This is a genomic window from Streptomyces sp. NPDC020801 (genome assembly GCF_044334385.1).
GTDB lineage: Bacteria > Actinomycetota > Actinomycetes > Streptomycetales > Streptomycetaceae > Streptomyces.
The window spans coordinates 220,302-275,037 of sequence record NZ_JBIRST010000008.1; the positions used below are offsets into that span (position 1 = coordinate 220,302).

Here is a 54,736-nt window from a genome sequence, read left to right on the forward strand (position 1 = left end):
GACTTCTCCAAGAAGATGATCCAGTCGGCGATCGCCGGGGCGCGGGCTGCTGCGGCTTGGGTGGTGGAGAAGGTTGCCCTGGTCGCCAGCACCATCGCGGAGAAGGCGGCCGCTATCGCGCAGTGGGCGCTGAACGTGGCCATGGACGCCAACCCAATCGGCCTCGTCGTGCTGGCGCTCGCCGCGCTTGTCGCAGGACTGATATACGCGTGGAACCACTTCGCCTGGTTCCGTGACGGTGTCAAGGGCGCCTGGTCAGCCATCGTTGGCGCGGCGCAGACCGCCTGGTCCGTGCTGCAGCAGGTCTGGTCCCTGATCGTCTCAGGCATCCAGACGGCAGGACATGGCATCGAGGCGGGTTGGCAGTACATCGTCAACGCGTTCGTCCACGCCTACCACACTGCGGTGTCGTGGGGTTCGTCCCTGCTCGGCTGGGTGCGCGCGCTCCCGGGCCGGATCATCGGCTACCTGGCCGGACTCGCCGGGCGGCTGGCGTCGCAAGCCTCCAGCGCTTGGTCGAGCTTCAAGTCAGCTGTGGTCTCGAAAGCCTCGGAGGCGATCTCCTGGGTAAAGGGCCTGCCAGGGAGGCTCAAGTCCGGTCTCGGCAACCTGGGTAGCCTGCTGTGGAACAGCGGCGTGTCGCTGATCAAGGGCTTCATCAGTGGTATCGAGTCCAAGGTCGGCGACGTTGTTCACGCCGCCTCGGGGCTGGTGTCGAAGGTCAGGAGCTTCTTCCCGTCCAGCCCCGCCAAGCAGGGGCCTTTCAGCGGTCGCGGGTGGGTGCTGTACTCCGGCCACGCGCTCATGGAGGGCCTCGCGCAGGGCATCCTTGAGCGGCAGGACCATGCGGTTGCCACCATGAGGGGGGCTGCGCAGGCGACGGCCGACGGCTTCGCGCGCACGCTCGGCATCTCGAGCCCCTCCAAGGTCTTCCGGAGCCTTGGCATCTACGTCAACGAGGGCCTTGTCGACGGCTTGACCGGCAGTACGGCGCGGGTGAAGGCGGCGACCCGACGTGTCGAGAGCCTGCTGATGCAGACGTATAACCGGGTCGCCGATATGCGCGGTACCCGGGGCGTCAGCAACAAGTGGGTGAACGCGCACGAGGCCACGATCAAGCGGCTCGAACGGTACGCCGCCAAGGAGGACAAGGTCCTCCGCTACCTCGCGGCGAAGCGGGACTCGGTGGCGGCGCGGATCAAGACGGCGCAGAAGGCCCTCGCCGCGGTGCAGAAGCAGTGGTCGGACGAGGTCAAGAGCGTCTCCCAGGGCGTGATGCAGGGCTTCAGCATCGTCACGCAGGCCCCGCAGGAGGGCTTCGCGTTGTCGGCGCAGGACGTCGTCAACCACATGCAGGACCAGATGCAGAAGGCCGTCCAGTTCGCGGCCCAACTGCGCGCCCTGCAGAAGAAGGGACTCAGCTCGGATCTGGTCGCGCAGATCGCCGCTGCCGGAGTGGACCAGGGCGGCGCGACGGCGGCCGCGCTGGCGGGCGCATCGAAGGGACAGATACAGCAGATCAACGCCCTGCAGAAGACCACGAAGTCCGCCGCCGACAGCGCGGGCCGGGCGGTCGCTGACTCGATGTACGGGTCGGGTCTCAGAGCGGCGCAGGGCCTGGTGAAGGGCCTGCAGTCGCAGGAGAAGGCGATCGAAAAGCAGATGATGAAGATCGCCACGTCCATGCAGAAGGCGATCAAACACGCCCTCGGTATCCACAGCCCCAGCCGCGTGTTCGCCGAGATCGGCACCTGGATCCCCCGCGGCCTCGCGGCCGGTGTCGAGGGCAGCGCGCACCACGCGACCCAGGCCGTCACCCAGATGGCCCGGGCGGTGGTGGGTGCGGGTTCGCTGACTGGCCCGATGGCTGGTGCGGGGCTGGCGATGGCCGGCGGCGGGGGCGGCGCCGTCGTGAACAACTACCACCTCGAGTTCACCATCGAGGGCCACGTCCTGACCGAGCGGAAGCTGCGGGACGTGGTGGAGCAGTCGATGCTGCGGCTCGGCATGCGGAACAGCACGACCTACGCGCAGTACAAGCGCTGACAACAAGAGGCGAAGGCGCCGCCGGGCGCCGGATTGGTGGTGCCCGGTGCCCAACCCCAAGCTGTCCACGCTCGTCGACGCGTTCACCGCGGCAGCGATCGACACCACGCTGTGGAACAACGTCACCGGCGGTGCCGCAACACTGGACACGGTCAATGACCTGGTAACTCTGGCCGTGCCCACCTCGTCGGGCGCGATCAACACGTTCGGCACGAACAACCTGTACGACGCCACGTCCAGCAGCATCTACGCGCAGATTGGCGTTGCCGCGAACGGCAACGGCAACACCAAAACAATCATGCGGGTGCGGTTCGACGCGAACAACGCAGCGACCATGCGTGTCGAGTCCGGCGTCTTCAAGCTCACCATGCAGATCGGGGGCACCCTCACCTCCACCACCCTGCCCACCTACGACCCCCACCAGCACCGCTGGTGGCGGCTGCGAGAACTGGGCGGAGCGTTCTACGCCGACACAAGCCCAGACGGCCTGACCTGGACCCAGCAGGCATCCATGGCCTACTCCTGGGACGCCACCAACGTCACGCTGCGCGTCGAGTCGCAGGCCGGGGCGACAGAAGTCGCGGGCAACATGTCCGTGATCGGCAACGTGAACACCCGACTCGGCGGCCAGTTCAACCCCAATTGGCCGCTCACCGAAGACGGCTGGGGACCGTACTGGAGCGCCAACAGCGGCACATTCCCCGCCGACCGGTACGTCGAGGTGTCCGACCGCACCCGCGGCACGGTGTCGATCCAGCGGGGCCGTCAGTACGAACTCGACCAGGTCCGCAGCGGCGAGGCCAGCCTCACGCTCGCCAACACGGACGCAGCGCTGGACCCGATCAACACGGCCGGCCCCTGGTATGGCCACATCGCCCCGTACCAGCCATACCGGCGGCGCGCGCAGTGGCCGGCCACCAGGAACCTGCTGGATCAGGTCCACGCCACTGGCGGCGACCTCGGCGGCTACGCCCTGGGCACGATCCCCGCTGGTGTCGGCGGGGCCGATATCTCCTCGTCCACCGACACCACCGGCGGCTCCTTCGTCTCGTCGGCCTCGGCGTGGCAGGGCACGACGGTGATGCAGTTCGCGGTGCCGTCCGGGTCGACGTCGACCTCTCGGGCATGCCACACGCCGCGCTGGTCCGTGCGTCCCGGGCAGACGTACACGATGCAGATGCGTGTCCGGGACGTCACCGCGTCGACGTCGCTGTCGGTGCAGGCCTTCATCGGCTGGTACACCGCTGGAGGCGGCGGCAGCCCGACCTCCGTCACCTACGGCTCGAGCAGCACCTTGACCGGCTCGACCACGGCCGGGTGGACGACCATCACTGTCACGGCGACCGCGCCCGCGAACGCGGCCGGCATGGACGTCGGTGTCGCGCTCGCCGCCAATGCGGCAGCCACCTGCAACCTGCAGGTCGACGGATGGCAGGTGGAAAAGGGTGCCACCGCGAGCGCGTGGCTGGTCCCCGGCGTATGGTTCCCCGTCTACGCGGGCTGGACGGAGCGCTGGCCGTCGCAGTGGGACATGGGCGGCCTGTACGGACTTGTCGCTCCGACCGCAGTCGACACGTTCTCGCTGCTGAGCCAGCAGCAGTTGTCGGACCCGCTGACGCAGGAGATCAACAGCCACGTCCCTCGGTTCCTGTACAAGTTCGGTGACCCCAGCGGCTCAACAGCAGCGACCGATTGGACGGGAAACTGCCCTCCGGCGCAGCTGGGGGTCAGTAAGTACGGGGCCGGATCGTGGGTGTTCGGAACCTCGATCACAGCTACGGACTCGACCGGCACTTACACGGGCAGCACCGGCACCGTGGCCACGCTGAACAACCCCAACCCGGGCAGCAACACCCTCTCCGCGGCCACTTTCCTCAAATTGACGAGCGCCGGGATCGCGGGGCCTGCAGATCCAACGCAGTGGGTCCGGATGATCGCATTCAGGTACATGGGTCCGACGCCCAGCTCGGGCGCTTACATGTGGTCGAGCATGGACCGCCAGCGGGCGAACGGTAGTCCGTCGGGAAGCCACATCTACGTGTACCTGGATACCGCGGGCAAACCTAACGTCTGGATTCAAGGCCCGGGCGGCGATGGTCTGGCATACCTTTTCGGTGGTGCCACGAACTGCGTGGACGGCGACTGGCACCTGCTGGTCTTCGGCTACAACCAGGCGACGCAGCAGGTTATGGCGTCACAGGACGGTACTGCAGCAGCCTTCTATGGCAGCGTCCCGAATACATACGCTCCGACCGGGCTCGTCGCCGACAACGTTGGAACATTCGTCGACGCAACGGTAGGCAACGGCACCATTCTCAATTTCAAGGGCGACATCAGTTTCGTCTGCGAGTTCAGCACATTCTTCGGCTCAACCGACATCACCAACCTCTATCAGGCGTGGAAGAGCGCGTGCGCTGGTGAATCAAGTGACGCCCGCTACGCGCGGATCCTGCGATACGCGGGCTACAGCGGCCTCTCCTCCGTACAAGCCGGGCTCACCACGAGCATGGGCCCGGCAAGCCTCGACGGCCAGGATGCCATGGCAGCCCTGCAGAGTGTGGTGGACACCGAGAACGGCGCGCACTACGTCGACCGTGCAGGCGGCGTCGTGTTCAAGTCGCGCTCGAGCCGGTACAACGCCGCCAGCCCGACGTACACCTTCGGGGAGAACACCGCGGCTGGCGAGTGGCCGTACGAGGACTGCCAGCTGGATTTCGACTCCACCCACCTGTCCAACCAAATCACGGTCACGCAGGAAGGCACGAGCCAGAACTTCTACGCCACGGACAGCACATCGATAGCGGCGTACTTCGTGCGTACAATGTCACGGACCATCAATTCCAGTGACACTAATGAGTGCCAGGACGCTGCGAATTACCTGCTATCCCGATACAAGCAGCCTTCGCAAAGGGTCAGTTCCATCAAGCTGCATCCGTCGGCGAATCCCGCATTGTGGCCGGTATGCCTGTCGCTGGAACTCGGCACGCGGGTGCGGGTGATGCGCCGGCCGCCGGGGGCCCCAACGATCCAGGTCGACTGTTTCGTCGAAAACATCGCCTGGGACTTCGGAGACGACGGCGAAGCGTGGGTCACCCTGCAGTGCAGCCCGGCCGACCTGACGCCGTACGGCGTGTTCTCCGCGTGGCACACGACGCTCGCGTCGTCGATCGCCTCGGGCGTCACGTCAATCAGCGTGAATGCGTCGGCGGACAACACCAATCCGCTCGCCGCTCAACTCGCGGCCGGGCAGCAGCTGGTGCTCGGCCAGAACACTCCCAACCAGGAGACCGTCACGGTCAGCGCTGTGGGCGCCACGAGTTCCGGGTGGACGACGGCCACGATCACGCTGACTGCGGCCACGACCAAGAGCCACACGGCGGGAGACGTCGTCTGCGAGCCCCTGCCGAGCGGCGTCACGGACCCCACCACCTACGACGCCGTCAGCAAGTTCGACTCGACCGCTTTCGCCTACTGATCGGAGGCCGTTTTGGCACGCATTGTTCCCGTCTCCGCTTCGGAGGTACCGGGAAATTTCGAGACTGCCGCGTTGTGGAACGCGCAGGTCAAGGCCCTCAATGACTTCCTGACCGCGCCGCCCGTTTTCAGCGGCTATGCGGCCTCCTCGCAGTCCATCCCCAACGGCAACGTCATGACGGCGCTCAACTTGGACACGGAGGTCCTCGACAGCGACGGCGGCCATTCCACCATCACCAATACCTCCCGCTACACGGCCACCGTGGCTGGCACCTACCTGGTTATCGGGTCGGTCGGGTTCACATCCACCAGCGGCGGCGACCGGCGAATCCAAATCGCCCTCAACGGCGGCTCCATCACCGGCTCCGGTAACTCTATGGACCCGAGCCAGGCAGTGCTGCACGGCCTTATGACGGCTGCGCTCGTGACCATGAACGGCAGCAGCGACTACGTCGAGGTCATGACCGCTCAGTCCACCGCTGGCGCCCTGTCCACCAACAACAGCGGGATCTACGTGCCGAGCATGAAGGTCCTCTGGATCAGCCGCTGACCCGGCCCCCCTTCGCTGTTCCGCTCTCACGCCCCTCGGCCGCCGGCCCGGGGGTTTCCTCATGTCCCATCGCGCCCCCTCGGAGCCCTTGTGACCAGTGCAACCCGCAAGTTCGGTCGCCGCGCGCCTAGCCGACGGCCCGCTCTCTCCCTCTCGCGCGTCCTCACGGGGAAGATCCCCGCGCACCCGGCCGCGGCCGACTACCTCGCCGCCCTCAACGACGGCTGGCAGATGCTCGGCAACGACCGCGCGGGCGACTGTGTGGCTGTCACCTGGGCCAACATGCGCCGCCTCGTCACCGCGATCTGCGGGGCGGAGAACTACCCGTCGCAGGACCAGGTCTGGGAGATCTACAAGACGCAGAACCCGGGCTTCGACCCAAACGGCGACCCGAGCGTCAACGGGCCCGGCTCGCCGGCCGACGGCGGCATGGACATCCAGACGCTGCTGGAGTACCTCGTCAAGGTCGGCGGCCCGGACGGGACGAAGGCGCTCGCGTTCGCCAAGGTCGACCCCACGCAGCCCGACCAGGTCAAGGCCGCCATCGCAGTCTTCGGTGGTCTATGGACAGGCATCGTCGTCCAGAAAGCCAACCAGCAGGATTTCACCGACGGCAAACCGTGGGACTACCACCGCAGCAGCCCGGACGAGGGCGCCCACTCCGTCCTCACCTCGGGCTACGGTGCACCCGGCCCGGGCCCGCTCGGCGGCGACGAGCGCATGGAGACCTGGGCTGAGGAGACCTCGTTCACCGACGCCTACTGGCGGCGCAAGGTCGAGGAAGTCTGGGTCGTGATCTGGCCCGAGCATCTCGAGCACCCGGACTTCCTGGAGGGCGTCGATCTGACGGCGCTCGCCGCGGACTACGAGGCCTTGACTGGCAAGCCGTTCCCGGCGGTCGTCCCGCCCGCGCCTCAACCGCAGCCGACGCCCACTCCGGTGCCTTCCCCTCCTCCCGCGCCCACTCCTTCTCCGTCTCCTGTCCTGGATCCTCGACTGGTTGAGGCGTATCGGGCGATGAAGGCGTGGGCGCACGACAACAAGGTCCGCTGACGTGAGCTGGCTCACCTCCACCTGGGGCCAGTTGTGGCCGAACCTCCTCGCCGACGCCCTGTGGGTGCCGCTCGCCGCCTGGTGGGCGCACTCCCGGGTCCGCCGTATCGCGGCTCGGCACGCTGCGCTCGTCGAGAGCGCGCTCCGACAGCACCGCGAGGAACTACACCTCTACCTCGGTGACGGGCCCGGCCGGCCCTGATCCGCCCGGGACCATTCTCCCCCTCACCAGCCCCCGCCTGCCGGGGGCTTCCGCATGCCCGGGAGGGCACTCATGGCAACAGCATCGGACTGGAAGCGACTACTCGACCACGTGATGGCCGTCCCCGAACGCATCTACGAGCACTGGTCCAGCAGCGTCGGCTGGGACAACCACACCCAGTTCGGCCAGGAATACGGCTGGGACGGCGTCGCCTGGTGCGCCATCTTCGACTGGGACATGTACCACGACGTCGGTCTGGACGCGATCGTCCCCAAGACCGCGTCGGTGGCCGCCATGGCGGCCTGGGCCAAGCAGCACAGCCAGTGGTCCGAATACCCCTCCGTCGGTGCCTGGGTCGACTTCGGCAACGGCAGCCACACCGAGATAGTCGTGGGCTTCGACGCCGACAACGTCTACACCAAGGGTGGCAACAGCATCCAGGCCGGCGCGAGCGACGGTGGCCAGGGCAACGGCGTCTGGTCCCACAGCCACGCCCGCACCAGCAGCTACGTCACCGGCTACTTCGCCCCGCACTTCCCCGACGGCTGCCCGCCCACCGCCGACCCGAACGACTACCGCGGCGGCACTGCGGTCACCTCCTACACCTGGCCCGGCCCTGACAGCCCTACGCCGACCCCAGTGGCGGAAATCGCCCGCTACCAGGTCGTGATCAACGGCCTCGCGTACGGCTACGGGGCGCACGGCGACCACGTCGCCAAGGTCGGCGAGGCCCTCGTGGCAAAGGGCTTCGGCCAGCACTACGCACAGGGCCCGGGGCCGACATGGTCGGACGCTGACACCCTCAACTACAGCGACTACCAGCAGAGCCTCGGCTACACCGGGATGGCGCCACATGAGGACGCGGACGGTGTGCCCGGCCCAACGACCCTGAAGCAGCTGCTCGGCTACATCCCGGCCGCCAGCGCCCCGGCTCCGACGGTCTCACTGGCCCACGTGCGGGCCGCGGCACAGACCGACCCCGGGGCTCCGCAGGGTCACCAGACCCACCCGGCGGACGTCCGCATCGTCGAGGCCGCGCTCATGACCGAGGGCCTCCTCGACAGCGCCTTCGCCCGCGACGGGTCGTGGGGCACCAAGACCATCACCGCCTACGCGCACTGGCAGCGCCGGGCCGGCGTGCCGGGCCCATACGACGGCATCCCCGGCACCACCAGCCTGACGAAGCTCGGCAAGCGCCACGGCTTCACCGTCACCGCCTGAAGGAGTGCATCATGCCTCTGTCCAACGCTGAGCTGTGGGCCGCGGCCCTCGGCTACGTCCTGCCGCTCGCGATCGCCTTCGTCAACCAGCCGAGATGGGTCAGCTGGGTGAAGGGCACTCTCATGCTCGTCGTCGCCACCGGCGACGGCCTCGGCACGGCCTACTTCGGCGACCAGTTCCACGGCAAGCCCATCGTGACCTGCGTACTCACCGCGGCGATCGCAATCGGGGTCGCATACCACACCGTGTGGAAGCCGTCCGGGATCGCGCCCGCGCTGGAGCGCGCCACGTCACCGGGCGGCCCGCGTCACGCCGTCGAGCCCGGAGCCTGATCCTGCCCTTTGAGCGCGCCCGGGAGGTGGGATGGACGCCGGGATGGTCACGGCCGTTTCCGCGCTGATCGCGGGGCCTGTGGCCGCGGCGGCGGCCATCTACGGCTCCCGGGGCGCCAATCGGGCAGCCCGGGAGGGCAACGCGGTGACGGGTTTCAAGAGTCTGACAGACGAGCTCCAGGAGGAGCGCACGGAGCTGCGGAACGAAGTCGCGGCCCTGCGCACTGAGCTGGCCGCAGAGAAGTTGGAGACGGCCCGGCTCCGGCTCCTGGTGCAGCAGCTGGGAGGGGCGGCGTGACGCGTACCGAGAGTGCGTTGTACCGGGCCCGGCATCTGCTGTGGATTATGGCGGCGCTGCTGGTCTTGGGGGGCGGGCTCGGCGTGGCGTTCCTGCAGATCGGCGAGGAATCGCGGCGAGCAGACCAGTTGGCCACCGAGGCAGATCTGCGTGGCAGCGCTGTGTCGACATTGGCGGGAGACGTGCGGGCGCTTCGGCAGCAGGTGAAAGCGCATGGCGGGACCCCGGTGGCGCCGGATCCGACCAGGGCGGTGCCGTCGTTGTCGGCGCGGGCGGAGGTGCCGGTGCCGATCCCGGGCCCGCCAGGTCCTAAGGGCGCGCCGGGGCAGTCTGGTGCTCCGGGCTCGCCGGGCGCTTCCGGTGCCCCCGGCAGGGCGGGAGCGTCGGGCGTCCCTGGCGCCGTAGGAGCAACGGGACCGGTAGGGCCAGCGGGGCCGGCTGGACCGAGCGGGCCGCAGGGCCAGCCGGGTGCCGTCGGTCCTCAGGGCGAACAGGGGCCGAAGGGCGAGACAGGTCCGCAGGGCCCGGCAGGCCCGTCGTGTCCGGACGGGTACAGCCTGCAGGCGCCGGCGTACGACCCGAATGCGCTGGTGTGCCGGAAGGACAGTGCGGCGGGAGGCGGGAGCACGCCGTCGAACCCGGAGGCCGCGGTGTTGGTGTTCAGCGCCGCGCTCACACGTAGGAGGGCGAATGCGGGATCCCGAGCGGGCGCTACGGCGCCTGGACCGTACGGCCGTCACCGGGCTGGCGGCGCGCACCGATGAGCTGCGCGAGCGGCCGCAGTACGAGGGACTGTTCGTCGAGCCGGGTTGTCCGCCTGCAGAGGAGACGGAGGCGTGATGTCTGAGGTTGGGATGCCGCGCACGCTGATCGTCGTGGACGGCCGGGTACTCATGCAGACGTGCACGCTGTACAAGCGGCACCCGACCGCCGTGCTCCACGTTGCACCACATCGTGCCGGAGAGTTGGTGGACGGCCGCGGGGAAGGCCGTGGCCTCACCGGTCCGCGCGGTGTGTCCCAACTGCCATTACGACAGCCATGCCGCCCTGGATGGGTTGATCGCTGGCCGTGATGTCTCCGCCCTGCCGCAACGCTGTGTGGCCTTGGCCCGGCAGGGGCTGGCGCTGGCCGCACAGAACGGACTCACCCCGGCACCCACTCTTTGAGCAGCCGCAGCGTGCCCCCACCGCCTTCGGGCGGTGGGGGCTTTCGGCATGTCCGGATGCCGTGCTGTGCGGGATGACCGTAGGCTGCTGGTGCTCGGGGCTATTGCGGAGGTGCACCATGCCCCGAACCATCTGGTCAGGCGCTATCAGCTTCGGTCTCGTGACCGTGCCTATCCAGGTCCAGAGCGCCACGGAAGATCTGCGAACTGGAGGACCGCGAGGTCAGGCAGGACGAGATCGGCAAGGGCTACGAGTGGTCCCAGGACCAAGTCATCCCGATCAACGATGCCGAGCTGAGCGCCCTGCCGTTGCCGACAGCGAAGGCCGTCGAAATCGAGGCCTTCGTGCCGCTGGAGTCCGTCGACCCGATCCGGATCAGCGAAGGGTATTACCTGTCCCCGGACGGGCAGGTCGCGGCCAAGCCGTACAAGCTGCTGCGGCAGGCCCTCGCCAGGTCGTCGAAGGTGGCGGTCGCCAAGTGGGCGTGGCACGGTCGCGAGCGCCTGGGCATCCTCCGCGTCCGCGACGACGTCCTCGTCCTGCACCTGATGCGCTGGCCAGATGAGATCCGCGACCCGTCCGAGCTCCTGCCGCCAGCGGTGGACGTGAGTGATGACGAGATCGACAGCGCGATCGCCCTCATGGACAGCATGGCCCGCGACGATCTCGAGGGGGAGGAGTTCCGCGACACCTACACGGAGGCACTGGAACAGATCATCGAGGCGAAGCGCGAGCACCGGGCGCCTCCGGAGCTGCCGGAGGCGGAGGAGCAGCCCGGCCAGGTTCTCGACCTAATGGCCGCGCTGAACGCCTCCGTGGCCAAGGCGAAGGCCTCCCGCGGAGAGAACGAGGCCGACGTGCACGAGCTGCCCACGCCGAAGAAGACCGCAGCCAAGAAGACGGCGAAGAAGCAGCCCGCCAAGAAGAGCACCGCGAAGAAGGCAGCGAAGAAGAGCACGCGGAAGCCGCGCAGCGCCTAGTCCAGGAGCCCCAACTCGGTGTCCGGTCGGCAGTGCGTGCAGGCCGGCACCTGCTGTCGGAGCGCGTCCAGCGCTTGGACGCGTGTGACCCCTTTGCACCGGTTGCTCTTGGCTGCGATCCAGCACTCGCCCGTGTGGACTGCGACGACGTGTCGCCGCTCGAGGCCCTGCTCGATGAGCCAGTCCGGTCGTGGCGGCCGCGCTTCCTCGCCGCGCCGTCGTTCCGTTTGTCGCCGTTCCTCGTCGGCGATCCACCGGTCGAGCTGGGCGAGGGCATCCGTCGCCTGCTGGACCACGACTCTCCGGGCGAAGTGGAGCAGCTCGAGTCGCGACGGCGGCCTATCGTTCACATGTTCGATATTAGGAGGTAGGGTACCCACCTGCACCATGAGGGGGCGAGGCAGCAGGGAGGCGGCATGCGGCGCGAACTAGCTGCCCTGGCGTTCCTCGGCATCGACCCCGCGATCCTGGAGTCTGCTCCAGACGGCCCGCGGCACCTGTCCGGATACCAGGCCCGTATCTATCCGCACTCTCCCGATCGGCGCCGCTGCTCGTCATGCGAGGCGCCTGCGGTGGCGACCTGCCGGATCGATGTGCCCGGGGTGGGGCTGAAGTGGCGGGACTCGTGCCGCGATTGCATGATCGCCGGGTTCAGGCTGGAGTGGCCTTGTGGATGAGTCGCAGCGTTTCCATCTCATCCTGACCGCCGGCGGCCGGGTGCTGCAGCGGGGCTGGTGGGGCAGCGAGGCGACCGCGCGGCGAAAATGGTCCGGCTGGGTCGGCGAGTACGGCAACCTCCGCGGCGCCCACGTCGTCCTCATCGGCGAGGAGACCGGTGACACGCTGGCCAGCTGGCCGGAGAGTCAGTCGTCTGGAAGTTGAAGATCCCGTACCGCTTTCCGAAGGACAGGCCAGCGCTGCGGCCTCAGCTGGCCAGAGCCCCGGTGCGTGTCGCGAACTCCCGGACTCCCTCTACCCGGGTCGGCCCGTACAGAAGACCAGCAGTCAACGCACGCAGCGCTGGCCGGCGAGCCTCCTGCGGCGCCTCCTGTTCGACTCGTTGCAGGGCGGCGAACGTCTGCGGCGCATCCCCCAGTGCGTTCCACATGCGAGCGACGTCTGTCCACGCCCGGGCACGCCGTTCTGCCGTGGGCATGCGGTCCACGTTGAGCCGGGCCGCGACCTTGACTGCCTCGTCCGGTGTGCCGAGCGCGTTCCACACGCTGATCAGGTATGCGTCCACTTGCGTTCGGGTGGCTTCCACGGTGAACAAACCTGGCACAGCCGGCCTGCGGTCCGCTTCCTGCCCGGCCTCCTCCATCAAGGAAAGGGCCGTCGTCCGGTCCTTGCCCGTGGCCGCCGAGTAGGCCCCGGTGAGCAGCAGCGTCGTACGGACCGCCCTAGTCTGGTCGTGGGCCGGGTCCAGGTCGGCTGCCTCCTTCGTCAGCAGGCTCACCGCGGCCGTGGAGCGGCCCGAGCGGCGCATGGCGATGGCCAGCTGGCGCGAGGACTCGCCCACGGCCACTGGGATACTGCTGGAGCGGGCGGCCGTCAGGGCGCGGTCGGCGGCCACCCAGGCCGCGTCAGAGTGCTGCTTGTTGGCGAGTTCGGCGGCCAGCACGTAGGAGCGGGCCAGTGTCAGGTTCGCCTCGTCGCGGGCTCGGCCCTTCGAAACGTCACGGGTCGCCTCCGCCGCAGCGATCAGGGCGGGCAACACTTGCCCAAGCCGGGCGTACTGCGTGGCACAGTAGTCTCGGCGGGCGGCGGCAACTTGCGCGACCAGCTGGGGCAGCGGCACGGGGGCCGCTTGCGGTAGCTGGAACAGGGCCACGTCCAGATCGACCGGCGCGGCAGCGGCACGGCTGGCGCCGACGACGGCCGTCGCTCCCGCTGCCACCACTCCCGTCAGCAGGTTCCTACGACGCACCTCGTCCTCCTCGTCCGGTCGGCGACCTCCGGCCACGGTAGCGACATTGATCGTGCTGGGTACGGTAGACGCACGCAGCTGGTCGGGAGCGATCCGCAAGAACGCGGCGATCTTCAACAGGGTCGGGTAGTCAACGCTCATCCGTCCGCTCTCGATGCGGGACACGGCCGACGCCGAGTAGCCGCAGGCCGCACCAACCTCGGCCTGCGTAAGCCGGGCGACGCAGCGCGCCCCGCGTAAGAGGGCACCGATCTCAGCATCCGCGCCCATGGGCACCTCCTCGGCCCCGGGTTGGGGTGGTGCAGAACATAGCGACGCCCGGGTGTTGTTGGGAGGGGCGCGCGGATGCACACCGTATGCCGGATCCGCACAGCGCATGCCGATGCCTCCCGACCGCTCCGCAAACGGTCTTGCGGGCCGCCATGGTGAGTACCGCACCCGGCAACAGCCGGGCGTCTCCTCGACCGGCCTTCCAAACCGCGGCACACCCATGCTGCCAGCCGGTCATCCTCACCGGAGGCAAGACATGCAGCTGTTGGTTACCGGCGGCGCCGGTTTCATCGGCTCTCACTTCGTCAGGCGCATTCTGCGCGCCGACGACATCGAGCGGGTCACCGTCCTCGACGCGCTTACGTATGCGGGCAACAAGGGCAACCTTGGGCAGGCCTTCCTCAGCCCGAAGCTGGAGTTCGTCACCGGCGACATCTGCGATGCAGCCCTGGTGGATGACCTCATGGCGCGGCACACCGCGGTCGTCCACTTCGCTGCCGAGTCCCACGTCGACCGCTCGTTCACGACCGCCGGAACGTTCGTCACCACGAACGTCATCGGCACGCAGACCGTCGCCGACGCTGCCATGCGGCACGGCATCGCCAAGTTCGTGCATGTCTCCACGGACGAGGTGTACGGGCCGCTGCTGGAAGGCGTGGCCACCGAGGACTACCCGCTGCGCCCGACCGTCCCCTACGCCGCTTCGAAGGCCGCCAGCGACTTGATCGCGCTCAGCTACTGGCAGACGTACGGGGCGCCCGTCTGCGTCACCCGGTCCTCGAACAACTACGGCCCGAACCAGCACCCTGAGAAGATCATCCCGCTGTTCGTGACCCGCCTGCTGCGCGGCGAACAGGTCACCCTCCACGACCAAGGCCAGCACGTCCGCAACTGGCTGCATGTCGAGGACAACTGCGCCGGCATCGAACTTGTCCTGCGCCTGGGCACGCCGGGCGAGGCCTACAACATCGGCGGCGGCACCGACTTGTCCAGCAAGGAGCTGGCAGCGGAGCTGCTGCGGATCTGCGGCGTCGGCTGGGACCGCGTCACCTACATCCCGGACCGGCTGTCCAACGACCTCCGCTATGCCATGGACTGGGGCAAGCTCGCTGCCCTCGGCTACCGGCCCGCCTGCGACTTTAAGGCCGGGCTGGAGGAGACCGCCGACTGGTACGTCCGCAACCCCGACCGGTGGGCACCGCTCTCCCGCAGCCCGCTCCCGGCCGTGCCCTCACCGCGCACCGCCTCATCACCAGTGAAGGAGCGCCTGTATGCCTGACCAGACTGCCCTCCGCCGGATCCTCGTCACCGGCGTCGGCGCCAACCCCGGCTTCGGCCTGGCCCGCAGCCTGCTGCGGCTCGGCCATCGGGTCGTCGCCGTCGACGCCAACCCGCTCGCCCCTGGCTTCTTCCTGGACGACGTCTTGCCCTACGTCATCCCGCTCGCCAAGGACCCTGACTACCCTGAGGCGATCACCGGCCTGTGCCGGGCCCTGGCCGTGAACGCGGTCGTGGTCGGAATCGAGAACGACCTGCCGCCGATGCTCGACCTGCGGCCCCGTCTGGAAGCCGACGACGTACGCCTGTGGCTGCCGGATTCCGAATCGGTGCACGACTGCATTGACAAGGCCCGTTTCCACCACGTCCTGACCGAGCACGGCATCCCGACCCCGCGCACATGGGACCCCGAAGGCCTCGACCTGGTGCCCGATGGCGTCGAACTGGTCGTCAAGCCCCGCAACGGCCACGGCGCGCAGGGCGTGCACATGGTGAACTCGCGGCGGCACGCCCGCGTGCTTTGCGAGCTGGTTCCCGCCGCGATCGTGCAGGAGCACGTTCGCGGCACCGAGTTCACCGCCGACTGCCTCGTGGACCGCGACGGCCGCGCCTCGACGATCCTGCGTAAGCGCGACCTGGTGAAGAACGGCTGCGTGGCCGTGTCCACGACGTTCGAGGACCAGGCCGTGCACGACGCGGTCGTGAAGACACTGCAGGCCGTCCGCGCGCAGGGCCTGAGCTGCGTGCAGGGATTCATCACCGATGACGGGATCGTCATCCACGAGCTAAACGTCCGTATCGCCGGCGGGTCCGCCCTCGCCGAGGCGGCCGGCGCGGATCTCGTCGGACAGATGGTGCGTGGCTTGTTCGGCGAGCCTGTCGACCACGACCAGCTCGGCTACCGCCCCGGGGTGTTCCTGACCAACTACCTCGAGACCCTGCGCGTCGGCGACGTCGCCGAGCTGGACTTCGCCGCCGCCCCGAAGGGGGGCATCGTATGATCACCACCGTCAGCCCCGGAGCCGGGCGCAACGCCTGCCCGTACCTGTACGGCGAGGAGGCCGCTGCGGTCGCCCAAGTGCTGGAAGTCGGCCAGTACGGTCACACGGACATCACCGAGGAGTTCGAGCGCCGCATCGCCGCCTTCCTCGGCGTCCCCGACGCCGTCGCCGTCATGTCCGGCACCGCGGCCCTGCACACGGCGCTGCTCGCCGCCGAGGTTGGCCCCGGACACGAGGTGGTCGTGCCGTCCATGACGTTCTGCGCGACCGTCCAGGCGATCCTCGCCGTCGGCGCCAGCCCGGTCTTCGTGGACGTCGACCCGGCCACGCTGTGCGTGACCGACCGGCTCGTCATGGATGCCGTCACCGACCGCACGCGCGCGGTCATGCCGGTCCTGTTCGGCGGCCGGGCCATCGACTTCTCCTGCATCCGCAAGGAGCTGGCCGCCCGGGACATCGCCATCGTGGAAGACGCCGCGCACGCCTTCGGCTCCCGTAACGGCGCCCGCCGTGTCGGCGCGACCGGAGACCTGACCTGCTTCAGCTTCGGCCCGATCAAGAACCTCACGTGTGGGCAGGGCGGCGTCGTGATCCCGCGCGGCCGTGTCGAGGCCGCCTCGCTGCGCCGGATCCGGATGCTCGGTGTCGTCCAGTCCCAGGCCGAACGCGCCAGGACCACCCGCTGCGCCGTGGAGGGGTTCGGGCTGCGGTACCAGATGTCCGGCATCAACGCGGCCATCGGCCTCGCCCAGCTCCCGCACTTCGAGAAGACGGAGACCACCCGCCGCAGCCTGTGGCGCGCGTACCGGCGCGCCCTCGCCGGCCTGAACGGCGTGAGACTGGTCGACGTCGACCCCGACCGCTCCGTGCCGCACCTGAGCCAGGTCCGCATCCCGCACCGGGACGAGGTGCACGCGCGGATGAAAGCCCGCGGCATCGACGTCGGCGTCCACTACCCGCCCAACCACCTGCAGCCGGCGTTCGCCGAGTGGCGGCGCGACTTGCCCAGCACCGAACAAGTCGGCCGGGAGATCCTGACGCTGCCGTTCCACCAGCACCTCACCGAGACCGACATCGACCAGGTCGTCACCGCCCTCGGCCAGGCCCTGAAGACCGTGGGAGCCACATCGTGCGCAAGGTCCTAACCGTCTGCCTCGGCAACTACTGCCGATCGCCGTTCGCTGCGCTCGCCCTCGCCCGGCGGGGCGCCGCCGAGCTGGAAGTCCGCTCAGCTGGGCTGATCGGGAAGTGGGAAGGTGAGCCCGCCAACGAGTCGATGATCACCGCTGCTCGGCGCCTCGGCTTCGACCTCACCGCCCACCGTGGCCAGCAGATCACCCTCGACATGCTCAACTGGGCCGACAGCGTCCTCGCGATGGACGCCGCCGTCCTCGAATCGCTCCGCACGATCTGCGGCGAGGCCAGCGAGCGCAAGCTCGGGCTGTACCTCGGCGACCGCGACGTCCCCGATCCCATGGGCAAGGACCAGGAGGCGTTCAATGCCTGCGCCGTCCTCATTGAGGCGGGGACGGCTCTCCACGCTGGTCGGCAGTGACCGGCTGCCCGGACGCGGCGGACAGGACCTCGTCCACGAGCCTGTCGGCCGCGTCTGGACGGCCGTACGCACGTGCCCGCTCCGCCATGCTCCGCCGAAGGTGGGCACTGGACAGGAGCGGGCGCACTGCTTCCTGCAGCCGTGCCGCCGTCACCTCACCGGTGAGCGCGACCGCCGCCCCAGCCTGCTCCAGGTGTCGGGCGTTGTGCACCTGCTCGTTCCCCGCCGACGACGCCAGCGGCACGAAGACGGCCGGCTTGCCCAGCGCGGTCAGCTCCGCGAGCGTCCCCGCCCCGCTTCGCGACACCACAACGTCGGCGAGCGCCAGCACGTCCGGCAGTTCCGGGCCGATGAACCCGGCCAGGTAGTAGCGGCCCGCCAGCTCGGGAGGTAGCCCGGCCGCCCGCGCCCGCAGCCCCTCCTCGTTGGCCGGGCCGCATTGGTGGATGACGTTCGCGTACGGCAGCAGCCACGGCAGCACCTCGCCGACCAACTCGTTGATCTGCTGCGAACCCTGGGCCCCGCCGGTGACGTACACGGTCGGCAACTGCCGGTCGAAGCCCGACAGTTGCAGCGCCTGGACAGCCCTGTCCGCCTGTCCAGACAGCACCTGCGGGCGCACGGGGTTCCCCGTCACCACCGCCACCGAGCGCGCCGACTCTGACAACAGCTCAAGCGTCGACTCTGACGACACACAGATCCGCGCCGCCGACGGCGCCAGCTTCCGGTTCGCCAGCCCGAGCCGCACCGTCTGCTCGTGCAGCACGAGCGGCCGGTGGCACATCCGCGTCGCCAGGCCGCCCGGGACCGCCACGTAGCCGCCCGTCGCCAGCACCACATCCGGCCGGAACTGGTCGATGGCCCGCCGCGCCTGCAGCACGCCGAGGGGCACCCGGGCCATGTCCTTGACGTTCGCAGGCGACGCCAGCTTGATCGGGTTCTTGGAGCGGCGAATCTTGCCGGTCACCACCGTGGTGAAGGCGATGCCCTCGGCCGGAGCAACCCGCGCTTCCAACCCGTCGGCCGTTCCGATCCACAGAGCCTCGAGCGCCCGGCCCTCACCGGCAAGCCTGGCTTGCAGAGTGCGCACCGCGGTGAGCGCCGGATACGTGTGTCCACCGGTCCCACCGCCCGTGACGACGAGACGGAAAGGGGCGCTGTTCATCTGGGGCTGCTCCAAAGTCCGGCGGAGATCAGAGGGACGGCCACAGTAGCGCGAAGCCCGACTCTCGAAGTGCCCAATCCACGCTGGCGGCTGGAAGCGATCGGGTTACGCGGCTGCGACGACCTCGCTGCGTATGGCCGCTGCCCACTCTGCGACGAGCCGTTGATACACGGGCCGGTCCTCCGGTTTCAGGTGGCCGCCAGCAGCGAGCATGAGCGTGCGAATGTCCTCGTTCACGGCGGAGGCAGACCGCGCGGAACCAGGGCGATCGGGGCTGGGGGACATGCGGATAAGCCTACGGCGAGGCACTGACAACGCGCCTTCTTCGACCACCGCGTAGGCTCCCCGAGGTGATTGAGACCATCGTGTTCGACGTCGGCGAGACGATCACCCGAGACGACCGCTACTGGGCGTCGTGGGCCAACTGGCTGGACGTCCCCCGCCACACCCTCTCCGCGCTCGTCGGGGCCGTCGTCGCACAGGGGCACGACAACGCTGAAGCGCTTCGGCTCGTGCGTCCTGGCATCGATGTCGCCACCGAGTACCGCGCCCGCGAAGCCGCCGGTCTGGGCGAGGATCTGGACGAGAGCGACCTGTACGACGACGTACGCCCGGCTCTTTCTGCGCTGCGCGAGCGAGGCCTGCGCGTCATCATCGCGGGCAATCAGACCGCGCGTGCTGGCGAGCTGCTGCGCGGGCTGCATCTGCCTGTGGACCTGATCGCTACGTCCGGGGAATGGGGTGTCGCGAAGCCGCGGCCGGAGTTCTTCGAGCGGGTCCAGGGGGTGGCGCAGGCCGGCCCGAGCGAGACGCTGTACGTCGGCGACCATCCGGCCAACGACATCTTCCCTGCGAAGGCTGCAGGGCTGCGGGTCGCGCACATTCGGCGGGGGCCGTGGGGGCATCTGTGGGCGGATGACGACCGGGTGGCCGCCACGGCGGACTGGCGGGTCGACAGCCTCACCCAGCTGGTGTCCCTCATTACTGAGTGAGCGTCAACGGGACGGCCTCACTGGCGGGATGCCGGTGGGGCCGTTCGCGTAAACACAGTGTCTCGGCGCGGGTACGGTTCGGAGTGGACGCACCGAACTGGAGCCAGTATGCCCGCACGATCCAAGGGCGAGGTAGGCGCGCGGATTGCCTACTACCGCAGCGTCATGCGCCCCAAGATGACGCAGCAGCAGCTCGCCGAGGCCGCCTGCATCGCTCTCGGCACCATCCGCAAGATCGAGCGCGGCGAGCGCGGGGTGAGTGATGGCACCCTCGAAGCCATCGCGGAAGCCCTCGGGATCGGCCCCGCCCGTCTCCACGCCGACCGCGTCCCCGCGCACACCCGGGTCCACGATGCGCTGCCTGCCCTTTCGGCCGCGCTCGCCACGTACGACATCCCCGAGGACGGCCCCATCCGTCCCGTTCACGAGCTGCGCGAGGCGGTCGCCGCAGCAGCCCAATGGCGGCTGGGAGCCCAGTACACGCGCATCGCTCGCCACCTGCCCGACCTCCTGGCCGAGCTCACCCGCGCCTACCACGCCGCGCCTGCGGGAAGTCGGGGCGTCCTGGCGGGGCTTCTGGTCAGGGCGTACCGCTCGGCGGACGCCGTCGCCTACAAGTTCGGCGCCCGCGATCTGTCGGCCCGCCTGATCGAGCTCATGCGGTGGGCCGCCCTCGAGGCCGATGACCCGCTGCTGTCTGCCACGGTTGCCTACGTGCGCACCGAGACGTTCTTCGCCGCACACGCCCACGGTGCGGGGCTCCGCGCGCTGGAGCAGGCATTGGATGCCGCTCCCTCTCCAGTCGCTCCGTCAGAGAAGGCGGCCACGGGTGCCCTCCACATGCGTGCTGCCGTTGTCGCCGGCCGGGCACGAGATGTCTCGGCGGCAGCCACTCACCTCGACAAGGCACGCGGCCTGGCCGACCAAGTGCGCGAAGACGTCTACTTCGGTACTGCCTTCGGGCCTGACTCGGTGCGCATCCACGAGGTGTCTGTCGCCGTGAGTCTCGGTGATGAGCATGTCGGCCGGGCCCTTGAGGTGGCCAGCGAGTGGAAGCCCCCGAAGGATCTGCCGGCCGAGCGGCGCAGCGGTTTCTACATCGAACTGGCCCGGGCCCAGCTCTGGTCCGGTTTCTCGGACGACGCGTTCGAGTCGCTGAAGGTCGCGCGTCACATCGCCCCGCAGCACACCCGCGAGCACCCGTGGGTGCGCGAGGACGCCGCGAGGCTGCGGCGGCTGAAGCGCGCTGATGTCGAGACCCTCACAAATTTCGCGGAGTGGTGCGCCGCCATCTGAGCGACAGCCCCAACTACCCCTCACCGGGGTACTTGTGCCGCTTGTTTGCCCTCACCATCTGTTGCACGCGTAGGAACCAGCAGATGGGATCCGGGGATGCCCAAAGCACTCCCGCTCGCGCCCAAGGTGATCGACGGGCCCGTGAGCATCGTCCGACTGCACGGTGAAGCCTGTTTCGACTGCGGGGCCGTCAACAAGACCCTGCGCGCGGCCGGGAACGTCGTAGTCCGCGGAAGCACCTGCGTATGGCCGATCGTCACGTGCGGATGCCGAAGCAAGGCAGCCGCTGCGTGACCGCCACAGAGACGAGACACCCCGGCGATCGTGCTACCGGTCCCGGGGTATGGCCAACGCTGATGAGGAGCGTCGACACCATGAAACGTACAGGCCGAGCGGGAGCCGCGGAACTACGGCCCGTCGAGCCCGAGCCCGGCATGCTGGTACACACGAGCGCCGACCGCCGCCTGGCAACCGAACACTGGCTGTTGTCCACGCACCCGAAGCCCAAGCGGGCCCTGGCGCGGGCGCAGTGGGCCGAGCACGGGGTGGCGCTCCTGCCCCTGGGCACGCTCTTCTCCGCGGTCAGGATCCCCGGCCACCTGATCATCGCCCTGACCGCCACCATGGAGGCCGCCCAGATCGACGCCTTCCTCGAGAACGCCCTCAACGGTGGCCCCGTCGTCTGCGACCCGCACGGGCCCCGCTACTACGCCCTCGTCCCGGCCAGCATGCCCACGACGTGGCGGCAGGCCGTGGACGACTGGCGCACCCAGGACGTCGACTGCCTCGGCCGCGGCACATACCTCGGCATCCCCCGACTGGACGCCGTCGAGCCCAGGACCGCTGGCTCCTACTGGTCCGTACCCATGCCGTCGCTCGCGATGCTGTGCGCGCCGCTCTCCGTCGCCCGGCTCATCGCCGCCAGCGTGCACCAGCTGGCTGAAGCGGCAGAGCCGGACTCCGCTTGCCGGGCCGAGCTTCGGCTGATGGACGGTCGCGCGAGTTCCGCTGTCGGTGTCCGCCGATCGCACCGGTAGCGGGACGAGTGGCCGCCTCTGTCATCCCCGTCGGGGGCGGCCGCCGCACATCCAAGCCCCCGTCTTGCCGTGGTCCGGAAACCTCAGGTCAGGGAGCAACTGCCGTACCGGCGCCAGTTCGCAGTGCCCGGCTTCGTCCGCCGTCACATGGGCAATCTCACCGACCGCGACGTGCGCCTGTGGGGGCTGGTCGCAGCCGCCGTCATTGTGGCGGAGATCGGGTTGCCGCCCGCGCTGCTCGTCCCGGTGACGATGCCGTACGCAGTCGTCGTCGGCATCGGGATGCACGCGGCGTTTACCTGCCTCAAGCCGCGCCAGTTGGTCACGTTCTCCGGCCTTACGATCGGCACCTACTTCGCCTTCGCCGCCTGACAGGAGCCGATTGCCCCGTCGCGACCTGGGAGGGGACCGGCGCCCGCCCCATGACCAGGGAATCCCGCACCGATCTTGACGCGCCCCCAGCCGGCCCCGCCCGTCTGCTTCCCCCGTGGCGGATGGGCGGGTCCCTTCCTCCTTAGCCGACGAGGTCGCGGAGGGGGGTGTCGAGGGCGTCGGCGATCCGGATCAGGTTGTCCAGCAGCGGGGAGGCGTGGCCCTGCTCGATCCGGTTGATCGCTTGCCTGTCCATGCCGGCCCGCTCGGCGAGCTTCTCCTGACTGAGTCTCGCCTGCGCTCGGAGGGCTCGGATTCGCTCGCCGACCGCTCTTCGGCGAACGAGAACCCAGTCGGGGGGTGGGGCGGACGGCACTCGTCAACGCTGTCGGCCGGGTGATCTTGTGTCTGTATCGTTGACCGTACATTTTCTAATCTAGGGCGGGTAGGAGAGCAGCAAGCCAGTGCGCGATTGCAGGCCAACGATTCACGGTTGGCCATGGAATCGCTCCCCGCGAGGGGAGCGTATGCAGATGAGCGGCACATGCACCGATCGCGGACAGCTTGAGCGCTGCAAATGCCACCCCCCTCGCAGCCCGGTGCGGCCCGTTCGCCGGTCCGTGCCGGTACGGCCGCCCATCCGCCGTGAGTACCCCCTCGTCGGCGGGTGGGCGGTTCGTCACCCAACTTAACCAAATGGCGGTCAAGCTCACCCGATTGGGTGAAACGAACCCGTGTCATGGGCACGATTTGCTCGTTGAGCACCGTGGCCAGGGTGGGGCATGTCGCCCTCCCCGGGTGGGTCCCCGCCCTGGTCCAGGAAGGCGGCCCCCACTGGGGAACCTGCGCTACCGCCCAGTCGTGGGGGAACGCCTGCTGACCTACGCCGCATTCGCGGTCGCCGAGGCCCGCATCATCGACGCTCCCAAGCCCGGGCACATCGGCACGCCGATCGTCCCCGCCGAGGCGTAGCCCTAAGCGCCCCCACTCGTCTGCCTCGCTCGTGTCGGATCGGCGAGCCTCCCGTCGGGGACACTTTCCTGCCTACGTCAGACCGGCGCCGTCAACAGTGGCGGTCCGTGAAGTGTCGGTACGGCAGGCTTCCTCTGCTCGTCGTGCCAGGCCTGCCACCACAAGCCGTCTCCGACAGCCCGCTCGAGTATGCAGTTCATCGTTTCTTGTAGTTCCTCGGTGCAGGATCCGGAGCGGATGAGCCACGTACAGAGGCCATCCTCCTCGACCGGGAAGACATAGCGCCCGCGCGGCATCTCTCCTGGTGAAACGATCTCCCAGCGGGCGATCGCAACACCACGCCCCTCCTGGGGCTCATGGAGCCGCCCGTCGTGTGTCCATCTCTGCCGCCACAGCCCGTGCCCGACGTGATGTCGGGTGATCCAGTTGAAATCCCACACGAACTCCGCCCGAGCGTGACGATGGTGGAAATAAATGTCGGCCACGCCGCCCTGGTAGTCGTCAACGTGCACGATCTGACCGGCAGGGATTTGGCCGGGGAGAGCACGGTAGTAGACCATGGACGTCTGCTGGTATGACATGTAGCCCCCCTGCTCACACGCGCCGCCCCTGCGGAACAGGCGGGCGGCACCGACCACTTATGGACATCGCCCCAGACGGACATCCATCATGCACCCACAGCAGCTTTCGGCCAATAGGCCGCACACGGGACGTACCTGCCGCAGCTCAACTCCGTACCGCAGACCGCGCGTTGGCTGAAAAGTCTCAGTCCCGCCGCAGGCGCCGGCGCGACTCCATCAGCGCTAGGACTTTCGCCTGGTCCTCCGGGTCCATGTCGCGGAAGCCCTCGATCAGCACCCTCGTCCTGCCGTCGGGGCTCCATACCGTGTCAATCCCGAGGAACTGTGCCCCCGCGGCTTCCTGCACCTGGCGAAGCGTGACCTGAAGACCAGCAGCCAGGGCCCGGAGCATCGGGAAATCCGGGGGCTTGATGCGGCGTCCTTTGGCAAGGTTTTCCAGGGTGCCGCGCCTCCACAGCGGCTCGACCGCCTGATCGCCGGCCACCGCTTCGGGGTCGACGCAGATCTCCTCGAGTCGCCGGTAGCTCAGACCGAGTTCCGCCATCCGCGTGCGGACGAGGTCGGAGAGTTCGGTGCGCTCCCGTGCATCGTCAGCCGGCATCGTCCTCAGCTCCTCGCATGACAGAAAGGCCCCCTGCGTGTCCGGCAGCCAGCCATTCGGCACGCGCCGTTGATGCGTGCGCCTTGCATCCAGTGTCCAGCTTTTTGGGCATCCGGCGCTAGTCCCAGCGGCGAGGCGCAGCCACCTTGCCCAAGAGTATGGACAGAGGACCGCCGGCCGTGCCACATTCGAACTGCCCAAGTTTTTGGGCGCAAGTCGCTCGCTCGCACCAGATCGCCCACCCGCCTGCCGTGAGTACCCCCTCGTCGGCGGGTGGGCGGCCCCACTTGGACTCTTGACCCTACTTCAATCCCGCTCGAACAAATAAGCAGGGCGGCAGCGGCAATCGCGCCATGCACGCACGCCACTCACGAACGCCAGGACGGGGCCTTGTCCGCCTCCCCGGGTGGAGCCCCGCCCTGGTCCAACAAGGCGGCCCCCGGCAACTGACGCCGGGGGCCGCCTTCCTCTACCAGTGGGGAACGAGTGGGGAAAAGATCTTGCGAAGCAGGGCTAACCCCAGCCAACTCAAGCTAACTAGGGCTAACTCTGGTGACCGCTGCACCGCAGGTAGACCGCTGACCAGCCCAGATGGCTGAAGCGCCGTTGATCCAGACGATCACGTTTCCCCCTCTTCTGTTGGCCCCCTGTGGCTTGCCCGCTCCACCCTGCCACGGAAACCAGCCCCAGTTGAGGGCGTCGCACCCGACGACGCCGGCGTCCCCGCGCTGGGGACACCGGCACCGCGCCCGGTCCGTCGGTCTCAGCCGTTGTGCCCCAGGACGTCGTCGTCCGTGGCGAGACCGTCGTGGCTGACGAGGTGGTCGACGGTTCCCGCGGTGTCCCTCACCTTCAGGTCCCCGAGCGCGTCGTGATCGGCGGCGTGCGAGGGGGTGACGGCGGCCACCACGAATCCGGTGGCGAGGGAGGCGAGGGCGAGCATGCTGCGCTTCTTCATGCCCGGCTCAACGGCGCGGGGCGCGGTTGGTCACGGTGTCAGATGCCGTCGACGCCGGGCAGCCCCAGGTCGTCGCCGCCCACGTCGCCGATCCCACCGCGAGGCCACGGTCCCCGGCCGTTCAGCAGTTCCTCCGCGGACATCAAGCAGCTGCCCTCCCGATACATGCGGGCGACCGGAGCGTCGTCGGGAAGGACGTCGGGCACGAGCCTCCGGTCCGTCGGCAGGTCCGTCGACGGCTCCGGCGGCAGCGTCGGCTCCTGCGAGACGACGAGCCCTTCGACACCCTGCACACACGCCTTGAACGCGCTGATGTTCCACGCGTAGGTGGCCTCGCCCAGGATCTTCGCCGTGTCTCCGAAGAGCATCAGGAAGGACGGGTCCAGGAGGTAACGCGCCCCCTTCACGATGTTCCTCCACTGCTCGTCGTCGGCCGTCGCCTCCTTGAGCAGCGTGAACCCCCAGCCGGCGCCGTCGGCGCCCGGAAGCGTCAGGTACCCCAGCGCGTCCAGCGTCTCCGCGGCCTGCCGCTCACCGAGGTGGTCGCCCGCCCCGTCGGCCGGCGCACCGTACAGGATGTGCCGCACATCGCACTCGGCCCAGGTGTGCGCTCGGAGGAACACCGCCGCCCGGGCGATGCCGTTGATCAGCTGCCGCTTCTCCTGGACCCCTGCGACGGGTGGCCGCCACAGTCGGCGACCGCCCGTCAGGTCCCCGTAGTCGAGGACGAGTTCGTCCAGTTTCCGGTCGAGTTCCGCCCCATCCCCGGCGTTCCGCAGAATGCGCTGTGCCTCCCTGGCCGTCCGCAGAGTGTGCCGGGCGGCGTTGTCCCGCCCGAGACGGGTCGTCCTCGGTGCACCGTCCGGTCGCGCGGTCACGGTCATGGCCCCCACCCCCCTGTCCGTGTCGTGTAAGTCCGAAACGGTACCGCGCATACGAGATGTCCGTCATCACCCCTGCAGGCCACCAGGACGAGCCCGCCGCCGGCAGGTTGCCGCCCCGTCAGGAGGCGCTCCGGGCCCAGAGTCCTCCCGCCCAGGGCCGCTACGGCCCGCTGGGCGCCGTCAGACTCCGGCGGCCGTCGCCGCGCCCGCCCGCCCCGCGAGCGCGGCCGCCGCCGCTCCCACCAGGCCTGCGTCCGTGCCCATCTGGGCGGGGGCGACCGTCAGGCGCTGCACGAAGGAGAGAGTGGCGTAGTCGCTCAGGGCCTTCCGCAGCGGCGCGAGGAGCACGTCCCCGGCCTTGCCCACGCCCCCGCCGATCACCGCGATGTCGATCTCGACAAGGGTCGCGGTGGCCGCGATGCCCGCCGCCAGGGCCCGGGCGGCACGCTCGAAGGAAGCCACCGCCACCGGGTCCCCGGCGCTCGCGGCGGCGGCCACCGCGGCGGCCGAGGTGTCACCGTCGGGGCCCGGACGCCAGCCGTTCTCCAGCGCCCGGCGCGCGATGTTCGGGCCGCTTGCGATGCGCTCCACGCAGCCGCGGGAGCCGCACGGGCACGGGTCGCCGTCGAGGTCGACGCTGATGTGACCGATGTGGCCGGCGTTGCCGGTCGGGCCGGGGTGCAGCTTGCCGCCCAGGACCAGGCCGCCGCCGACGCCGGTGGAGACCACCATGCACAGCGCGTTGTCATGGCCGCGGGCGGCGCCCTGCCAGTGCTCGGCCGCGGTGATCGCCACACCGTCGCCGATCAGCTCCACGGGTAGCCCGCCGGCCGCGGCTGCGGCCCGCTCCACCAGCGGGTAGTCCCGCCAGCCCGGCACATTGACGGGACTGACCGTGCCGGCGGAGGCGTCCACCGGGCCCGCGCTGCCGATACCCAGGGCCGCGGCGCGTCCCCACAGCGGCGAAGCGACCAGATCGCCGAGCACCTCCTCCACGGCCCCCATCACGGTGTCGCCGTCCTCCCGCGCGGGCGTGGCACGCTGCGCGCGCAGCAGGATGCCGCCGTGGCCGTCCACCAGCGCTCCGGCGATCTTGGTGCCGCCGATGTCGAGCGCTGCCACGAGGTCGGTGTGCATCAGAGTCAGATCTCCCCGTCAACCGTCGAAAAACCAAGAGGTGGGCGCAGCCCCGTCCTGCGGTGGGGGGCGCGGGCCGGAGTGTGCGGTGGACAGTCTCTCGTGCGTATGACAACGTTGTCCAGGCTCTATGCTCGACGCCACATCCTCATACAAACCCATGGACCGCCGCATCCCCGTGGACGACAGGACAGGACGCCGCATCGTGCCAGAGACCGCCCGCCGAGCCGACCGCCCCGCAGACCGCTCCGACCGCCTCTCCGGGACCCGCTACGGCAACCGTCCGACCATGAAGGACGTGGCGGCCCGGGCCGGTGTCGGACTGAAGACCGTCTCCCGCGTGGTCAACGGCGAACCCGGGGTCACCCCGGACACCGAGCGGCGTGTCCAGGAGGCCATCGAGGCGCTCGGCTTCCGCCGCAACGACAGCGCACGGGTGCTGCGCAAGGGCCGTACGGCGAGCATCGGGCTGGTCCTCGAGGACCTCGCCGACCCGTTCTACGGGCCGCTCAGCCGAGCGGTCGAGGAGGTCGCCCGGGCGCACGGCGCGCTGCTCATCAACGGCTCCAGCGCGGAGGACCCGGACCGCGAGCAGGAGCTGGCGCTGGCCCTGTGCGCGCGGCGGGTCGACGGACTGGTGGTCATCCCGGCCGGTGACGACCACCGGTACCTGGAGCCGGAGATCAAGGCGGGCGTCGCGACCGTGTTCGTGGACCGCCCGGCCGGGAAGATCGACGCCGACGTCGTACTGTCGGACAACTTCGGTGGCGCCCGAGGCGGCGTGGCCCATCTGATCGCCCACGGCCACCGCCGGATCGGCTTCATCGGCGACATGCCCCGCATCCACACCGCCGCCGAGCGTCTGCGCGGCTACCGGGCGGCCATGGAGGACGCGGGGATACCGGTGGAGGACTCCTGGATGTCGCTGGGCGTCACCGACCCGGAACGGGTGCGCCGGGCCGCCGAGGCGATGCTGTCCGGGCCCGAACCGGTCACCGCGATCTTCACCGGCAACAACCGGGTGACGGTCACCGTGATCCGGGTACTGGCCGAGCAGGCCCGCCCGGTCGCCCTCGTCGGCTTCGACGACATCGAGCTCGCCGACCTGCTCCAGCCGGGCGTGACGGTCGTCGCCCAGGACGCGGCGGCCCTCGGCCGCACGGCGGCCGAGCGCCTCTTCCGCCAGCTCGACGGCACCCTCGCCACCCCGGAGCGCATCGAACTCCCGACCCGCCTGATCTCCCGCGGCTCGGGCGAGCTCCCGCCGGCGGGCTGAACACCCCGCCCCGCCGGACGGCTCCCGTCCCGGGGCTCCGACCCCGAACCCCGGCAGGGGCTCCGCCCCCGCTGCCCGGCTCCGGCCCAACTCCACTCCTGCCGGCCCTGACCCGCTCACCCTTCACGGGGCAGAGGGTGCGCGCCCACGTGCGCGTTCGTCGAGCAGGTCCGTTTCGCGGTCGCCGGCGCGCCCCGTCGAGGGCGGTGTTCATCGAGCCGCTGGTGGGATCCGGGCCCGGGGGTCCGAGCGGCACTCGGCGTCGTCCTCCCTGTCGGACCTACGTGTTGAAGCGGATCGAGCAGGGGTGGATGCGTGCCGGGTTGGCGTACGTACTGGGTGCCGAGGGATCGCCGGGTGGCGGGGGATCGAGTGCCTGTTCTGGTCGGGTGGGAGGACCTGGCCGAGCGTGAGGATCGAGTTGGGATTCATCCTGGGGATCCGATTCTTCTTTCTCCGGACTACTGGATCGACGAGGTGCTGAGCCGATATCTGTGCCGGTCGTCGTTCGCCCGTCTCGCACCGGAGACGAAGCGGAACTACACGGACGACTACTGTCTGTTGTTCGACTTCCTGTGGAGTCGCGGAAAAACGTGGAGCGACGCCACGGCCGACGATCTGTGGGCCTTCGAGGACTGGCGGACCCGCTCACTGCGTAACCCGCGCCGGGTCGGTGGGGCGCGGTGGAACCGCGGGCTGGCCGCGCTGATCCGGCTGTACGAGTGGGCGGCCCAGCGCGAGCACGTGATGGTCAACCCGGTGGTCATGCGAGCGGTCCTCGGCAGGAACGGCGAACGGGTTCTGGTCCCGGCGGCCCGAGCGAAGAACGCGCGGAGCAGCGAGGTCCGTTGGCTGACGCCACGGGCGTTTCGCCGCTGGGTGGAGGTCGGGCTGCTCGGATACGGCGCGGACGGCGTGCCGTACCCGGGGTGGTCAGGCCGGCTTGCCGATCGCAACGGCGCCTTCGCTGATCTGCTGTTGGTTGGGACAGCGTCAAGACCAGCGAGGGGCACTGGTACCTGGTCCGCCCGTTCGCGGAGTCCCTCGCCGGCCTGGAGAACGGGCCTGACGATGTGGACCGGCTCACGGCGGCCCGCTGGACCGCGTGGCGGCTGAGTCTGCCGCCCAGTTCGAACGGCTACACCAAGCACTCCACCATCGCCGGACTGCTGCAGATGGATCCGCGTCTGGCGCGGTCGGTGCGCGAGGCGACGACGAAGCGGTTCAACTGGACGCCGGGCCGTGACCAGGCCTACGGGCCGGAGGAGTTCCAGCAGATCAAGCTGGCCGCGCGCCGGACGTTCCGGGCCGCACTGCTGCGGATCCGGGAATGCACCGCCCACTTGACGGTTTGGCGTGAAGGGCGGATCGAGGCGGGCAGCACCGAGTGGCTGCTCGGGGAGGCCCTGGATGTACTGGCCCGCACTGGCGACGTCCCGGTCTACGACAACCCCCGCACCGTCCGTAAGCGCTACCGGCGTGCGCTGGTGGGCGGTTCGGCGGAGCACACCTGGGGTCTCGGCGTCCACATCCAGGTCGCCGTCCAGTGGCGGAAGGCATCCGGCGGCGACTGGGCCGCCTATGCCGCCGAGGTCAGACAGCGCGCCAATCGTGCTCACCAGCAAGGAGAAGATGTACATGCCTCTCGATGAACAGCGCGCGTGGGCACTGCTGCGAGCACTCGATGATCCGGACCACATGGAATTCCCCCGCGGCTATGACCACACGGCTGCCCGGTCCCGGTTCGACCACCTCGCATCGCGTCTGGACCAGCGGTTCCAGTGCACCTGCACCGTCGACCGAGGGGTCCAGGACGCCAGCCACCACGGGACGATCGTCATCCCGGACGCCGCTACGGCCAGCGGGGAACACATCACCGTGACCATCAGCAACTTCGGAAACCTCGCCACCGTGACCCTGGGCAATCCCGGAAGCTACGACGAGGAAGAGGAACGCGATCTCTTCCAGGACACAGACCGTCACCGCATCGACGACGAGCTCGACGGACTCGGCTACGTCCCCATCTCGGAGCATCTGCTCTGGACGAGATACGACGGCGTCAGCGACCTTGTCTCCTACTACCCGCCCGAGCATCCCCCGACGTGGTGGACTCGCTTCTTCGACTACCTGTGACTCTCGTCTGCGGTGTCCTTGGGCAGGGCATTCGGACAGTTCCAATACCCGACTCCACCATTAGCGCGCGGCCGCGGTGGCATCCACCAACTGCTCGACATCGAGACCGCCCGGGCCACCGCGGACACCCTCACCACCCTCCACGACGATCTCGCCGCCGGGGCAGGGATCTCCGGACCGGCAGCCCGGCGAGCGATTCACGCCGCGGCCCAGGCCCCTTCCTTCGCCGGGTCCATCCGCACGCATCGCCAAGCCCGGGACATCCTGGGCAACCCGGCTCTGACCGTCTGCGACAACCCGCACTCGTTCCCGATGTGCGTCTACAACCACGACCGCGCCCTGTGTCACCGCCTCGATATCGCCAACGCCCCGAGTCTCGACCGCTGCCAGCCGTCATGTGCGAACATCGCGCGCACCGACCGTCATGCCGACGAACTCGTGCAGTGCGCACAGACGTTGGAGGAGCAGGCCACCTCGGAGGCTTTGCCCGGACCGCTCGCCGACCGGCTCACCCGGCACGCCGGCCATCTCCGAGTTTTGGCCGACCGACACAACCACGACCGTATCCACTCCCAGGAGCCGACCGCATGAGCCCCGTCGCAGACGAGCGTGACCGCATTCGGGCCGCGATGGACCGTATCCTGCGTGGCGCACCCGAGCGCTCCAACGGAGCCTTGACGGTCGTCGCCCTCGCCGTCGAAGCCGGTGTCCCGCGCAACGCACTCACCCAGCGGCACACCGACCTGAAGAACGAGTTCTACGAAAAGGTCCGCGCCCGCGGTGGCACTCCGGACAGCGACCAGCGCCTGCGCAAGCAGGTCCGCCGGCTCAAGTAGGTACGGGCTGCGGACGCGGAGGAGATCACCCAGCTCAAGGCCGACGTCGAAGCTCTCGTCGGTGCGCTGCACCAAGCGACAGCCGAGAACCAACTCCTCCACCAGCAAATGGCCGACCGCGCGGCCGTGCTCCGCCCGCTACCTTCGCAGCGTCAACCGCAGGCCCCCCGGCCGGACGCGTCGGACACGCGGAGAGGCTGCTGATCGTGCATGTCAGGACGGCGGGGCCGCGATCTCAGGGCGTCGAAGGACGCGGCCGTCAACATCCGCGGGGTGCGCGTGGCGGGTGCCGGAGTACGGGCAGGAGATCGCCTCGTCGTCAGCGCAGTTCTCGACGACCTTGCCAACCTGCAGGGTGATGACGGTCCCCTGCTCGCTGAACTCCTTGGCAACCCACAGGCCGTCAAAGTCGGTGCCGGTGTACAAGTCGACGGCGTCGCCGACATTGAGGGCACCCAGATTCTCGCCGTTGTCGAGCTCAATGGCCCAGGTGCCAATGGTGATCTCGCGGACCTCGGAGGCGGTCATGGTGGTTACTGAGGTTTTCGGGTTGTCGTCGGGTGGTGACGGTTCATGCACCTGATCGCTGCCTCACCGCCACCGGCCTGACCCTCGCACCACCGGCCCCACCGTGAAAACCTCAGTAACGGTGTCCTACTAGTAGCCGCACTTCTGCAGGCCGGCCCGGATGCCGGCCTCGCCGTCCACGTAGGGGGCGTAGGTCCACGCGTAAATGTGCAGCGAGTACCCGAGGTGGTTGTAGTACTCGGTTTTCGTGTGGTACCAGCGGTTCCCCTGGTCCAGCATCTTTCCCTTGTCGCTCCAGCAGTCGACCTCGATACCGTCCGTGACGTTCGGATTCGCGTTGTAGATGAGGTCCTGCTGAGTGGCCTTGTCGGCGTTGTCAATGACGTTGTAGTCGTTGTACAGCCCCACGTTGTGCCCGGTGGTCAAGTGGATTCCCATATCCGTGATGGCCGCGCTCGCCGGGGTGGCGGCCAACACCCCGCCCGTGGCCATGGCGCCGACCAGCGCCGTGGTCGCAGCCAGCTTCTTGCCGATGTACATGAGACTTCCTCCTGATCGCCTGACAACGTCGCGGCACGGCTGAGTGCCTCACAGTGACGCTATGGACACGGGTCCTTCGGCCGTCCTAGATGCGTCCTAGCGCCAGGTCAACCGGGGGTCGGCGCTGATCGTGAAGTTCCGGGGAGCACAACGCCTCCCACCGCAGGGTCCGCGCCCGCGTCGAGCACGCCTTCGCCCGCATGAACGGGCCGCTACTGACCGGACGCCGTCAGGTCGCTGCGGCGAGGTGCGGCGTAGGCCTCCAGGCCGGAGCGGGTCAGGCCGGTGAGCCGGGTGACCTCGGCCGGGTCGAGGGCGCCGCAGTCGAGGCCGCGCAGCAGATAGCCGCTGAGGGCCTTGGCGGTGGCGGGCTCGTCCAGGACGTCGCCGGAGGCGCGGCTGACGTAGCGGGCGAGGCGGGCGGCGGCCGGCTGGAAGCCCTCGCGGTAGAAGGCGAACACGGCCGCGTACCGGGTCGGGATGTGCCCGGGGTGCATGTCCCAGCCCTGGTAGTAGGCACGGGCCAGGGCGCGGCGGGTGAGGCCGTAGTGCAGCCGCCAGGCGTCGTGCACCTTCTCGGTCGGGCCGACGGGCAGGACGTTGGTGGAGCCGTCCGAGACGCGTACGCCCGTGCCGGCCGCCGCCACCTGCATGACCGCCTTGGCATGGTCGGCCGCCGGGTGGTCGCTGGCCTGGTAGGCGGCGGAGACGCCCAGGCAGGCGCTGTAGTCGAAGGTGCCGTAGTGGAGGCCCGTGGCCCGGCCCTCGGACGCCTGGATCATGCGGGCGACGGTGGCGGTGCCGTCGGCGGCGAGGATGGCCTGGCTGGTCTCGATCTGGATCTCGAAGCCGAGGCGGCCGGGTTCGAGCCCGTGCGCCTTCTCGAAGGCCTCCAGCAGCCGCACCATCGCGGTCACCTGCTCGGGGTAGGTCACCTTCGGCAGCGTCAGGACCAGCCCGCCGGGCAGGCCGCCGGCCTCCATCAGGCCGGTGAGGAAGACGTCGAGGGTGCGGATGCCCCGTTCGCGGACCGCCGCCTCCATGCACTTCACACGGATGCCCATGCAGGGCGCGGCCGTCCCCCTGGCGTACGCCTCGGCGATCAGCCGGGCCGCGCGGGCGGCCGCCCGGTCCTCCTCCGCATCGGGCCGGGTGCCGTAGCCGTCCTCGAAGTCCACGCGCAGGTCCTCGATCGGCTCCCGTTCCAGCTTGGTGCGGACGCGGTCGTACACGGGGGCGGCCAGTTCGTCGCTCAGGCCGAGCACCGCCGCGAACGAGGCCGCGTCCGGGGCGTGTTCGTCGAGGGCGGCCAGGGCCTGGTCGCCCCAGGAGCGGATGGTGTCGGCGGCGAAGACGTCCCCGGGGACGTAGACCGTGTGGACGGGCTGGCGGGTGCCGGGGTCGCCCGGATAACGGCGGTCCAGCTCGGCGTCGACCGGGGCGAGGGATGCGCTGATCGCCTCGCTGACGGCACCCGCGAGGCTCGTCGCCACCTTCTCCTGCCGGCCCTGGCCCATCCCACACCCTCCTGCCTTTCCACGGTACGGAATCAACAATCCGTTGAATGAAGCTATCCGTGGATCTTCCCGCGGGTCAACACCTGTCCGCAGCCTGAGCCGTCGCCGGGCCCGGGACAGGCCGAGGCCCCCGTGACCGCGGGGTCACGGGGGCCTCGTACCGCCCGATACGGCAGCCGGGACGTCAGCCCTTGCGGGCCTTGACCTCCTCGGTCAGCTGCGGGACGACGTCGAACAGGTCGCCGACCACGCCGTAGTCGACCAGGTCGAAGATCGGGGCCTCGGGGTCCTTGTTGACGGCCACGATCGTCTTCGAGGTCTGCATACCGGCGCGGTGCTGGATCGCGCCGGAGATGCCGTTGGCGATGTACAGCTGCGGCGAGACGGACTTACCGGTCTGGCCGACCTGGTTGGTGTGCGGGTACCAGCCCGCGTCCACCGCGGCACGCGAGGCGCCGACGGCCGCGCCGAGGGAGTCGGCCAGCGCCTCGATGATCGAGAAGTTCTCCGCGCCGTTGACGCCACGGCCACCGGAGACCACGATCGCGGCCTCGGTCAGCTCCGGACGGCCCGTCGACTCCCGCGGCGTACGGCCGGTCACCTTCGTACCGGTCGCCTTCTCGGAGAAGGACACCGCCAGGGCCTCGACCGCACCGGCGGCCGGAGCGGCCTCCACGGCCGCGCTGTTCGGCTTGACCGTGATGACCGGAGTGCCCTTGGAGACACGGGACTTGGTGGTGAAGGAGGCGGCGAACACCGACTGGGTGGCCACCGGGCCCTCGTCGCCGGCCTCCAGGTCGACGGCGTCGGTGATGATGCCCGAGCCGATGCGCAGCGCCAGACGCGCGGCGATCTCCTTGCCCTCCGCGGAGGACGGGACGAGCACGGCGGCCGGGGACACGGCCTCGTGGGCGGCCTGCAGGGCGTCCACCTTCGGCACGACCAGGTACTCGGCGTACTCGGAGGCGTCGTGGGTGAGGACCCGCGCCGCGCCGTGCTCGGCGAGGGTGGCGGCGGTGTCGGCGGCGCCGTTGCCGAGGGCGACGGCGACGGGCTCGCCGATGCGGCGGGCCAGGGTCAGCAGCTCCAGGGTGGGCTTGCGGACGGCACCGTCCACGTGGTCGACGTAGACGAGAACTTCAGCCATGGGAATGGTTCTCCTAGCGGAATTGCGAAGTCTTCAGGGGGGCGAGGGGCGGGGGGCGGGAAGGGAGCGGGCCCTCGCGCGGGCCCGGGGTCCCTCAGATGAACTTCTGGCTCGCGAGGAACTCAGCGAGCTGCTTGCCGCCCTCGCCCTCGTCCTTGACGATCGTGCCCGCCGTGCGGGCCGGGCGCTGGGCCGCGGCGTCGACCTTCGTCCAGGCGTTCTCCAGGCCGACCTCGTCCGCGTCGATGTCCAGGTCGGACAGGTCCCAGGACTGAACCGGCTTCTTCTTGGCCGCCATGATGCCCTTGAAGGAGGGGTAACGCGCCTCACCCGACTGGTCGGTGACCGACACGACGGCCGGCAGGGACGCCTCGAGCCGCTCGGAGGCGGCGTCGCCGTCGCGGCGGCCCTTGACCGTGCCGTCCTCGACCGAGACCTCCGACAGCAGCGTGACCTGCGGGACACCCAGACGCTCGGCCAGCAGGGCCGGTACGACACCCATGGTGCCGTCCGTCGACGCCATGCCGGAGATCACCAGGTCGTAGCCGGCCTTCTCGACGGCCTTGGCCAGGACGAGGGAGGTGCCGATGGCGTCCGTGCCGTGCAGGTCCTCGTCCTCGACGTGGATGGCTTTGTCGGCACCCATCGACAGCGCCTTGCGCAGCGCGTCCTTGGCGTCCTCCGGGCCGACGGTGAGGACGGTGACCTCGGCGTCGCCGTCCCCGTCGTAGTTCTCGGCGATCTGCAGCGCCTGCTCGACCGCGTACTCGTCCAGCTCGGAGAGCAGACCGTCCACGTCGTCACGGTCGACGGTCAGGTCATCGGCGAAGTGCCGGTCGCCAGTGGCGTCGGGCACGTACTTCACAGTGACAACGATCCTCAAGCTCACGCCGGCTCTCCTACTGCATCGTCATTTCTGGGCTGCCTTCTTGCAGGCAGCATAGGCGCCTGAAGCGGCCGATCCCGGTCGGGGCGACCCCGCGCTCCGACCGGAATATTACTCGTCAGTACACCTAGTTCATGCCCGCTAAGCAAGCGCTTTGAACTGTGACCTTCGCAACGCAGCGTAACCGGAATCCGACGGCTTCGCAGGCGAGGGCGAGCAGGCGGGTTCGGTCCCGCCGGCGGGTTCAGTCCCGCAGGCCGTTGAAGCGGCCCTGGTGGTAGAGCAGGGGGCGCCCGGCGCCGGTGGGGTCGCCGAGGACGACCTCGGCGAGCACGATCCGGTGGTCGCCGGCCGGAACCCGCGCGACCACCCGGCAGACCAGCCAGGCGAGCACGTCGTCGAGGACGGGCACCCCCTCGGGGCCGTCGCGCCAGGAGGTGGGCGCCCCGAAACGGTCGGCGCCGCTGCGGGCGAAGGTGACGGCCAGGTCCTCCTGGTGCTCGCCGAGTATGTGGACGCCGATGTGGTCGCTCTCGGAGATCGCCGGCCAGCTGGAGGCTCCGGTGCCGACACCGAAGGAGAGCATCGGGGGCTCGGCGGAGACGGAGGTGAGGGAGGTGGCGGTGAAGCCGACCGGTCCGGCGTCACCGCGGGCGGTGATCACCGCGACACCCGCCGCGTGCCGCCGGAAGACGGAGCGGAGCAGGTCGGGCGAGGCGAGTTGGAAGGTACCGAGGCCGGACGTGGCCGTCATGGAGTTGTCCTTCTGCTGATGGGACGGGCGGGGTCCGTGGCTGTTCAACAGCCCGGACAGCGCGCGCTCACGTGGCGGGCGAGGTCGACGTCCGCCCGCCCGAAGAGAAGGAGTTCCCGATGCATGCAGTCAGGCTGACGATGGGTGGTGCGCACAGTCAAGTGCGTCCCGGCATCTGGGAGATGCCTCACCGTCACGGACAGGCGTGTCAAACCGCCTCCCCAAGGGCCGCGATGACGTCCGCCTTGCGCGGCTGGCCGGTGGCGCGCCGCACGATGCGGCCGTCCGCGTCGAGGACGAGCACGGTCGGCGTCTTGAGGATGTCGAGCTCGCGCACCAGGTCCAGACGGGCCTCGGCGTCGATCTCGACATGGGCGACTCCGGGCACGACGCCGGCCACCTCGCCCAGAACCCGCCGGGTCGCCCGGCAGGGCGCGCAGAAGGCGCTGGAGAACTGCACCAGCGTCGCGCGCTCGCCGAGGTCCTCGCCCAGGTCGGCCACTCCGAGCCGCCTGCCCTCGTCCCGCCCTCGCACCCGTATCCTCCCGCTCCGCCGCCGCTGCAGCGCTCCATAGGCGCTCGCCGCCACGAGCACCGCCACACACACCACCAGTCCGGTCATCGCCCCTGTTCCAGCGTTCATGAGACTGCAAGGATTCCCGGCTGCCCGAATGGGTTTCCGATGCGGAATGCTTGATTCATGGACATCGATACCAGAGGGCCGCGCTTCGGCGCTGCCGTGACCACCGTCGTGCTGGCCATGGTGCTGATCACCGGCAGCGTCTGGCTGCTGGCCTGGCAGACGCTGGCGTTCGCGCTGGGCGCGGCGGGCGGGGTCGGCCGGTCGCCGTACGGCTGGGCGTTCCGGACGGCCGTACGGCCCCGGCTCGGCCCGCCCACCGAGTTCGAGGCGCCCGAACCCCCGCGGTTCGCACAGGCGGTGGGGCTCGTCTTCGCGGGCCTGGGGCTCGTCGGGTACGCCGTGGGGCCCGCCTGGCTCGGACTCGCGGCGACCGGCGCCGCGCTCGCCGCCGCATTCCTCAACGCCGCGTTCGGGTATTGCCTGGGCTGCGAGCTGTACCTGCTGGTGCGGCGGGTGGCGGTGCGTACGGAGTGACACCGGTGACGGCTGCACTGCGCCGACGTGACGAGGATCTCGCCGTGTACGGGCACGTGGGCTGGCTCCCCGGCCGTTCTTGGGGCACGATCTGCGACGTGCCGTAGACCTACGGCAGCGTAACTTCCGCCGGGAGCCCCCTACCCTGGCAGACAGAAGGGTCCGCCCCGCTCATGGCCGAGCTTGTCTACCGTCCCGTCATCGGTCTCGCCCGCACGATGTTCAAGGTGTGGGACCTCAAGATCGACTGCAAGGGGTCGGAGAACATCCCGCGCTCGGGCGGCGCCGTGCTGGTGAGCAACCACATCAGCTATCTGGACTTCATCTTCAGCGGGCTCGCGGCGCTCCCGCAGAAGCGTCTGGTGCGCTTCATGGCGAAGGAGTCGGTCTTCCGGCACCGGATCTCCGGCCCCTTGATGCGCGGCATGAAGCACATCCCGGTGGACCGCGCCCAGGGCGAGGCCGCCTACGCGCACGCGCTGGACTCGCTGCGGTCGGGCGAGGTCATCGGGGTCTTCCCGGAGGCCACCATCTCCCAGTCGTTCACCCTGAAGGGCTTCAAGTCCGGCGCGGCCCGGCTGGCCCAGGAGGCGGGCGTCCCGCTGATCCCGATGGCGGTCTGGGGCACCCAGCGGCTGTGGACCAAGGGCCAGCCGCGCAACTTCAAGCGCAGCCACACCCCGATCACCATCCGGGTCGGCGAGGCGGTCGAGGCGCCCCGCGACCAGTACGCGGGCGCCATCACGCGCCGGCTGCGCGAGCGCGTCCAGGAGCTCCTGGAGGCCGCCCAGCGCGCCTATCCGGTTCGTCCCAAGGGGCCGGACGACACCTGGTGGATGCCCGCCCACCTCGGCGGCACGGCCCCCACCCTGGAGCAGCTGCGCACAGCCGAGGCCCTCTGACCCGGCACACCACCGCAGCGGTGGGGCGTCCCGGGGCAGGCTTCGATCCGTCGCCCCTCGGTCCGTCGGTCCGTCGGTCCGTCGCCCGCTGAGCCGCCGGGCCGCGTCCCATCCGTCTGATCCCTTGCGGCGCGCCGACCCATCGCGCCCGTGAGGCCGGCCGGCCACGCCGCCCGGGCCGGTTCCTCACCTCGCCCGGGCCGGTTCCTCACGCCGCCGGGGTCCGGACCGTGATCCGGGCTCCCGGACTGAACTTCTCCAGGGTCCGGCCAGTTCGGCGCCCGCCTGGCCGGCGCCTCGGCCGAGTTGCGGGTCCGGGACGGCTTGGCGCCGAAGGCCGTGCAGACCTCGCGCCAGGCGGCCATGTGCGGGTCCTCGTGCGGGGCGTGCCCGTCCGGACGTACGGCGAGAGGGTGGGCCGCCTCGTCCAGGAGCGCCGAACTCGCCTGGGTGCTGGGCCCGTTGACCGGGCCGTGGGCCTCCACGGCGACGTGGGTGAAGCCGGGCGCGAGCGCGCGCACCTCGTCGGACACGATGAGGGTGAGCGTCGTCTTCTTCGTCAGGGGATCACAGTGCGGTCGGGAGCGTCCTCCACAGCCGCGGCCGGTCCGGCGCGGCCCTGAGGGCGCTCAGTACGGCCGGGTGCGGTTCGGCGTACAGGACCGGATAGTCCAACTCATTCGACTCCGGGTCGGGCACGAAGGCCAGGCGCTCGCCCGCGAGGGAGAACTGGGCGCTCAGTCCCGGCTTGTTGCCGCGCGGGTCCTGCCGGTGCCAGGCCCCGTTGAACCGTACGGCGACCAGCCCGTGCACGGCGTACCCGCCGCCGCCGTCGTGAGCCAGCCGCTGATAGCAGAGCGCCGTCGGGATGTCCTCGGCCCGCAGCAGGGCGGCCAGTGCGTGGGCCTTGGCGTAGCAGATGCCGGTGCGCCACCGGAGGACGTCCGAGGCGCGCCAGGTGACGCGCAGGTCGCCGGAGTCCTGCGAGTGCGGGACGGTGTCGCGTACGAACTCGTACGCGGCTCGCGCATAGGCATACGAGTCGGCCACCCCCTCGGCGAGGCGGCAGGCCGTCTCGCGGACCACCGGGTCTTCGTGGTCGATCGCCTCGTCGGCAGCCAGGTAGGCGGACAGGTCGGGAGTGTTCTGGATCAGCTCCATGCCGGCAGAGCATAGGAATGCGATCACTCGCCAGTCAATGAATTTTCGAGTGATCGCATAACTATGCAATCGGACCGCGGTCGCCGGTCCCGGGCCGGCCACCTCGGCGCGCTAGCGGGCCATCTCCTCCTTCAGCGCCGCCACGAACGCGTCCACGTCGTCCTCGGTCGTGTCGAAGGAGCACATCCAGCGGACGACTCCCTCGGCCTCGTTCCAGAAGTAGAAGCGGAACCGCTCCTGCAGACGCTCGCTCACGTCGTGCGGGAGCCTGGCGAAGACGCCGTTGGCCTGCACCGGGTAGAGGATCTCCACGCCGTGCACAGCCCGCACGCCCTCCGCCAGCCGCTGCGCCATCTCGTTGGCGTGCCTGGCGTTGCGCAGCCACAGGTCCTTGGCGAGCAGCGCCTCGAGCTGCACCGACACGAAGCGCATCTTGGAGGCGAGCTGCATGGACAGCTTGCGCAGGTGCTTCATGTGGCTGACGGCGTCCTGGTTGATGACGACGACCGCCTCGCCCACCAGCGCGCCGTTCTTCGTCCCGCCCAGCGAGAGGATGTCGACGCCGACCGCGTTGGTGAACGTCCGCATGGGCACGTTCAGGGAGACGGCCGCATTGGCTATCCGGGAGCCGTCCAGATGCACCTTCATGCCGCGCGCGTGGGCGTGCTCGCAGATCGCGCGGATCTCCTCCGGCGTGTAGAGGGTGCCGAGCTCCGTGCTCTGGGTGATCGAGACGACCTGCGGCATCGCGCGGTGCTCGTCCTCCCAGCCGTACGCCTGGCGGTCGATGAGCTCGGGCGTGAGCTTGCCGTCCGGCGTGGGCACGGTGAGCAGCTTCAGACCGCCCATGCGCTCGGGCGCACCGCCCTCGTCGACGTTGATGTGCGCGCTCTCGGCGCAGATCACCGCGCCCCAGCGGTCGGTGACCGCCTGGAGCGCGACGACGTTGGCGCCAGTGCCGTTGAACACCGGGAACGCCTCGGCGGTGGCGCCGAAGTGGCTGCGGACGATCTGCTGGAGGTTCTCGGTGTAGGCGTCCTCGCCGTACGCGACCTGGTGCCCACCGTTGGCCACGGCCAGGGCGGCGAGCACCTCCGGGTGGATTCCCGCGTAGTTGTCGCTGGCGAAACCGCGGACCTCCGGGTCGTGATGGCGACGCGCGTCGGTCCTGGGAGGGTTCACGGCTTCTCGGTCAGCCACAGACGGTTTCCGTTCACTTCCGCGGCGGGCTTGTTCCAGACGTCGGCGATGGCCTCGGCGAGGTCCTTGACGTCCGTGAAGCCCGCGAACTTCGCGTTGGGGCGCTCGGCGCGCATCGCCTCGTGCACCAACGCCTTCACCACCAGGATCGTAGCCGCGGACGTCGGCCCCTCGGCGCCCTCGGCCTTCCCGGCCTTGCGGAAGTAGTCGGCCATGGCCAGCGTCCAGGCCTCGGCGGCGGCCTTGGCCGCGGAGTAGGCGGCGTTGCCCGCGGTCGGCCTGCTGGCGCCCGCCGCGCTGATCAGCACGTACCGGCCGCGCTCGCTGCGCTGCAGTGCCTCGTGGAACGCCAGGGAGGTGTGCTGCACGGTGCGGATGAGCAGCAGCTCCAGGAAGTCCCAGTCGTCCAGGCTGGTCTTGGTGAAGGTCTCGCTGCCGCGCCAGCCGCCGACGAGGTGCACCAGGCCGTCCACGCGGCCGAAGTCCTTCTCGACGTGCGCGGCCCAGTCACGGGTCGAGTTCAGGTCGAGCAGGTCGACCGTGTCCCCGGTGACGGTGGCGCCGCCGGAGGCGTAGCGGGCCGCGTCCACGGCCTCGGACAGCCGCTCCGGGTCGTTGTCCGCGCCGACGACGGTCGCGCCCGCCTCGGCGAGCCTGAGCAGTGCCGCCCGGCCGGCGGGTCCACCCGCGCCGGCCACCGCGATCACCGCACCGCTGAGAGCCCCGTTCCCCATGTTCTTCGCCTCCTGAGCAGTGTGCGTGTCCATTGTGCGCCCACGGAGCGCCGCAGCCGGTGTCGAGGGCGCGACCGTGCTCACCCCTTCGGGCCTGCGTGCTCCCCCATGCTCTTCGGGCAGGGGGTGCCCGCACGCGGTCTCGGCACCGGCGCGCTTGTGCGGCGCACCGCGCTTAGCGCGATCGCTCACGCGGCGACCCGCTCGGCGCTGTCCGCCGTGATGCCCTTGGTGGAGGCGATCACGTTCTTCAGCTTCTTGGACAGTGCCTCGTAGAACATGCTCAGGGGAAACTCGTCCGGAAGCACGTCGTCGACGAGCTTGCGCGGCGGCTGGGTCAGATCCAGGGCGTCGGGCCCCTTGGCCCACCTGGAGCCGGGGTGCGGCGCGAGGTAGGTGGAGACCAGCTCGTAGCCGGCGAACCAGTGCACCAGCTTGGGGCGGTCGATGCCGTCGCGGTAGAGCTTCTCGATCTCGGCGCACAGCTGGTTGGTGACCTGCGGGGCGCGCTCCCAGTCGATCGAGAGCCTGTTGTCGGTCCAGCGCACCACGTCGTGCTTGTGCAGGTAGGCGAAGAGCAGCTGGCCGCCGAGACCGTCGTAGTTGCGCACGCGCTCGCCGGTGACCGGGAACCGGAACATGCGGTCGAACAGCACCGCGTACTGCACGTCACGGGCCTGGGCGACGCCGTCCGCCTGGAGCTTCACGGCCTCCTTGAAGGCGGTCAGGTCGCAGCGCAGCTCCTCCAGGCCGTACATCCAGAACGGCTGGCGCTGCTTGATCATGAACGGGTCGAAGGGCAGGTCGCCGTGGCTGTGGGTGCGGTCGTGCACCATGTCCCACAGCACGAAGGCCTCCTCGCAGCGCTTCTGGTCGTGGACCATGGCGGCGATGTCCTCGGGCAGCCGAAGGCCCAGCAGGTCGACGGCGGCGGCGGTGACGCGACGGAAGCGGGCGGCCTCCCGGTCGCAGAAGATGCCACCCCAGGAGAATCGTTCCGGCGCCTCGCGCACGGCGATCGTCTCGGGGAAGAGGACGGCGGAGTTGGTGTCGTAGCCGGCCGTGAAGTCCTCGAAGGTGATGCCGCAGAACAGCGGGTTGTCGTAGCGGGTGCGCTCCAGCTCGGCCAGCCAGTCCGGCCAGACCATGCGCAGCACGACCGCCTCCAGGTTGCGGTCCGGGTTGCCGTTCTGCGTGTACATCGGGAAGACGACCAGGTGCTGCAGGCCGTCCTCGCGGTGCGCGGCGGGCTGGAAGGCCAGCAGCGAGTCGAGGAAGTCCGGCACCTCGAACCCGCCCTCGGCCCAGCGGCACAGGTCCTTGGCGAGCACCTCGTGGTAGGCGGCGGCGTGCGGCAGCAGCGGGGACAGCTCCCGGACGGCCTCGACCGCACGGCGTACGGCGGCCTCGGCGTCGGTCCGGAGCGGGGCACCCTCGGCCTCGAAGTCGATCGAACCGTCCTTCGACTGCCATGGCCGGATCTGCTCCACGGCATCCTTGAGAACAGGCCAGGCCGGGTGCTCGACCACCCTGCTCGCCGGAGGAACCCGTCCCTCCGTACCCACCTGCACAAGAATTTCCGTCATGTCCCATCCTCCACGGGAGAAGCTTGCGTAAGGAGACCGTATACATACGAGGTTTCCGCCATCAAGGGGGGTCACGGGAAATTTTTCTGCACACACCCGCTGTCACCGACCATTTTCCTGCCGAACACCCGTACAGCGGCGAGTTCCACTAGACCGGTCGGGTGATGCACCGCTCCGTAACCGGGGACGGTTTTCGGCCGCCGATGACGGCGGGACGGTGAGCCGGGACCCCGGGTCAATCTCCGCGGGACTCGCCCACGCCGGAGTGACCGCCCCGGCGGCACACCCCTGCCGTCTCCGGGCCGTCACCCCACTGCCCCGTGTAAGCACGGGTTCATCGCCGCTCGGGGCGATTAGGCTGCGGCACTGCCGCGCGGACGGTGTCCGTCCGCTCCGCGCCGCGCCGAGCCGCCGTCGACGGAAGCGAGTTGAACCTTGAACTTCCTTACCATCGGTCACCGCGGAGTCATGGGTGTCGAGCCCGAGAACACCCTCCGTTCCTTCGTCGCCGCCCAGCAGGCCGGCCTCGACGTCATCGAACTCGATCTGCACCTGAGCAAGGACGGCGCGCTCGTCGTCATGCACGACGCGGAGGTGGACCGCACGACCGACGGCAGCGGTCCGATCGCCGACAAGACCCTGGCCGAGCTGCGCTCCCTGGACGCCGGCCGCGGCGAGCGCATCCCGGTCTTCGAGGAGGTCCTCGACGCCGTGAGCGCGCCGCTGCAGGCCGAGATCAAGGACGTGGCGGCGGCGCAGGCGCTGGCCGAGGTCATGAACCGGCGCGACCTGGTCTCCCGGGTCGAGGTGCTGTCGTTCCACGACGAGGCGATCGCCGAGACCGCCCGCCTGGTGCCCGGCGTACGCACCGCGCTCGTCGCGGACCACTACGGGACCGAGGTCGTCGAGCGTGCAACCGCGGCCGGCGCCGCCACCCTCGTCCTCAACATCCGCCGGCTCACCCTGGAAATCGTCGAGCACGCGCGCAAGGCGGACCTGAGGATCATCGGCTGGGTCGTGAACACCCTGGACCACCTGCGCCTGGTCCGGGCCCTCGAGCTCGACGGCGCGACCACCGACTACCCGCAGATCAAGCGCACCGGCCGCTTCACCGCGTAGTCGAAGGTCTCGTCCCCGCCTGCGCGAGCTCCTTGACCAGCAGCTCGAACTGCAGGTCGGCACGCTGCGGAATGCCGAAGCGCTCGTCGCCGTACGGGAAGGGGGTCATCCTTCCCGTACGGCGGTAGCCGCGCCGCTCGTACCAGGCGATCAGGTCCTCGCGCACCGAGATCACGGTCATGTGCATCTCCGTGACGCCCCAGGTCTCGCGGGCCTGCCGCTCGGCCTCCGCGATGATCAGCTTGCCGAGGCCGGTGCCCTGCGAGGCGGGGCTGACCGCGAACATGCCGAAGTAGGCGTGCTCGCCGCGGTGCTGCAGCTGGCAGCAGGCGACCGCGCGGCCGTCCCGCTCGACCGTCAGCAGCCGGCTGTCGGGCGACTTGATCACGGCCAGCACCCCCTCGGGGTCCGTCCGCTGCCCCTGGAGGATGTCCGCCTCGGTGGTCCACCCGGCCCGGCTGGCGTCCCCGCGGTAGGCCGACTCGATCAGTGCGACCAGCGTGTCGACATCGGCGTCGGTGGCGTCGCGGAAGGTCAGTGCGGTGGCGGCGTCGGTGTCCATGGAGGCATGCCTTTCGGTCCTCGGGCGCGGCAGGGCAGGGATGAGCGTAACCCTGGCACTAGGGTGCGGGTGCATGGTGCACGTACTCAGCAGCCGGACCCTGCTCCGCCCCTCGGACCCCGAGCGCTCCCGCGCCTTCTACGGTGAGCAGCTGGGCCTCGCCGTTCATCGCGAGTTCGGCACCGGGCCGGAGCGCGGCACCGTCTACTTCCTCGGCGGCGGCTTCCTGGAGGTCTCGGGGCGGCGCGAGGACGCCGCGGATCCGCCGTCCGCCGCCGTCCGGCTGTGGCTCCAGGTCGAGGACGTGGCGGCGGCCGAGGACGAACTGCGGGCGAAGGGCGTCGAGATCGCGCGCCCACCGGTGCGCGAGCCGTGGGGGCTGATCGAGATGTGGATCGCCGATCCGGACGGCACCCGCATCGTCCTCGTCGAGGTGCCGGCCGACCATCCGCTGCGGTTCCGGCCCGGCATCCAGGGGGTGCAGTAGACGCCGCGGGGGTGATCCGAACGACACCCCCCGGCACGCTCCCGGCCGTACGGCTCCGGCTGGCCGCCGTCGGTGGCCGGGGCTAGCGTGCTGGTGGTGGGGACGAGCCATCCCGGAGGAGTGCCATGGAGTTCGACAAGCCGGTGACCGGCGGCCCCTGCTGGGCGGAGTTGGGGACCAGCGACCTTGAGGCGGCCAGACGGTTCTACGGGGACGTCTTCGGCTGGCAGTGCGAGACCGACCCCCGGCAGGAGCTGCGCGGGTACACCGTGGTGCGCCTGGGGAACACGGCCGTGGCCGGACTGGGCCCGCTGTACCGGCCCTCGCAGCCGGTCGCCTGGAACGTCTCCTTCGCCGTCTCCAACGCCGACACCGCCACCAACAAGGTCGTGGAGGCCGGCGGCACCGTGGTCCGGGGCCCGATGGACGTGTTCGACGAGGGCCGGCTGACGGTGGCCCTGGACCCGTCGGGCGCGGCCTTCCAGATGTGGCAGGCGGGCGACTTCTCGGGCGCCGGGGTGTTCAACCGGCCCGGTTCGCTGGGCTGGGTGGAGCTGAAGACCCGCGACATCTTCAGGGCCCGGGACTTCTACACGACCGTGTTCGGCTGGAGCGTCAACGCCTCGGAGTGGTACACGCAGTGGGGCCTGCACGGCGAGGACTTCGGCGGCATGACGGCGATGCACGACCAGTTCCCGCCCGACGTACCGCCGCACTGGCTGCCGTACTTCGCGGTCGAGGACGTGGACGCGACCACGGACATCGCACTGCGCTCCGGTGCCAAGGCCCTGCAGGAGCCCACCTCCGTCCCGGCCGGACCCCGCATCGCGGTGCTGCGGGACCCACAGGGCGCGGCCTTCGGCGTGTACCAGGCGACCAGGGGGGACTGAGGCGGCCCGGGCGACGGACGGGGCGACCTGGCCGACCCGGCGGTGGTCGCGGGCCGGCCGGAGGGCAGAGAGGGCCGGCCGGAGGGCTGAGAGGGCCGGGAAGGCGGAGCGGGGCGGCTCGGCGAGGCAGAGCGGGCCCGGTCAGGAAGGCAGCCGGGTGGCCCGGGAAGGCGGAGCGGGCGCGGTCGGAAAGGCAGCCGGGCGGCGGGGGATCGTCGGCGTGCGGCCCGGCGGTCCACTCCGGCGCCCGGAACGGCGGGGCTGGGCGGGGACCCCGGATCCGCGCGGGGGCCCGCAAACGGCGCGAGCCGGGTGAGGGGGCTCAGATCCGCGCGGCGCCCTGGAGCCGCTCCAGTCGCCCCAGCAACTCGCCCAGCAGGGCCGCCAGGCCGCCCCGTCCGTCGTCGCCCAGAACGGACAGCACGTCCCGTTCGTAGGCCAGCTGCTCCGGCAGGATGCCGTCCACGAGGTCGCGTCCGGCGTCCGTGAGGCGCAGGTGGGCGACCCGGCGGTCACGGGTGTCGCCGCGCCGGTCCACCAGCCCGCGTTCGGTCAGCTGCTTCAGGCGCTTGGTGACGGCGGCTCCCGAGGAGAACGTCTCGCGGGCCAGTTCGCTCGGGGTGAGCTCGTGCCCGGTGCGGCGCAGCGCCCCGAGCAGGTCGAACTCGGGACGGCTGAGCCCCGCCCGGCGCAGCGGCGCGTCCTCGGCCTGCTGGAGGAGGGCGGCGCAGCGGTTGATCCGGCCGATGATCTCCATCGGGGCCGTGTCCAGGTCGGGGTGGACGGCCCGCCACTGGCGGACGACGGCGGCGACCGTGTCGTCACGGGTGCCGCCCGGCACCGTTCGTGGTGCGGTGCCGCCGGGCCGCGTCCGGTCGTGCGCCGCATCTCCGGTCACCGCTCCCCCGTCGGCGGGCCGCCCGTTCCTCGCCGTCATGGCCGTACGTCCTCCGTCGTCCTGTCCGTGCCCCGCACCGGGGCGTCGAGGCCCAGGCGCCGTACCGTCGCGGCGAGCGTACGGTGTGCGGACCGCTCGGTGGCCACGACTCGCTCCTGGGGCAGGGCGCGCTGCCACCACTCGCCGGACGCGGCGTCCACGGTGGCGCGCAGTTCGACCAGCGTGGCGGCCAGGCCGCGGCGCGCGGACTGCAGGGCGCCGGGCGCCGGCCGCTCCTCGGCCAGCAGGCGCGCGGCCCGTTCGCGGGCGCGGTCGACGGCGGTCAGGGCGTTCTCGATGCGGTCGCCGGCGCGGCGGTTGGTGACGGCGACGGCGGCCACGAAGCCGACCAGCGCGCCGACGAGGGTGTCCACGGCCCGCTCGGTGATCAGCTCGCCCGCCGCGTGCTGACCGGCGAACTCGGTGACGAGCAGTGCCATGGGGGTCACGCAGATGGTGCCGAGCCAGTAGTTGCGGCCGATCAGCGCCTCGGCGCCGAAGTTGAGGGCCAGACAGCACAGGACGAGGGCCGCGCCGCTGGTGTGCGCCAGCGGGGCGATCGCGGCGAAGACGAGCACACCGGCTAGGTTGCCCACGACGCGCTGGACGCTCCGGCTCCAGGTGAGGGTGACGTTGGCCTGGTAGAGGGAGGCCGCGGTGACGAGGGCCCAGTAGGGACGGCCGACGCCGAGCGCGAGGGAGGCGTACCCGGCGAGGGCGCAGCCCAGTGCGGTGCGTACGGCGATCGGGGCGAGCGGGCCGAGCCGGCTCCACCAGGGCCGGTACGGGCCGGTGATCACGGCGTCCACGCCGGGCAGCTCCTCCGTGTCCGCCGGGCTCTCGCCGGTGTGCGGGACCGGGCCGGTGCCGCACAGTTCGCGCGCCCAGCTGCGCAGCCGCTCCGGGTCGGTGTCCGCGGGGGCGGCGAGCGCGACCTCGGCGCGGACGACGAGCCGTTCCAGGGCGCGCCGGGGCGCGGAGCGGGTGCCGGTGGACAGCAGTGCCTGCCAGGCGGCCTGCACGGCGGCGGCCGCGGCGGCGCGGGCCCGGGCGTGGCCGTCGCCGGTGCCCCGGGTGGCGGCGTAGGCGGCGGCCGCGTTCAGCGCCTGTGCGGTGGCGCGGCGCTCGGGGCCGTGCGGGCGCAGCAGGCCGGGCGCCATCCCGACCAGCCAGGCCCAGAGGGCCGCGGTGCCGGCCAGCGCCATGTGCGCGGGGACCTGGCCCGGACTCTGCGGGACGAACAGGGCGGCGGAGCTGATGAACGTGAGGACGACGTTGCCGGGCGGACCGATGCTGGTGGCGTCGCACAGCGCCTTCTGTGCTGCGGCCATCAGGGCGCCGACGGTGACCAGGACGACCGCGTCGGACGTGAGCGAGGCCGTGATCAGGGCGAGGGCGAGGCCGCCGAGCATGCCGAGGATCACCCAGGTCAGAGCGCGGGCCCGGGCGGCATAGGGGCGGTTGTGGGCATACAGCGCGCACAGCGAGCCGGCCATCGTGTACACGGCCAGGTCGAGGCGGCCGAGGGCGAGCAGCAGCAGGTTGGGCGGGGCGAGAGAGGCGACGACGCTCAGCGCGGGCTTGAACCAGATGTCGGAGGGCCGGCCGAGCCGGAGCACGCCGGTGAGCGGGAGACGCCGGGCGAGCCGGTTCGTGGGGGGACCGGGCGTGGGGGCGGGATCGGTGGCGGGCCTCGTACTGCGCATGCCACAAGCTTAACGGGTGTTTTACATGTAAAACATCTATCCGCGTGCGCTGTGACGTGGTGTGCTCCCTCGAATGCTCCCCGTGTACATCCTTGCGCTCGCGTGCGCGCCGCGTGCCCCGGGCATCCCTTGACCGACCGGACGGCCGCCGAGCGGCGGCCCGGATCCGACGATGCCGTCGAACGGGGAGGTGGGGGGTGCACGGACCGGTTTCGCCCGGCTGGCTGCTGGTCGCGCTGTGCGTGGCAACCGGGGCGTACTGCCTGCTGCGGATGCGCAGCACCGTCGAGGAGCAGCGCCGCGCCGCGGGTGGCGAGGCGCTGATGGGCTTCGGCATGGCCGCCATGGCCGTGCCCGCGGCCGTCTTCACCCCGCCCGCGTGGGCCTGGCCGGCCTACGCCGTGGTCTTCAGTACGGCCGCGCTGCGCGCACTGTGGTCGGCTCGGAGGAGTCCGCACCACCTGCACCACCTGGTGGGTGCCGCCGCCATGGTCTACATGGCCGTGGCGATGGCGGGCGTGCCCGCCTCCCACCACCACGCGCACGGCGCGTCGGGGGTGCCCCTGGTCACGGGAGCACTGCTGCTGTACTTCGTCGGATACGTGCTGCTGTCGGGGGCCCGGCTCGTGCCGGCCGACCCGGTGATGGCGAGCGGGAGCCCAACGAGGGGCGGCTCTACGGGTGGTGGCGCCACGGGCGGCGGCACGGGCGGCGGCACGGGCGGCGGCACGGGATGGGGCGACCGGCCGGAGTTGGCGCGAGCATGCCGGCTGTCGATGGGGATGGCGATGGTGGCCATGCTGCTCACCCTGTGAGGGCGGCGGCAGCCGTGGGCGGCCGTCCGGGCAGGAGGTGGTCTGTGTCACTTTGCCACGCCCGGCCGTCCCCCCGGGCAGGCGGCCGGTCATAGGCTGATCGCATGATGGTCCCCGCGGTCCTGTTGCTGCTCGGCGCCCTGACCGCCGTCGGCGCTCCGCGGCTGCTCGCCCGCGCCGACTGGCCGGACCGTGAACCGGTGCTCGCACTGTGGGCGTGGCAGTGCGTGGTGGCCGCGGTCCTGCTGTCCTGCGCGCTGTCGATGACGCTCAGTGCGGCGGCCGCCTGGCAGGCGGTGCGCGGCCATGTGTTCGCCACGGCGCCGCCTTCGGTGGTGGAGGCCTATGCCTTCGGCGCGGCCGGTCCCTGGGCGCCGACGACCGCGGTGGCGCTCGCGTGCGGCGGGCTGTGGAGCGCGGCGATGCTGGCCCGCGAGGTCCTGCGGGCCCGGGCGCGGCGTCGCCGGAGACGTGCCGAACTCCTGCTCCGCGCACCGTTGTTGCCCGGCGAACAGCCCCGCAGCGACCGGCTCGTCGTGTTGGAGGGCGAGCGGCCGGACGCCTGGTGGCTGCCCGGGGCCCCGCCCCGGCTCGTGGTCACCACGGCCGCGTTGCGCCGTCTGAAGGGGCGGCAGCTGGATGCCGTCCTGGCGCACGAGCAGGGCCACGCGCGGGCCCGGCACGACTGGCTGCTGCACTGCTCGGCCGCGCTGGCGGGAGGCTTTCCCCAGGTGCCGGTGTTCGCCGCGTTCCGCGACGAGATGCACCGCCTGGTCGAACTCGCCGCCGACGACGTGGCCTCGCGCCGCTTCGGCCGGCTGACGACGGCGCTCGCGCTGGTCGAACTCAACGAGGACCGCGGCGTGTTCGGGCCCTGCCCCACCCCCCAGGCCCACGTCCCACAGCGAGTGCGCCGACTGCTGACTCCCCCGGACCGGATCACGGCGGCCCGCAGGCTGCGCCTGACGGCGGTGGCGTCGCTCGTGCCGGCCGTTCCGGTGCTGGTGGCACTGGTGCCGGGGCTGCGGGCGCTCGGGTAGCCGTCCGGCGACGGCGGCGCGGGTTGCGCGGGTTTCCCCGCCCCCGGTTCGGCGGGGATCGCCTCATGCACCCCGCGACCCTCGACTCCCCGCCCCGTCCGCCCGGCCGGCGCCCGGTCGCCGCGCGTGCCGCTCCCGTGCTCGGCCTGTGCTCGGCGCTGCTGCTGACCCTCGTGGCGATCCGCCGGCAGCCGCTGATCGGCGTCGACGGCGCGGTCAGCCGCGCCACCCACCGCTGGGCGGTCCACGAGCGCGGCCTCACGCAGGTGTTCCGCGTCCTCACGGACTGGGTGTGGGACCCGCTGGCCATGCGCCTGCTCGGCGTGGTGGCGGCGGTGTGGCTCGTCCGGCGTCGCTCGGCCTGGCGAACGGCCGTGTGGCTGACGGTCACCTGTGTGCTGGCCACGTTGCTGCAGCAGGCGCTCAAGGCGGCGGTCGGCCGGCCGCGTCCGGTCTGGCCCGACCCGGTGGACTCCGCCCGCTACGCGGCCTTCCCGCCGGGTCACGCGATGACGGCCGACCGGCCTGAGCCCATCCCCACGTGCCCCGCCGCAAGGCCGACCGCTGCCCGGCCGCCACCGGGCCCACCGCAGCGGCGGGCGCTCCATCGGCCGGCCTGCCGCCCACACTCCGGCCGCGCCCGGGCTCGGCGGCCACCACAGGGTCCACGGCCCGGCAGACACCTCGCGAACTCCCGCCCGCCGCGCCGCCGGGCGTCCGTCTCGCGGCCGGGCCCGCGGTCCCGCGCGCGTTCCGGGACACTTCAGGCGCTGTTCGGCAGATGCGCGGGAAGGCGGCGCACGGGTGCCGGTGAACCGTGCAGTGCCGCCCGGAGCACGGGGGCCAGCACCCGCCGTACACCGGCGGCGTCGAGGGCGACGACGGGGCCCAGCGGGTTGAGGTAGCGGGTGAAGATCAGGCCGCCGATCACGGCCACGGCGGCCGTGGCGCGCTCGGTGGCGTGCCGGCCGCCGAGGTGGTCGGCGATCCGGCCGAGCACCTCGCGCTCCAGGAACTCCCGGAACACCCGCATGACGTCCTCGTCCCGCATGGCCGCAGGCTCCAGCGCGGCGAATCCGGAGCCGTCCGGCTCCTCCCACAGCGCGGTGACCGCGTCGACCAGCCGCTCGGCCAGCCCGGCCGGGTCGCCGTCCAGGGCGTGGACGATCGCGTTCGAACGGCCGCAGCGAATATTCATCACCTCGCCGAACAGCCCCTGTTTGGAGCCGAAGTGGTAGCCGATCAGAGCCACGTCGACATCGGCCGCGGCGGCGACGGCCCGGAGCGTCGTGCCCTGGTAGCCGTGGGCCAGGAACAGGCCCCGGGCCTTCTCGGCGATCCGGGCCCTGGTCTCGGGTCGGCCGCGCGGGCGGCCACGGGTTTTATTCATCAGCGTTGAATATCGCGTCGGTCCTGCGGGACCGTCAAGGCCTTCGGGGGCGGCAAGGCCCCCCTCACGACGCCCATCACCACGCCCATCACCACGCGGGAGAACATCATGCGCATCGCCGTCTTCGGAGCCGGCGGCCCCACCGGCCGCGAACTGCTCGCCCAGGCCCTCGACGCCGGGCACGAGGTCACCGCGGTGACACGCAGACCCGCGAGCGTCCCGGACCGTGCCGGCCTCGCCGTGGCCGACGCCGACGCGCTGGACGCGCGGGCGGTCGACGCCGTGGTCGCGGGCCAGGACGCGGTCCTGTCGGCGCTGGGAGTTCCGCCGGGACGGGGTCCGGTCACGCTCTACTCGGCCGCGGCCGCCCACATGACCGCCGCCATGGAACGGCACGGCGTCAAGCGGCTGTTGGTGGTCAGCTCCAGCGTCCTCGACCCCGCCTGGCGGCCCAGCGGGGCGTTCCTCTTCAACACCGTGCTGGACCCCTACGTGAACCGGGTGATCGCCCGCGCCGCCCACGAGGACATGCGGCGGATGGAGTCGCTGGTCCGCGCGAGCGACGTGGACTGGACGATCGTGCGTCCCTCGGGCCTGTTCGACCATCCCGGCCCGACCCCGTACGTCCTCGCGGAGAACAGCGCGGACGGTGTCTACACGGCCCGCTCCGACCTCGCCGCGAGCATGCTCGCCCAGCTGACCGACGACCGTTTCGTCCGCCGGGCGATGGGCGTGGTCACCACGCGGGTGCGGCCGGGTGTTCCGCGGATGATCTGGCGCGAGATCCGGAAGAACGTCCGCGCGGGGCGACCGGGAAAGTAGCCTCAGGACACCAGTGGGGTGAAGGTGGAGCCCGCCTCGGACGATCCCCCGCGTCGCCCGAGGCGGACGGCAGCTCGACCGGACCCCCGTACAGAGGGCCGGTCCGCTCGCGTTGAGTATAGTTGGCTGGCAGCCAGTCAACGCAGGAGTTCCAGCATGTCCCCGCGCAGCGCCTCGGTCAATGAAGAGTTGCGGCGGCGTTCCCGGGAGCGGCTCCTGCAGGCGGCGGTCGAGCTGGTGGGCGAACACGGGTACGAGGCGACGACGCTCGGCGACATCGCCGACCGCGCGGGATCGGCGCGCGGGCTGGTGTCGTACTACTTCCCCGGCAAGCGCCAGCTGGTGCAGTCCGCCGTGCACCGGCTGATGCACCGCACCCTGGAGGAGGCGCTGGAGCGCGAGCCGCAGACCGAGGACGGCCGGGAGCGGATGGCCCGGGCCATCGACGCGATCCTGGGCCTGGCCCGGGACCGGACGGTGCTGATGCGCCAGCACATGGCGGGCATCCTGCAGGCCGAGGGCTTCCTGCAGTGCCCGGAACAGCAGCGACTGTCGCAGCTGCTGCGGGACACCGTCGCCCGGCACGGCTCCACGGACGTCGACGCCGACTACCCGATGATGCGCGCCCTGCTGATGGGAGCGGTCTACGCGGCGCTGGTCCCCGGGGTGCCGATGCCGGTACCGGTGCTGCGGGCGGAACTGTTCAAGCGCTACCGGCTCGAGTGGGACATGGGTCTTCCCCCGGCCGCCGGGTCGCCCGGCAGCCGCCACGACGAGGACCTCTCCCGCTTCTTCGCGACGGACGGACCGTCGGCCGACCGGCCGGCTGCGGACCGGCCCGAGTAGTCCGGCCGCCCGCGGGCGTTCCGGCGCCAAGCGGTCCGAGCGGGTTCGCGCCTGGCCCGGTGAGCGCAGGCCCCCGGCGTGCACGGGAGGGAATCGGCCGTGCGACACGCCGTTGGCGCGGTGTCGTCGCTCTCCCCCGGCGGGCCGCTTGGTGCCATGCTGGAGCCATCAGCGATCTCCTCCGGCCGCCAGGGGTAAGGAGTTCCGCCGTGCTGCGTGTCGCCGTCGTCGGCTCGGGGCCGAGCGGGTGCTACACCGCTCAGGGCCTCGTCCAGCAGGACTCCTCGGTGTACGTCGACGTCCTCGACCGGCTGCCGTGCCCCTACGGGCTGGTGCGCTACGGCGTGGCACCGGACCACGAGAAGATCAAGTCCCTCCAGAACAACCTGCGCGCGGTGCTGGAGCACGAACGGGTCCGGTTCCTGGGCGGGGTGCAGATCGGCGGCCCCGGCGGAC

59 protein-coding genes and 3 pseudogenes (2 of these 62 only partly in view) are annotated in these 54,736 nt (G+C 70.6%); 37 read left to right on the forward strand and 25 right to left on the reverse strand.

The genetic code is table 11. The features are described from left to right. The 10 genes and pseudogenes from ACH4UM_RS19085 to ACH4UM_RS19130 all read left to right on the forward strand — a co-directional run. Positions 1-2,046, forward strand: the 3' portion of a protein-coding gene (locus tag ACH4UM_RS19085; protein ID WP_398180255.1) for a phage tail tape measure protein. 1,560 nt of this gene lie to the left of the window's left edge; 2,046 of the gene's 3,606 nt are visible here — the last part of the coding sequence; its start codon lies beyond the left edge, outside the window; its stop codon occupies positions 2,044-2,046. 46 nt (positions 2,047-2,092) lie between these two features. Next, positions 2,093-5,521 carry a hypothetical protein gene (locus ACH4UM_RS19090; RefSeq protein ID WP_398180258.1) on the forward strand — a complete coding sequence of 1,143 codons (3,429 nt, stop codon included), beginning with the start codon at positions 2,093-2,095 and terminating at the stop codon, positions 5,519-5,521. A gap of 72 nt (positions 5,522-5,593) precedes the next feature. Beyond that, positions 5,594-6,070, forward strand: coding sequence for a hypothetical protein (locus ACH4UM_RS19095; RefSeq protein ID WP_398180261.1), 477 nt, complete (start codon positions 5,594-5,596; stop codon positions 6,068-6,070). A 90-nt stretch (positions 6,071-6,160) separates the two neighbouring features. After that, entirely contained in the window at positions 6,161-7,123 is a 963-nt protein-coding gene (locus ACH4UM_RS19100; protein WP_398180264.1) for a hypothetical protein, read from the forward strand. Position 7,124: 1 nt separating this feature from the next. Continuing rightward, positions 7,125-7,325, forward strand: a complete 201-nt coding sequence (locus ACH4UM_RS19105) for a hypothetical protein (protein WP_398180267.1) — start codon at positions 7,125-7,127, stop codon at positions 7,323-7,325. A 72-nt stretch (positions 7,326-7,397) separates the two neighbouring features. Beyond that, entirely contained in the window at positions 7,398-8,546 is a 1,149-nt protein-coding gene (locus ACH4UM_RS19110; RefSeq protein WP_398180270.1) for a peptidoglycan-binding protein, read from the forward strand. Between the two features lie 11 nt (positions 8,547-8,557). Beyond that, positions 8,558-8,878, forward strand: a complete 321-nt coding sequence (locus tag ACH4UM_RS19115) for a hypothetical protein (protein WP_398180273.1) — start codon at positions 8,558-8,560, stop codon at positions 8,876-8,878. A 31-nt stretch (positions 8,879-8,909) separates the two neighbouring features. Next, on the forward strand, positions 8,910-9,176 hold the full coding sequence (locus ACH4UM_RS19120; RefSeq protein ID WP_398180276.1) for a hypothetical protein: 267 nt from the start codon (positions 8,910-8,912) through the stop codon (positions 9,174-9,176). A 690-nt stretch (positions 9,177-9,866) separates the two neighbouring features. After that, positions 9,867-10,016 (forward strand): hypothetical protein, encoded by a 150-nt coding sequence (locus tag ACH4UM_RS19125; RefSeq protein WP_398180278.1) that lies wholly within the window; start codon positions 9,867-9,869, stop codon positions 10,014-10,016. A gap of 445 nt (positions 10,017-10,461) precedes the next feature. After that, positions 10,462-11,323: pseudogene (locus tag ACH4UM_RS19130) on the forward strand (Ku protein). Here ACH4UM_RS19130 and ACH4UM_RS19135 read toward each other — a convergent pair. Next, complete coding sequence (locus ACH4UM_RS19135; protein ID WP_398180613.1) at positions 11,320-11,499, reverse strand: DUF6233 domain-containing protein; 180 nt, start codon at positions 11,497-11,499, stop codon at positions 11,320-11,322. The pseudogene ACH4UM_RS19130 and the gene ACH4UM_RS19135 overlap by 4 nt on opposite strands. Here ACH4UM_RS19135 and ACH4UM_RS19140 point away from each other — a divergent pair. Continuing rightward, complete coding sequence (locus ACH4UM_RS19140; protein WP_398180625.1) at positions 11,458-11,694, forward strand: hypothetical protein; 237 nt, start codon at positions 11,458-11,460, stop codon at positions 11,692-11,694. The genes ACH4UM_RS19135 and ACH4UM_RS19140 overlap by 42 nt on opposite strands. 298 nt (positions 11,695-11,992) lie before the next feature. Next, a complete protein-coding gene (locus ACH4UM_RS19145; protein ID WP_398180281.1) occupies positions 11,993-12,205 on the forward strand; it encodes a hypothetical protein in 213 nt (70 codons plus the stop codon). 43 nt (positions 12,206-12,248) lie between these two features. Here the strand turns inward: ACH4UM_RS19145 and ACH4UM_RS19150 are convergent, their stop codons facing one another. Next, positions 12,249-13,520: a helix-turn-helix domain-containing protein gene (locus tag ACH4UM_RS19150; protein ID WP_398180284.1), complete on the reverse strand. Its 1,272-nt coding sequence runs from the start codon at positions 13,518-13,520 to the stop codon at positions 12,249-12,251. A gap of 256 nt (positions 13,521-13,776) precedes the next feature. Between ACH4UM_RS19150 and ACH4UM_RS19155 the strand changes: the two genes are divergently transcribed. The 4 genes from ACH4UM_RS19155 to ACH4UM_RS19170 are packed head-to-tail and all read left to right on the forward strand — an operon-like array spanning position 13,777 to position 17,354. Next, positions 13,777-14,799 carry a dTDP-glucose 4,6-dehydratase gene (locus tag ACH4UM_RS19155; RefSeq protein WP_398180287.1) on the forward strand — a complete coding sequence of 341 codons (1,023 nt, stop codon included), beginning with the start codon at positions 13,777-13,779 and terminating at the stop codon, positions 14,797-14,799. Next, entirely contained in the window at positions 14,792-15,799 is a 1,008-nt protein-coding gene (locus ACH4UM_RS19160) for an ATP-grasp domain-containing protein (RefSeq protein ID WP_398180290.1), read from the forward strand. Before ACH4UM_RS19155 ends, ACH4UM_RS19160 begins: the two co-directional genes overlap by 8 nt. Beyond that, the gene (locus ACH4UM_RS19165) at positions 15,796-16,944 is read left to right on the forward strand and encodes a DegT/DnrJ/EryC1/StrS family aminotransferase (RefSeq protein ID WP_398180293.1); all 1,149 of its coding nucleotides are present in this window, start codon (positions 15,796-15,798) and stop codon (positions 16,942-16,944) included. The genes ACH4UM_RS19160 and ACH4UM_RS19165 overlap by 4 nt, the downstream gene beginning before the upstream one ends. Next, positions 16,929-17,354, forward strand: a complete 426-nt coding sequence (locus ACH4UM_RS19170) for a low molecular weight phosphotyrosine protein phosphatase (RefSeq protein WP_398180296.1) — start codon at positions 16,929-16,931, stop codon at positions 17,352-17,354. Before ACH4UM_RS19165 ends, ACH4UM_RS19170 begins: the two co-directional genes overlap by 16 nt. Here ACH4UM_RS19170 and ACH4UM_RS19175 read toward each other — a convergent pair. Beyond that, positions 17,314-18,519: a UDP-N-acetylglucosamine--N-acetylmuramyl-(pentapeptide) pyrophosphoryl-undecaprenol N-acetylglucosamine transferase gene (locus tag ACH4UM_RS19175; RefSeq protein ID WP_398180299.1), complete on the reverse strand. Its 1,206-nt coding sequence runs from the start codon at positions 18,517-18,519 to the stop codon at positions 17,314-17,316. The two genes, ACH4UM_RS19170 and ACH4UM_RS19175, sit on opposite strands and share 41 nt — an antisense overlap. 350 nt (positions 18,520-18,869) lie before the next feature. On the opposite strand from ACH4UM_RS19175, the gene ACH4UM_RS19180 reads away from it, so the two are divergent. The 4 genes from ACH4UM_RS19180 (at position 18,870) to ACH4UM_RS19195 (ending at position 22,216) form a co-directional block, all read left to right on the forward strand. Continuing rightward, positions 18,870-19,511: an HAD family hydrolase gene (locus ACH4UM_RS19180; protein ID WP_398180302.1), complete on the forward strand. Its 642-nt coding sequence runs from the start codon at positions 18,870-18,872 to the stop codon at positions 19,509-19,511. Positions 19,512-19,619: 108 nt separating this feature from the next. Continuing rightward, a complete protein-coding gene (locus tag ACH4UM_RS19185) occupies positions 19,620-20,807 on the forward strand; it encodes a helix-turn-helix domain-containing protein (RefSeq protein WP_398180305.1) in 1,188 nt (395 codons plus the stop codon). Positions 20,808-21,181: 374 nt separating this feature from the next. Beyond that, the gene (locus ACH4UM_RS19190; RefSeq protein WP_398180308.1) at positions 21,182-21,844 is read left to right on the forward strand and encodes a hypothetical protein; all 663 of its coding nucleotides are present in this window, start codon (positions 21,182-21,184) and stop codon (positions 21,842-21,844) included. Positions 21,845-21,991: 147 nt separating this feature from the next. Further along, on the forward strand, positions 21,992-22,216 hold the full coding sequence (locus ACH4UM_RS19195; protein WP_398180311.1) for a hypothetical protein: 225 nt from the start codon (positions 21,992-21,994) through the stop codon (positions 22,214-22,216). 142 nt (positions 22,217-22,358) lie between these two features. Here the strand turns inward: ACH4UM_RS19195 and ACH4UM_RS19200 are convergent, their stop codons facing one another. The 6 genes from ACH4UM_RS19200 to ACH4UM_RS19225 form a co-directional block, all read right to left on the reverse strand. After that, positions 22,359-22,592, reverse strand: a complete 234-nt coding sequence (locus ACH4UM_RS19200) for a helix-turn-helix domain-containing protein (protein WP_398180314.1) — start codon at positions 22,590-22,592, stop codon at positions 22,359-22,361. A gap of 673 nt (positions 22,593-23,265) precedes the next feature. Beyond that, positions 23,266-23,769: a hypothetical protein gene (locus ACH4UM_RS19205; RefSeq protein ID WP_398180317.1), complete on the reverse strand. Its 504-nt coding sequence runs from the start codon at positions 23,767-23,769 to the stop codon at positions 23,266-23,268. Positions 23,770-23,953: 184 nt separating this feature from the next. After that, a complete protein-coding gene (locus ACH4UM_RS19210; RefSeq protein ID WP_398180320.1) occupies positions 23,954-24,370 on the reverse strand; it encodes an XRE family transcriptional regulator in 417 nt (138 codons plus the stop codon). A gap of 763 nt (positions 24,371-25,133) precedes the next feature. Beyond that, entirely contained in the window at positions 25,134-25,328 is a 195-nt protein-coding gene (locus ACH4UM_RS19215; protein WP_398180323.1) for a hypothetical protein, read from the reverse strand. Between the two features lie 38 nt (positions 25,329-25,366). Next, positions 25,367-26,212, reverse strand: a complete 846-nt coding sequence (locus ACH4UM_RS19220) for a hypothetical protein (protein WP_398180325.1) — start codon at positions 26,210-26,212, stop codon at positions 25,367-25,369. Positions 26,213-26,392: 180 nt separating this feature from the next. After that, positions 26,393-27,349: an ROK family protein gene (locus ACH4UM_RS19225; RefSeq protein ID WP_398180328.1), complete on the reverse strand. Its 957-nt coding sequence runs from the start codon at positions 27,347-27,349 to the stop codon at positions 26,393-26,395. Between the two features lie 160 nt (positions 27,350-27,509). Between ACH4UM_RS19225 and ACH4UM_RS19230 the strand changes: the two genes are divergently transcribed. The 6 genes from ACH4UM_RS19230 (at position 27,510) to ACH4UM_RS19255 (ending at position 31,594) form a co-directional block, all read left to right on the forward strand. Then, positions 27,510-28,625 carry a LacI family DNA-binding transcriptional regulator gene (locus ACH4UM_RS19230; protein WP_398180331.1) on the forward strand — a complete coding sequence of 372 codons (1,116 nt, stop codon included), beginning with the start codon at positions 27,510-27,512 and terminating at the stop codon, positions 28,623-28,625. Between the two features lie 372 nt (positions 28,626-28,997). Next, on the forward strand, positions 28,998-29,741 hold the full coding sequence (locus ACH4UM_RS19235) for a site-specific integrase (protein ID WP_398180334.1): 744 nt from the start codon (positions 28,998-29,000) through the stop codon (positions 29,739-29,741). After that, entirely contained in the window at positions 29,699-30,277 is a 579-nt protein-coding gene (locus ACH4UM_RS19240) for a hypothetical protein (protein WP_398180337.1), read from the forward strand. The genes ACH4UM_RS19235 and ACH4UM_RS19240 overlap by 43 nt, the downstream gene beginning before the upstream one ends. Beyond that, entirely contained in the window at positions 30,264-30,758 is a 495-nt protein-coding gene (locus tag ACH4UM_RS19245) for a hypothetical protein (RefSeq protein ID WP_398180340.1), read from the forward strand. The genes ACH4UM_RS19240 and ACH4UM_RS19245 overlap by 14 nt, the downstream gene beginning before the upstream one ends. Before the next feature lie 18 nt (positions 30,759-30,776). Beyond that, a complete protein-coding gene (locus ACH4UM_RS19250) occupies positions 30,777-31,349 on the forward strand; it encodes a hypothetical protein (RefSeq protein WP_398180343.1) in 573 nt (190 codons plus the stop codon). Beyond that, positions 31,346-31,594 (forward strand): hypothetical protein, encoded by a 249-nt coding sequence (locus tag ACH4UM_RS19255; protein WP_398180346.1) that lies wholly within the window; start codon positions 31,346-31,348, stop codon positions 31,592-31,594. The genes ACH4UM_RS19250 and ACH4UM_RS19255 overlap by 4 nt, the downstream gene beginning before the upstream one ends. A gap of 213 nt (positions 31,595-31,807) precedes the next feature. Here ACH4UM_RS19255 and ACH4UM_RS19260 read toward each other — a convergent pair whose 3' ends face one another. The 7 genes from ACH4UM_RS19260 to ACH4UM_RS19290 form a co-directional block, all read right to left on the reverse strand. Beyond that, positions 31,808-32,122: a hypothetical protein gene (locus ACH4UM_RS19260; RefSeq protein ID WP_398180349.1), complete on the reverse strand. Its 315-nt coding sequence runs from the start codon at positions 32,120-32,122 to the stop codon at positions 31,808-31,810. 129 nt (positions 32,123-32,251) lie between these two features. Beyond that, complete coding sequence (locus ACH4UM_RS19265; protein WP_398180352.1) at positions 32,252-32,662, reverse strand: hypothetical protein; 411 nt, start codon at positions 32,660-32,662, stop codon at positions 32,252-32,254. 212 nt (positions 32,663-32,874) lie between these two features. Next, positions 32,875-34,179, reverse strand: a complete 1,305-nt coding sequence (locus tag ACH4UM_RS19270) for a DUF6986 family protein (protein WP_398180355.1) — start codon at positions 34,177-34,179, stop codon at positions 32,875-32,877. 184 nt (positions 34,180-34,363) lie between these two features. Then, a complete protein-coding gene (locus ACH4UM_RS19275; protein ID WP_398180358.1) occupies positions 34,364-35,326 on the reverse strand; it encodes an electron transfer flavoprotein subunit alpha/FixB family protein in 963 nt (320 codons plus the stop codon). A 94-nt stretch (positions 35,327-35,420) separates the two neighbouring features. Continuing rightward, on the reverse strand, positions 35,421-36,215 hold the full coding sequence (locus ACH4UM_RS19280) for an electron transfer flavoprotein subunit beta/FixA family protein (RefSeq protein ID WP_398180361.1): 795 nt from the start codon (positions 36,213-36,215) through the stop codon (positions 35,421-35,423). 241 nt (positions 36,216-36,456) lie between these two features. Further along, entirely contained in the window at positions 36,457-36,966 is a 510-nt protein-coding gene (locus tag ACH4UM_RS19285; RefSeq protein WP_398180364.1) for a flavin reductase family protein, read from the reverse strand. Between the two features lie 208 nt (positions 36,967-37,174). After that, positions 37,175-37,588, reverse strand: a complete 414-nt coding sequence (locus ACH4UM_RS19290) for a TlpA family protein disulfide reductase (protein ID WP_398180616.1) — start codon at positions 37,586-37,588, stop codon at positions 37,175-37,177. 78 nt (positions 37,589-37,666) lie between these two features. On the opposite strand from ACH4UM_RS19290, the gene ACH4UM_RS19295 reads away from it, so the two are divergent. Beyond that, positions 37,667-38,083: a DUF4395 domain-containing protein gene (locus ACH4UM_RS19295; protein WP_398180367.1), complete on the forward strand. Its 417-nt coding sequence runs from the start codon at positions 37,667-37,669 to the stop codon at positions 38,081-38,083. A 173-nt stretch (positions 38,084-38,256) separates the two neighbouring features. Continuing rightward, positions 38,257-38,985, forward strand: coding sequence for a lysophospholipid acyltransferase family protein (locus tag ACH4UM_RS19300; protein WP_398180370.1), 729 nt, complete (start codon positions 38,257-38,259; stop codon positions 38,983-38,985). 278 nt (positions 38,986-39,263) lie between these two features. Here the strand turns inward: ACH4UM_RS19300 and ACH4UM_RS19305 are convergent. The 5 genes and pseudogenes from ACH4UM_RS19305 to ACH4UM_RS19325 all read right to left on the reverse strand — a co-directional run. Further along, a pseudogene (locus ACH4UM_RS19305) lies at positions 39,264-39,548 on the reverse strand (cytoplasmic protein); the annotation flags it as partial. 4 nt (positions 39,549-39,552) lie between these two features. Further along, positions 39,553-40,146, reverse strand: coding sequence for a transglutaminase domain-containing protein (locus tag ACH4UM_RS19310; RefSeq protein WP_398180373.1), 594 nt, complete (start codon positions 40,144-40,146; stop codon positions 39,553-39,555). A 111-nt stretch (positions 40,147-40,257) separates the two neighbouring features. Then, positions 40,258-41,328: a threonine aldolase family protein gene (locus tag ACH4UM_RS19315; RefSeq protein ID WP_398180376.1), complete on the reverse strand. Its 1,071-nt coding sequence runs from the start codon at positions 41,326-41,328 to the stop codon at positions 40,258-40,260. Then, positions 41,325-42,080, reverse strand: coding sequence for an SDR family NAD(P)-dependent oxidoreductase (locus tag ACH4UM_RS19320; RefSeq protein ID WP_398180379.1), 756 nt, complete (start codon positions 42,078-42,080; stop codon positions 41,325-41,327). The genes ACH4UM_RS19315 and ACH4UM_RS19320 overlap by 4 nt, the downstream gene beginning before the upstream one ends. 188 nt (positions 42,081-42,268) lie before the next feature. After that, positions 42,269-43,666 (reverse strand): DUF6421 family protein, encoded by a 1,398-nt coding sequence (locus ACH4UM_RS19325; RefSeq protein WP_398180382.1) that lies wholly within the window; start codon positions 43,664-43,666, stop codon positions 42,269-42,271. Positions 43,667-44,101: 435 nt separating this feature from the next. On the opposite strand from ACH4UM_RS19325, the gene ACH4UM_RS19330 reads away from it, so the two are divergent. Beyond that, positions 44,102-44,785, forward strand: coding sequence for a glycerophosphodiester phosphodiesterase (locus ACH4UM_RS19330; RefSeq protein WP_398180385.1), 684 nt, complete (start codon positions 44,102-44,104; stop codon positions 44,783-44,785). On the opposite strand, the gene ACH4UM_RS19335 is transcribed toward ACH4UM_RS19330, so the two are convergent. Continuing rightward, positions 44,775-45,347, reverse strand: a complete 573-nt coding sequence (locus ACH4UM_RS19335; protein ID WP_398180388.1) for a GNAT family N-acetyltransferase — start codon at positions 45,345-45,347, stop codon at positions 44,775-44,777. The genes ACH4UM_RS19330 and ACH4UM_RS19335 overlap by 11 nt on opposite strands. A 73-nt stretch (positions 45,348-45,420) precedes the next feature. Here ACH4UM_RS19335 and ACH4UM_RS19340 point away from each other — a divergent pair, with 73 nt between their 5' ends. Beyond that, positions 45,421-45,834 (forward strand): VOC family protein, encoded by a 414-nt coding sequence (locus ACH4UM_RS19340; RefSeq protein WP_398180391.1) that lies wholly within the window; start codon positions 45,421-45,423, stop codon positions 45,832-45,834. Between the two features lie 125 nt (positions 45,835-45,959). Beyond that, a complete protein-coding gene (locus tag ACH4UM_RS19345; protein ID WP_398180394.1) occupies positions 45,960-46,724 on the forward strand; it encodes a VOC family protein in 765 nt (254 codons plus the stop codon). Between the two features lie 322 nt (positions 46,725-47,046). On the opposite strand, the gene ACH4UM_RS19350 is transcribed toward ACH4UM_RS19345, so the two are convergent. Both ACH4UM_RS19350 and ACH4UM_RS19355 read right to left on the reverse strand, forming a co-directional pair. Then, positions 47,047-47,661 carry a MarR family winged helix-turn-helix transcriptional regulator gene (locus ACH4UM_RS19350; protein WP_398180397.1) on the reverse strand — a complete coding sequence of 205 codons (615 nt, stop codon included), beginning with the start codon at positions 47,659-47,661 and terminating at the stop codon, positions 47,047-47,049. Beyond that, positions 47,658-49,367, reverse strand: a complete 1,710-nt coding sequence (locus tag ACH4UM_RS19355; RefSeq protein ID WP_398180400.1) for an FUSC family protein — start codon at positions 49,365-49,367, stop codon at positions 47,658-47,660. The genes ACH4UM_RS19350 and ACH4UM_RS19355 overlap by 4 nt, the downstream gene beginning before the upstream one ends. Positions 49,368-49,564: 197 nt before the next feature. Between ACH4UM_RS19355 and ACH4UM_RS19360 the strand changes: the two genes are divergently transcribed. From ACH4UM_RS19360 to ACH4UM_RS19370, 3 genes and pseudogenes are all read left to right on the forward strand, one after another. Continuing rightward, a complete protein-coding gene (locus tag ACH4UM_RS19360) occupies positions 49,565-50,182 on the forward strand; it encodes a DUF5134 domain-containing protein (protein WP_398180403.1) in 618 nt (205 codons plus the stop codon). Between the two features lie 104 nt (positions 50,183-50,286). Then, complete coding sequence (locus ACH4UM_RS19365) at positions 50,287-51,222, forward strand: M56 family metallopeptidase (RefSeq protein WP_398180406.1); 936 nt, start codon at positions 50,287-50,289, stop codon at positions 51,220-51,222. Positions 51,223-51,287: 65 nt separating this feature from the next. Then, positions 51,288-51,740, forward strand: a pseudogene (locus tag ACH4UM_RS19370) (hypothetical protein); the annotation flags it as partial. Positions 51,741-51,985: 245 nt separating this feature from the next. Here ACH4UM_RS19370 and ACH4UM_RS19375 read toward each other — a convergent pair. Continuing rightward, entirely contained in the window at positions 51,986-52,612 is a 627-nt protein-coding gene (locus ACH4UM_RS19375) for a TetR family transcriptional regulator (RefSeq protein WP_398180409.1), read from the reverse strand. A 108-nt stretch (positions 52,613-52,720) separates the two neighbouring features. Between ACH4UM_RS19375 and ACH4UM_RS19380 the strand changes: the two genes are divergently transcribed. From ACH4UM_RS19380 to ACH4UM_RS19390, 3 genes are all read left to right on the forward strand, one after another. Then, positions 52,721-53,434, forward strand: a complete 714-nt coding sequence (locus ACH4UM_RS19380) for an NAD(P)-dependent oxidoreductase (RefSeq protein ID WP_398180412.1) — start codon at positions 52,721-52,723, stop codon at positions 53,432-53,434. A 156-nt stretch (positions 53,435-53,590) separates the two neighbouring features. After that, positions 53,591-54,280: a TetR/AcrR family transcriptional regulator gene (locus ACH4UM_RS19385; RefSeq protein WP_398180415.1), complete on the forward strand. Its 690-nt coding sequence runs from the start codon at positions 53,591-53,593 to the stop codon at positions 54,278-54,280. Positions 54,281-54,489: 209 nt separating this feature from the next. Further along, positions 54,490-54,736: the 5' portion of an FAD-dependent oxidoreductase gene (locus ACH4UM_RS19390; protein ID WP_398180418.1), read on the forward strand. It continues 1,106 nt past the right edge of the window; only the first 247 of its 1,353 coding nucleotides appear in the window; the start codon lies at positions 54,490-54,492; its stop codon lies beyond the right edge, outside the window.

Bases quoted from the DNA above. Each gene is read 5' to 3' on its own strand.
- ACH4UM_RS19230 (WP_398180331.1), top strand. From the start codon at position 27,510: ATGGACCGCCGCATCCCCGTGGACGACAGGACAGGACGCCGCATCGTG.
- ACH4UM_RS19115 (WP_398180273.1), top strand. From the start codon at position 8,558: ATGCCTCTGTCCAACGCTGAGCTGTGGGCCGCGGCCCTCGGCTACGTC.
- ACH4UM_RS19350 (WP_398180397.1), bottom strand. From the start codon at position 47,661: ATGACGGCGAGGAACGGGCGGCCCGCCGACGGGGGAGCGGTGACCGGA.
- ACH4UM_RS19125 (WP_398180278.1), top strand. From the start codon at position 9,867: ATGCGGGATCCCGAGCGGGCGCTACGGCGCCTGGACCGTACGGCCGTC.
- ACH4UM_RS19345 (WP_398180394.1), top strand. From the start codon at position 45,960: ATGGAGTTCGACAAGCCGGTGACCGGCGGCCCCTGCTGGGCGGAGTTG.
- ACH4UM_RS19310 (WP_398180373.1), bottom strand. From the start codon at position 40,146: ATGGAGCTGATCCAGAACACTCCCGACCTGTCCGCCTACCTGGCTGCC.
- ACH4UM_RS19295 (WP_398180367.1), top strand. From the start codon at position 37,667: ATGGACATCGATACCAGAGGGCCGCGCTTCGGCGCTGCCGTGACCACC.
- ACH4UM_RS19380 (WP_398180412.1), top strand. From the start codon at position 52,721: ATGCGCATCGCCGTCTTCGGAGCCGGCGGCCCCACCGGCCGCGAACTG.
- ACH4UM_RS19210 (WP_398180320.1), bottom strand. From the start codon at position 24,370: ATGCCGGCTGACGATGCACGGGAGCGCACCGAACTCTCCGACCTCGTC.
- ACH4UM_RS19160 (WP_398180290.1), top strand. From the start codon at position 14,792: ATGCCTGACCAGACTGCCCTCCGCCGGATCCTCGTCACCGGCGTCGGC.
- ACH4UM_RS19340 (WP_398180391.1), top strand. From the start codon at position 45,421: ATGGTGCACGTACTCAGCAGCCGGACCCTGCTCCGCCCCTCGGACCCC.
- ACH4UM_RS19265 (WP_398180352.1), bottom strand. From the start codon at position 32,662: ATGTACATCGGCAAGAAGCTGGCTGCGACCACGGCGCTGGTCGGCGCC.
- ACH4UM_RS19290 (WP_398180616.1), bottom strand. From the start codon at position 37,588: ATGACCGGACTGGTGGTGTGTGTGGCGGTGCTCGTGGCGGCGAGCGCC.
- ACH4UM_RS19260 (WP_398180349.1), bottom strand. From the start codon at position 32,122: ATGACCGCCTCCGAGGTCCGCGAGATCACCATTGGCACCTGGGCCATT.
- ACH4UM_RS19245 (WP_398180340.1), top strand. From the start codon at position 30,264: ATGCCTCTCGATGAACAGCGCGCGTGGGCACTGCTGCGAGCACTCGAT.
- ACH4UM_RS19375 (WP_398180409.1), bottom strand. From the start codon at position 52,612: ATGAATAAAACCCGTGGCCGCCCGCGCGGCCGACCCGAGACCAGGGCC.
- ACH4UM_RS19220 (WP_398180325.1), bottom strand. From the start codon at position 26,212: ATGACCGTGACCGCGCGACCGGACGGTGCACCGAGGACGACCCGTCTC.
- ACH4UM_RS19190 (WP_398180308.1), top strand. From the start codon at position 21,182: ATGAAACGTACAGGCCGAGCGGGAGCCGCGGAACTACGGCCCGTCGAG.
- ACH4UM_RS19365 (WP_398180406.1), top strand. From the start codon at position 50,287: ATGATGGTCCCCGCGGTCCTGTTGCTGCTCGGCGCCCTGACCGCCGTC.
- ACH4UM_RS19175 (WP_398180299.1), bottom strand. From the start codon at position 18,519: ATGAACAGCGCCCCTTTCCGTCTCGTCGTCACGGGCGGTGGGACCGGT.
- ACH4UM_RS19285 (WP_398180364.1), bottom strand. From the start codon at position 36,966: ATGACGGCCACGTCCGGCCTCGGTACCTTCCAACTCGCCTCGCCCGAC.
- ACH4UM_RS19385 (WP_398180415.1), top strand. From the start codon at position 53,591: ATGTCCCCGCGCAGCGCCTCGGTCAATGAAGAGTTGCGGCGGCGTTCC.
- ACH4UM_RS19275 (WP_398180358.1), bottom strand. From the start codon at position 35,326: ATGGCTGAAGTTCTCGTCTACGTCGACCACGTGGACGGTGCCGTCCGC.
- ACH4UM_RS19255 (WP_398180346.1), top strand. From the start codon at position 31,346: ATGAGCCCCGTCGCAGACGAGCGTGACCGCATTCGGGCCGCGATGGAC.
- ACH4UM_RS19150 (WP_398180284.1), bottom strand. From the start codon at position 13,520: ATGGGCGCGGATGCTGAGATCGGTGCCCTCTTACGCGGGGCGCGCTGC.
- ACH4UM_RS19165 (WP_398180293.1), top strand. From the start codon at position 15,796: ATGATCACCACCGTCAGCCCCGGAGCCGGGCGCAACGCCTGCCCGTAC.
- ACH4UM_RS19110 (WP_398180270.1), top strand. From the start codon at position 7,398: ATGGCAACAGCATCGGACTGGAAGCGACTACTCGACCACGTGATGGCC.
- ACH4UM_RS19185 (WP_398180305.1), top strand. From the start codon at position 19,620: ATGCCCGCACGATCCAAGGGCGAGGTAGGCGCGCGGATTGCCTACTAC.
- ACH4UM_RS19320 (WP_398180379.1), bottom strand. From the start codon at position 42,080: ATGGGGAACGGGGCTCTCAGCGGTGCGGTGATCGCGGTGGCCGGCGCG.
- ACH4UM_RS19195 (WP_398180311.1), top strand. From the start codon at position 21,992: ATGGGCAATCTCACCGACCGCGACGTGCGCCTGTGGGGGCTGGTCGCA.
- ACH4UM_RS19325 (WP_398180382.1), bottom strand. From the start codon at position 43,666: ATGACGGAAATTCTTGTGCAGGTGGGTACGGAGGGACGGGTTCCTCCG.
- ACH4UM_RS19225 (WP_398180328.1), bottom strand. From the start codon at position 27,349: ATGCACACCGACCTCGTGGCAGCGCTCGACATCGGCGGCACCAAGATC.
- ACH4UM_RS19335 (WP_398180388.1), bottom strand. From the start codon at position 45,347: ATGGACACCGACGCCGCCACCGCACTGACCTTCCGCGACGCCACCGAC.
- ACH4UM_RS19120 (WP_398180276.1), top strand. From the start codon at position 8,910: ATGGACGCCGGGATGGTCACGGCCGTTTCCGCGCTGATCGCGGGGCCT.
- ACH4UM_RS19205 (WP_398180317.1), bottom strand. From the start codon at position 23,769: ATGTCATACCAGCAGACGTCCATGGTCTACTACCGTGCTCTCCCCGGC.
- ACH4UM_RS19300 (WP_398180370.1), top strand. From the start codon at position 38,257: ATGGCCGAGCTTGTCTACCGTCCCGTCATCGGTCTCGCCCGCACGATG.
- ACH4UM_RS19215 (WP_398180323.1), bottom strand. From the start codon at position 25,328: ATGAAGAAGCGCAGCATGCTCGCCCTCGCCTCCCTCGCCACCGGATTC.
- ACH4UM_RS19355 (WP_398180400.1), bottom strand. From the start codon at position 49,367: ATGCGCAGTACGAGGCCCGCCACCGATCCCGCCCCCACGCCCGGTCCC.
- ACH4UM_RS19270 (WP_398180355.1), bottom strand. From the start codon at position 34,179: ATGGGCCAGGGCCGGCAGGAGAAGGTGGCGACGAGCCTCGCGGGTGCC.
- ACH4UM_RS19155 (WP_398180287.1), top strand. From the start codon at position 13,777: ATGCAGCTGTTGGTTACCGGCGGCGCCGGTTTCATCGGCTCTCACTTC.